This is a genomic window from Mesorhizobium sp. CA7, assembly GCF_020165015.1.
GTDB lineage: Bacteria > Pseudomonadota > Alphaproteobacteria > Rhizobiales > Rhizobiaceae > Mesorhizobium.
Map to the genome: position 1 here is coordinate 512,503 of NZ_JAIUHH010000002.1, position 57,671 is coordinate 570,173.

Sequence of the window (57,671 nt, forward strand, 5' to 3'; positions counted from 1 at the left end):
ATCGCGCTTTTCTTTTATGCCGGCCATGGCCTGCAGGTCTCCGGCAAGAATTATCTGCTTCCGGTCGACGCCGCGCTCGAGGACGAGACCTCGCTCGATTTCGAGGCCGTCTCGGTCGATTTCGTCCTGCGCCAGATGTCGCGCGAGACCAGCATAAGACTGGTTTTCCTGGACGCTTGCCGCGACAATCCGCTCGCCGACGTGCTGGCGAAGACCGCCGGCATCAAGGGCGCAAGCAGCGGCCTTGCTGAAATCCCGATCGAGAATGGCGGCGCCGGCACGCTGGTCGCCTTCGCCGCAAGTCCGAACCAGCTCGCCTATGACGGTTCGGGCGACCACTCGCCGTTCACCACGGCGTTGCTCCAGCATATCGGCGAAGCCAACGTCTCCATCACCGAAGCGATGAACAGGGTGACCAGCGATGTCTTCAAGGCCACCGCCGGCAAGCAGCGCCCCTGGGTCAACGTCTCGCTGACCACCGAGGTCGTCCTGCACAGGATCGATCTCAATGCGCCGCTGATCGTCGGCGAGGCAGGCCCGCCGCAGGCCGAAGCGGGCTCCGGGACGCGCAACACCGGCGCGACGTCCGGCCAGACCGACGAACAGCTTGCGCTCAATGCGCTGCGTGAAAGAATCCCGAAGCTGGCGACGGACGGGCCGATCTTTTTCGATCGCCCGGTCAAGTTCGGCGATCCGGCGATCGACGGCAAGAGCATTGCCCAATTGATCAAGGGGGAACCGCTTTTCAGTCCGGTCGAAGGCCTCGAGAAGTCGGTCTGGCAAGGCAAGCACTGCGACGGCTGTCACGAGTGGAACGAGACGCGGCTCTGCGAGCAGGCGAAGAATTTCGCCGCCAACGACGTCTCCGTCCTGCGCCTGCAGCATCCGCTTGGCACCCGCTTCAAGGTCGCTTTGGCCAGGTGGGCGCAAGGCGGGTGCAAATGACCCTGGATTAGAGACGTTCCGGTCCTATCCGGCGAAAAGCCCTAATACGCGTCGACCGATTGGCGTTGCGCCTCCATCTCCACCATCTGGATGCCCATTTCGACGAAGGCGGAAAGCACGCCAAAGCGGTCCGCGGTCGAGACGCGGGCCAGCCCCGCCAGGATCCCGGCGTTGACGGCATGGGCGGCGGGAAATCCGGTCGACAGCATATCGAAGGTCGGGTCACGCCACGCCGCGGACAGGGCGATCCATGCAGCAGGCGTCGTCGGCGACGGATCGACGGCGCTGCCGAGCGCTGCCCGATGGCGGGGATTGCCGGGCTCGCCCACCCAGTCATTGACGAGCGCCAGCAATTCGAGGTCCCTATCGGCAAGGAGTTCTGAGAGATGGCTCAGGCATTCATGCCCCCACCAGACCGCGGCGCGTTCCGGCAGGAGATAGGCACAGAACGTGACAGCCTCCTCCGGCACGCGCCCGGCGAGCAGGGCGCGGCAGAACTCAAGCGGGGATTGATTGGCGGCCGGCGATTTCATGTCCCGGGCGATCGCGGGACAGGCAAGAAAGAGATCCCTTGCGGTTCTGTATCCGAGTTCGTTGGCCATGGCTGCCAAACCCCGAGAGCCAGCTGACAACCACTCAAGCCTTTAGCCAAGAGCCGGTCAAGCCTAGAGCCGGATGAACCCGTCTCTAAATCAAAGAACTAGAGCATGATGCCGCCCGAAACCGCTTCATATTTTCGGCGTCATGCTCTAGCTTTTAGCAGGTGGCGGCCATCGGCAACGTGCGCTTGTTCACAGACAATCGCTTCAAGATTTGATATGGTGCGCGCCAGCGAAACCCGCTCAAACAGGAGTGACGGTCATGCGGTGGGGCAGCTCAGCCTTGGCATTGGCGACCGTGCTTTTTTCAACGCACGTTTTTGCCGATCCGCTACAGAAATCGGAAGACATCGTGAAGTTCTTCGCCGGCCAGGGTAATCTTGGCGCGTCGCGGGGTATCTGCGTCGGCACCGAGGAAGAGTGCAAGAGCAAAGCCGACAAGAACGAGGCGCCCCAAAAGGGCAGCCTCGACATGATGATCAATTTCGCCCTGGATTCGGCCCAGCTCGACCAGACCGCCCGCACGGAGCTGGACGAGTTCGCCAAGGCGCTGAAGGACAATAGGCTGAGCACGTTCAGCTTCGTCGTCGAAGGCCACACCGACGCGACCGGTACGGATCGCTACAACCAGGACCTGTCGCAGCGAAGGGCGCAATCGGTGGCGGCCTTCCTGACAGCGAACGGCGTTCAATCGACCCGCCTCGAGCCGATAGGCCTGGGCAAGTCGCATCCGCGCGTCGCCAATCCCTACGATCCAGTCAACCGCCGGGTGGAAATGCGGATCAGGACGCAATAGGGCGGTCGGCGCCGATCAGCTCTTAGCGAACTGCCGATGGGCGACTGCCGACAGGCAGGGCTCGCATTCTCGATCAGTTCTAAAGCATGACCCGAAAAGTGGGAGCCGGTTTTCGGGACCATGGTTTAGAGGAAGCAATTTACCACTCGTTTACGATATTAGCGCAGCCTGATATTCGGCCATGCCGGTACAGCGTACATGCCCAAAGAGCCCCAGCGCCGATCCCCCTCAGCGCTGGGGTTTTTTACGCATGATCCATTCGACCACGTTGGGATCGACGTAATCGTCCCCGGTCATGATGCGAACCAGCTTCGTCGCGCGCGGTCGCCATTGATCTTCAGGAATCTCATCCTCATCGACCCAGCGCCTGAACGCTTCGCGTATGACGTCGAATTCGAAGCACGAACCGTTTTCGTTGGATTGCTTTTTGACCATGGCCGGCAACGTCGAATCCTCTCAAATGTTCCAGCTCACCGCGCGTCGAAATCGTGCCTTTAGCCAAAAGACCACGGTCAGCCGGGTCCCGGCGTATTCTGGATCGAACCTATCAGCGCGGCGATCGCCTGCTTGTATTTTTCGAATTCGGGAGACGTCTGCCGGATTTCGGTCGTGGTCGTCGCCGGCTGGCCTTGGTCGGTCACCACGCGCGGCACCTTCTGCCCCATTTTCCGCTCGGCCCAGTCCACGACATAACTGGCGGTCTTGCCGGTAAGGAACGGGTTGGCCTGGATGACGGCTGATCCCAGAACCGCGGTCAATTGCGACGAACCCGGCGCCGCCAGCACCTGATGCGCCCCTTCCATGCCGAGGAAATGGCAAAGATAGAGGCGACCGGCGGTGATCTGGTGGCCGCGGGCGCGCAGATAGGCTTCGCCTTCGCGCGCCAGGTTGCGCACCATCTCGCGCGACAGCGTCGCGTCGTAGCGGAGCGCCAAAAGGTCGGCGGTCGAAAGCGAGCGGGCGAGATCGGGACGATAGGTGTTCATCATGCGGATCCAGGTCTTGGAGATGAACTGGCCGGCGCCGGTCGCCGACGAAAGCGGGTTCTTGGCACGGGCGCTGCCGCCGCTTTCGACGTGCACGATCCGGTCGGTCAGCGTCTCGACGGCGGAATCGCCTGAGCCGCCGGAGCTGACGGAAACCGCGGTGGCGACCGAAGTGACCGTGCCCAGCGGATCGATGGCCTCGCCATTCTGATAGAGCTCGAAATGCAGATGCGGGCCGGTCGAAAGCCCTGTTGTGCCGATATAGCCGATGACGTCGCCGGCCTTCACCTTGGTGCCGACCCCGCTGGCGATGGCGAATTTCTGCATATGCGCATAACGCGTCTCGCGGCCGTTGGTATGCGTGATCTTCACCAGATTGCCATAGCCGCCGCCATCGCCCTGAAAGGAGATCGCGCCGTCGAAGGCGGCCACGATCGGCGTGCCGACCGGAGCCGCCCAGTCGACGCCCTTGTGGATTCGAACCGTGCCGAGGATCGGATGCTTGCGCGGGCCGAAGGTCGAGGTCATCACTCCGGCGACCGGTGTGACCATGCCGTTGGTGACGGTCAGCGATCGCACCTGATCGTCGCCCGTCACGCAGGCATACTGGCCGTCGCTCTGCTGGAAGACGAAACAGTCGAGGCTCTTTTGCGCGCCCTGGACGCCGACATAGAGCACCCGGCCGGAGATTTCGCCCTGGCCGCGCGGCGTCTGCGAGTAGATCAGCACCAGCCGCTGGTCCTCGCTGGCAAAGGCATCGAGATCCTGCCCCCGCGACAGATACATGATCGCCTCGCCGATGACGCTGGTCGGCACCTTGTTGCGCGCTGCCGTCGAATAGATCGCGTCGAGCAGGCGGTACTGCCGCTTGGGCCCGCCCTGGTCCGAGGCGCCGGAATAGTTGAAGAGGTCCTCGCGGACCCAGGGGTCGACGCCCGACACGAAGGCGCCGGCCGCATTGCGCGTCAGTGTGCCGACATAGACATTCTTGGCGTAGATCGAGACCTGCATCAGCGACATCATCGTCGTCTCGCGGTTCGGCCGGAGCCCGCGCATGGCCACCACAAAGCCGGGCTCCAGCCCGTCGCGCTTGAACAGCGTCTTCAGCGCCTCGCCCGCAAGCTTCGCGTCGTCGGCGGAGAAATGCGCGTCGAGCGCCACGCTGTCCAGGCTGCGGTCGTTGAGGATCTTCACGAAGGTATCCTCGGTCGCCTCGAAGCGCTGATACTCGCTGGCGACGGTCGCCACGGTCGTGTTGTTCTCGACCGCGGTCTTCTTGAAAGCCGGGAGCGCGGCTTCCCCCTGGTCGATGGTCTCGCCCCAGCCGGCCTCGGGATCGTCGGCGTCGGCCTTGGGCGCCGGGCCGGCGTCGCTCTCGTCAGGCGCCGCCTGGAGGTCGTTCTCGAGGTCGCCCTGGCCCTGTTGATCGTCGGGCGCCGCGGCCGGAGCGGGCGGTGCCGGTTGCGCGTCGTCGGGCGTCGCCGCCGATGGCTTGGAAGCGGCCTGCCGCTGCGCCTGGAAGAAGGCGAAATCCTCCTGCGTCGACGGGATCGTCGTCATGAACTTCTCGCTGGCGCTCAGCATCACGTCGGACAGGATCTCGATCTGCGGCGAAGCCCCGGAACTGTCGAGCTCAGCAGGGCGCGCGACGGTCTTGCCTTTCGTCGCGCTGTCGGCATCGGGCGCCAGCGTGATCCACATCGGATCGCCGGCGAGATCGATAATCGCCGGCACATAGACCGAGGCATCGGGCGGCACGTCTTCCATGCCCTCGACGGGATGCAGCTCCTCGTCCTCGTCGCCGAACGACCAATAGTCCTTGGTCAGGTAGAAGCCGGTGGCCAAAGCGACGACGGCGAGCGTTGCGGCCCCTGCAAGGATTCCGCGCCAGAGCTTGCGCCGGCGCTCGGCCAAGCGCGCCAGCTTTTTCTGTTTGAAGCTCGTGTCGATCGCGTGCGTCACGGGCTGTTTCCGGTCAGGAAATAGGTCCAGCGCACCTGCTCCAGCGTATCGACCTCGACGAAGCGCGCCGCGATATGGCCGCGCTGCCAGCACTCTTCGATGCCACGGATCGAAAAGCGCCGCCGGTCGATGCACATCTCGGTCGATCCGTTGAGAATCGCGTGGCCGAAGACGTCGGTCGCGTAGAGGTAGATATAGCGATTGGCCAGCTCCTCGCGGATGACGTTGACGCACTGGTTGGCGCCGATGGTCCACCAGCCGTCCGTCTGGTCGGCATTGTCGACTTTCTGTCCGACCGCGAGATTGACGACGTCGAGCGTCTGGTTGCAGACGGTGAATTCGGCATGCGCCTTGGCGGGCGAAAGGATCGAGAACAGCACCGCGCCGAGCAGCGCCGCAAGCGTCATGCGGCCCTGCAATCGGAGCCGGCTACGCTGCTTGCGTGGCGAGGGCTGGTCCAAATAACGCAGGCGGCGAAGGTCCATCGGCGTTCATGCTATCCGCCAAGCCGGAAATAGGTGGCCGTGGCGGAGAATTGCGATCCATCGGCCTCGATCTCCTCGAGGATCCTCGGCAAAAGCTCCGAGGCCGGCGTCGGTCTGGAGAACATGGCTGACTGGATGTCCTTGGGGCCGGTGATCACCAGCATGATCTGCGGCACCGCCTTGCCGGCTGCCTTGTCCGCGGCAGCGAGACCGATCGGGATGTTGAAGGTCACCTTATCGGTCTGCGGCACCATGCGATCGTCGAGATTGAAGGCGATGCCCTTGTGGTCGATCAGCATGATGTTCGAGACAAGCCCGCCGCCCGTATACAGCGCGCCGCTGACCGGCGATCCGTCGGGGACCGATGTCCGGTCGAGGACAAGCTGTGGCTTTTCAGCCGAGCTCCGGTCGAGGAAGCGAAGGAAGGTGGGCACGCCGCACTGCGGCGGGGTGATCAGGCGCACACTGATGTCCGGCTCGACGTGAAACCTGGACTGGAAATCATTGAGCAATTGTTCGAAGGGCTGCACCGCCGTTGCGTATCCCTCGATCGTCGGGGTGGCGCCAGGTCCGGAAGTGACGTTCGCGTAAAAACAGCTGCCGCCGCTGAAATCACGCACCCAGGAGCGCTGGTCGTTCCACTTGATCATGTCGTCTTCCGCTGAAGGAAGCGCCGGCTTGGGCACATTGATGGCAACGTCGGTGTTGTCGGGCTGCTTGGCCGCCGGTGTCTGCGCTTGCTGCGCTGGTTGTGCCGGCGCGATCGGCGTTTCCGGCTGACTAGGTGTTGGGGCCTGCGCCTTCGGCTCGGCCGGCGGAGGCGTCGGCTGCGTCGATGCCTGGCTTTGCGAAGCTGGAGGTGGGGAAGCCGCCGGCTTGGGCAACTTGGAAAGCATCTCCACGAGCTCTTTTACGCTCGGCTTGGCCGCCGCCGGACTTGCCTCCTGCGCCGGCTTGTTCTCAGCCGCCTGGCTCGGTTCCGGCGTCTTGGCTGCCGGCTTGCCTGCAGGCTGCGCCGGCTTGTGGCTTTCGGCGGCCGCTGGCGCGGGAGCTGGCGCAGGCTTCGGCGATTGCGCCGCCGGCGGTTGCGCCGGTTTGGTCTCGACCTGTGGGAGATGCGGTTGGCTGTTGGCCTCGCTCTCCGGCTGAGTGGCAGGCCGGGCCGGCCTCTCGACGGGCGTCTTTGCCTCCGCATCGGGTTGGACAGGCGGCTTCGCCGTCTCGATGGTGGCGGCGCCGTCAGGCTTGGGCGCCTGCGGCTGAGCCGCGGCCGGTGCCTGCGTCTGCGGTTTCGGCGCCTCCGGTGGCTGCGCCTCGGCCACCGGCTTGGCGGCTTCGGCGACCGGCTTCGGCGTCAGTGGCTTGGGTGTTACCGTTGCCGGCGGGGGCGCCAGGACACCGCTGAAATAAACGCCGCCCCCGACCAGCGCAGCGAGAGCCGCGACCCCGCCGACGATGGCGGGCAGGCGCGAAGTCTTTTTGGGCGCGGCCGGTGCGGGCGCTCTGGCCGGGGCGGCTGCCGGCGCGGGCCGTGGCTCCGACAGATATGCGGGACGCACATGCTCAACGAAGCGGGGCTCGCCGGGAGACGCCGGCGGCTGCGGTTTGGAATCCGGCAGCGCCGTCCAACCGGCGCGCGGCAGGCCGGAGCGTTCGTGTGCCCCAAACGACACCGGCGGCGGCAATGTCGCCTCGAGATCCTCGCCGCGCGAGGCCCTGGCAATCTCGGCCATGCTGGCCGGCCGGTCGCGCGGATCCGGCTGCAGCATGGCTTCGATCAGCTCGCGGAAATCGGGATCGATATCCGACAGGTCCGGCACCGCCCGGCGCTTTTCGATGACCTCATATTGCGACCCGCTCATGTCGAGCGGCTTTCCGCGCAGCGCCGCGGCCAGCACCAGGCCGAGGCTGTAGATGTCGGATTGCTCGCTGACCTCGCCGCCATAGAGGCCGAGCTGTTCGGGCGAGACGTAATTGTATTTGCCGGCGAACTTTCCGCCGATCAGCGTTTCTCCGCCGACAGTGGCCGACCGGGCGATGCCGAAATCGATGATCTTGGCGCGTTCCACCCGACCGCCGGGCAGGATGATGTTGTCCGGCGAGAGGTCGCGGTGGACAGCGCCTGCCTGGTGCACCGCGGCGAGCCCCGAGGCCAGGCGATGGCAAAGCCGGCGCACGTCGTCCCCCGGCATCGGCCCGCGCCGCATGATGTCGAACAGCGACTGGCCGTCCACGAACTCCATCGCAAGATAGGGACGGCCGATCCCCGGATCGATGGTGAAGACGTGGTAGCGCACCACCGCGTCGTGCGACAGATGGTTGAGGATCGATGCTTCCTTGCGGAACAGCGACAGGATCGTCTGGTCGCGGGCGAATTCGGGCAGCACGATCTTGATCGCCACATGGTCGCCGGTCTGGATGTTGTGGCCGCGATAGACTTCGCCCATGCCGCCGGAGGCGATCCTCTCGTCGAGTTCGTAGATGCCGCTGAGCTGCGTGCCGACACCCGTATAGGTGACGTTCGTCGACAGCCGTGTCTTGTCGTCGTCGCTCATCCGGCCAGCCCCGCCGCTGCGGACCGATCCGAATGGTGCGCGCCGCTCTGCCCGTCGCCGATCTTCACGAGTACGATAGTCACATTGTCGGTTCCGCCGCGCGCCAGCACGGTTTTCAAGAGGTTCTCGCATGCCGTCCGCGGCGTGGCGGATCTGACCGCGGCCTCGATCTCGGCGTCGCTGACATGCGCGGTCAATCCGTCGGTGCCCAGAACGAAGACATCGCCCGCCATCAGCTCGCCCTGCTGGAAATCGATCTCGAGCTCGTCGCTGACGCCGATCGCATGCGTGATCACGTTGCGGCGCGGCCAGACGCGCGCTTCCTCGGCGCTGATCATGCCGCGGTCGAGCAATTCCTGCACCTCGGTGTGATCCTTGGAAACCTGGAAGATCGAGCCGTTGCGGACGAGATAGATGCGGCTGTCGCCGGCCCACAGGCAGGCGAAGCGCCCATCCATGGCAAGCAGGGCCGCGAAAGTGGAGCCGATGGTGATGCCGCGCGAGCGCGATATGTTGCGGATCTCGGCATTGGCGCGGCTGAGCCTGTCCTCGAAGCGGGCACGAAGATCCGGCGCCGAGCTCGCAATTCCGATCGTCGCCAGATGGTCGACGATGCTGGCCGAGGCGACTTCGCCGGCCTCATGCCCGCCCATCCCGTCGGCCACCACCCACAGCCCGGTCTGCGGCTCGATGAGGTAATTGTCTTCGTTGTGGTCGCGCACGCAGCCCTTGTGGCTCACGCCGAAGCTGTCGATGGGGAGGGCGACAGTGCTCAATTTGCCACCAAGCGCTCAGCAGGCGTCCTCTGTGACCAGCCATGGGCCGCGTGCCCAGGCCACTCTGCCACAAGCGTATGTATTAGAGTACCGAAATGAAGGCTGGGACCGACCATCTCAGAACGCCTTCGGACAGCTGAAGCCGGACAAGGCCGGCAGCAGCAACGGATTGGCGCCCGAGCCGGCCTGGATGGTGTAGGCGACATCGCGTCCGCCGATCACGAAGCGCGCTTCGGTGTTGGCGCCGTCGCCAGTGACGGTTGCTTTGTCGAAAAGCCGCTTCAATGCCCATGGTCCTTCAAATTTGAGCGCGGACTCCCGACCGGGCATTTCCGGCACGAGGCTGAGGCTCGCCGATCCGGAAGCGGCGCCGCTTGGCCATGTCACGATGCTCGGCGCGTTGCCGGCCTGGGCGCTCTGGACCGTCTGCCCGTCGACGTCGAGCAAAGCACTGTCGACTTCGCTGTTCAATGAGGTGGGCGTTATGGTGATCGACACCGAGGGCACCGAGCCACCGGAAGGGAAAAAGGCGCTGCGGATTTCCGCCGCCGACTGGAACGCCTTCAAGGTCGACTTGGCCAGGTCGCGGCTGGAACGGGCGTCCTGCTTCCAAGTCCACTCCTGGCCGGTCATGTCGATCAGCGGCGCGAGGTTCTGCGCGAAGAACCGGTCCATCAGGCCGCCCGGGGCGAACAGCTTGGTGAAATCCGCCATCGAGATCTCGTCGGTGCCGTCGCGTGTGAAGGGATAGCGGCCGTTGACTGCCTCCTCGCAGACGCGCGTCACCGTCTGGTCGAGGCTCTGGTTGAGGTTGGCGACGGAGGCCTCGGCGACATTGCCTTCGAGTTCGTCCGCCGCCGCGTTGACCATGCGCGCCAGCGGCTTGGGCAGGCGGGAGACATTGGCCCTTAGCGTCGAGATCTGCAGCTGCAAATTGGCGTTGACGCGCTCGGTCTGCGTGGGGACATCGGCCGCGAGCTTCAGGCTCTGGAAGATGTCGTGGAAGTTCTGTGTCAGCGCATCGAGCGGCCGGCGCCCGGCGGCTCCGCCGACGAGCGCCTGGAACGAGCGGAACTGCGCCTCGACGCTCGCGCCGGCATTCTGCACGACGGCCGAGCTAGCGCCGGCGCGGCTCTGCGACTTGCCGCCGGCGATCTGCAGGCCGATGCGGGCCAGCCCCTTGGCCATGCTGGCGGGGTCCTGCTGCGCCGTGCCGATATCGCCGTCGGCGCCGCTATCCTTCGTCAATGCGGTTTCATCGGCGATCGCGGTGAAGAGCTGGTCGAGCGGCGAGTCCGGCGCGGCGAGGGCGGAGAGCGCCAGATATTGCGGCTTGTCCTTCAGCATAGCCTTGAGCTTCAGCTGGTCGAGCACGCCGTTCCAGGCGGCGGCGAATTCCTTGCCGTAGCGGTCGATGAGCTCGGGACCGAGCCTGGGCAGGTCCTGGTCGATGCCGCCCTGTTCGCCGCCGCCGCCGAGCACCCATTGGTCGTCGACGAGCATCTGCGCGATGCGCGAGAGCTGCGGCAGGAAGAAGCGATTGAACCCGGCGCGCGTGTAAAGACCGGGGACCTGAAGATCGGCGAGCTCGCTGCCATCCGTGCGCTCGAACACCAGCTGCGCTTCCGGACCGGCTTTCGCGGCGATGGAGAAATCCCGCAGCTTCGCCGCGTAGACCGCCGACCTGATCTGTGCCGAGGCGCGGTCGGCGAGGCTCATGCGTCCGAGCGAGCGCTGCGCGGCCTCGACCAGCGGCTGGTTTAGCTCGAAGGTTGGATCGTAGGCGTCGTCGAGCGTAAGCATGGCGCGCAGATGCTTTTCGAGCTGCGCCCGGCCTTCGCGATTGTTCTCGCCGGGGTAGCGGTTCTCCTCCCAGTCCTGCTTCATCCAGGAGACGATCAACTCGTCGTCGACCTTCGGCGCCTTGCCGCCCAGCATCAGGTAGATCTTGAGCGGCTCGTAAAGCGCGATCGGATCGGCCATCCTGGCCTGGATCGTCCGTTCCGCCTGAACCAGCAGCCGCGAGCGGAAGGTCCGCTCCAGCGCCTGCCGGTAGGCCGCCTTGGAAGCCGACAGCAGCCGCTCGCGCTGGCTGAGCCCGAACGTCTCCTCGATCGGCTTTCCCTGGTCGCTATTTTCGAACCCGGCCGGCAGGTTGCGCAGCTGGTCGAGCGGACCGATGACGTTTTCGAGGTCGACGTCCGTCACCGTGGTGCTCTTGAGCAGGCTATCGGCGCTGTCGCGATAATGCGCCATGGCTTGGCGTGTGGAAGCGATCAGCGCCTTGTTGGCGAAGAAGCTGAGGCCAAGCATGCCGAGCGCCGCGAATGCCGCCAGCGCGATTGCGGCCAGGCCGCCGAACCTGGCGAGCCTGATGCGGCGTTCGGCCGCCCGATCGAACGACACCCAACCCGATTCCGGGAAGATCACATTGGCCAGCAGGTCGTGCAGGAAGAAGCTCTTGCCGGCGCCGGAAAGATGCGCCTGCGAGGCACTGCCGAAACTGCGGCCGATCGCGCCCAGCACCTGGTCGAAGGGTGTGCCTTCCTGGGTGCCCGACGAGAAATAGAGCCCGCGCAGGCTGACATTGACCTGCGACCTCGATGTGTCGAACAGGCTGCCGACAAACTGCGTTATCCGGTTCTTCAGCGTGCCGAACTGGGCGGGGAAGCCGAACAGCGCGATCCGCGCCACCGGGTCGGGCTCTTCTTGCAAGCGATCGGCGACTTCTTCGGCGAGCCGCTTCGCCAGCTCGTCGAAGGCTGCGGGCGCCTCGCCGGCCATGTTTTTGGTGCGGTCGGCGGTCTGGAACGTCGCGCCCCACACCTTGCGCCTGCGCGCCTCATCGAAATCGCCGAAATAATCCATGAAGCCGCAGATGAGATCGGCCTTGGTGAAGAGCAGATAGACCGGGAACTGGACCTTCAGCGTCTCGTGCAGCTCGCGCAGGCGGCTCCTGATCTCGGTGACATGCGCATCGAGCTGCCGGTCGTCGAAGCCGATCAGGTCGGCAAGGCTGATGGCGAGGATCACGCCGTTGATCGGTTGCCTGGTGCGGTGCTTCTTGAGCAGTCCCAGGAAGGCGAGCCAGCTTGCCTTGTCGCGCTCGCGGTCCGATTCCTGCGTCGTATAGCGGCCGGCTGTGTCGATCAGCACCGCCTCGTCGGTGAACCACCAGTCGCAGGATCGCGTGCCGCCGACGCCGGCCAGCGGCTGCGCGCTGCCGGAGCCGGCAAGCGGGAACTTCAGCCCGGAATTGACCAGCGCCGTCGTCTTGCCGGCGCCTGGCGGGCCGATGATGATGTACCAGGGAATATCATAGAGGAAATTGCGCTTGCCGCTCATCCGCTTCAGCGTCGCGATGGCTTCGCTCATGCGCGCTTCAAGTACCTGCGAATCGTCGTTGCGCTCATCGCTGCGCACGATGGCCGTTTCGAGCGCCTTTTGCGCCTTGCGCCGCCGCCAGAAGCGGACCCCGTAGAACAGCGCAAGCACCGCAACGGTGACGCCGATGATGGTGGCCCTGAGCCACACAGGCCCAAGCGGGCGCGTATCGGCGAAGCGGATCAGCGGCCCGGCATACCAGACCGCCGCCGAGAAACCGGCAAGCGCAGCCAGGCTGAAGATCCGCAGCATCCAGCGCATCAGTCGCCGTTCTCCGCCGCCGCGCTCGTCTGCAAGGTCTCCTGTTTCGGGATCATCACATCGACGCGGCGGTTCCTGGCGCGGCCTTCCGCAGTGCCATTGTCGGCGATCGGTTCATCCTCGCCCCTGCCGTCGGCGGTCAGCCGCGACGGGTCCTTCAACTGCTTGGCCATCATCGCCTGGACGGCCTTCGCCCGGGCAACGGAAAGATCGAAATTCGATTTGAACGTGCTCGATTTCTTCGGCTTCACATTGTCGGTGTGGCCGATGATATTAATGGGCCCCGGTTCAGCATCGAGCGCCGTGGCGACGTCGGCGGCGACAGGCTGGAACTGCGGCTTCAGCTCCGCCTGGCCGGGCGCAAACAAAAGCTGGTTATTGATCTCGACGACGATGAACTCGCCCTTCTCGCCGACGCTCAGTCCCCCGCCGGCGATCTCCTTGGCAAGTGCGGCGCGGATGCGGTCGATCTGGGTGGTGTCCGGAACCGCGGGCGGCGGCGGGCTGGGTTGCGCGGGCTCAGTGGGCGCCGCCACGCTGGCGCGCTCGATGGTGACGGGCGTCGACGGGTTGAGCGCCAGCAATTCGCCGGCGGTCGCGTCGCCTTCGTCGGTGATCAGCATCCGCAGCCCGAAGAAGGCCGCTGTCACCAGCGTCGCCGCGGCGGCCGCTGCCGCCCAGAGCGGCAGCCGCGCCCTTGCCTTCGGCAGCGCCGCCGCCATGCCTTGCCAGCGTGGCGAGATGTCATCATTGGCGCGGGGTTTGAAGTAGCGCAGCGTGTCGTAGACGTCGCGCCGGACGCGTTCGAGCATGTTTCGTTCGCCTGTCAGCCCCCGATACTGGCCTTCGAAGCCGAGCGACAGGCAGGCATGCATCAGTTCGAGCAGGTCGTAATGCGCTTCCGGCCTCGCGAGAATCTTGTTCAACGCTCCATAGAAGCCCGTGCCCGTCGGTTGGGTGTGGAAGAACCGCGCCGCCATGCTGTGCTGAAGCCAGCTGTCCTTGTCCGGCCAAGGTAGATTGCCGACGAGGTCGTCGGCGGTTTCGCAAAGGGCGAACTTGGCGATGCGTGCGTCTTCCTCGGCTACGCCGGCTTTGGCGATCGCGCGGTCGAAGGTCTCGATCGCGTCGGCGATACGCTCCGCCAAGGGTGCGGCTTGCCGTTCGACCGGCATCAGCCGCAATTGGCCGAAGAGCATCAGCAGCGGCGCCGCCGCGGCAAGGATCGGATTTGTCGCGGCATATCGCACGCCCTCGGCGGCGGCGAGCACGGCGTCCTGCGGCAGCCCCGGCGTCGCATTGTCCACCGCTCCCGGGGCGGGCCCCTGAAACAGCACGGTTCCGGACGACCAACCGGTTGGCATCTGTCGGCCGCCGCCGGGGTCGAACACTGTCGCCTCGCGGGCAGGCGATGGAGCAGGACGTGCGCCTTCCGGACCGGATCTCTCGGGAGCCGCAAGCGGCTTCTGCTTCGGCCGCGGCGCGCGGATGACGGTTCTATCCGCCGACCTGGAAGGATCGTCCTTGGAACTCATCGGCGACGACCCGCCTTCGAATTGCAATGAGCAGGTTTTGGCCCGGGGAAACGCGTTCCAGCCTGAGCCTCAGCGGCGGGCCGCATGGACAGGCTCATCTTGCCGAAACATGACATTGCTGCACACGCCCCAAGCCACGCCGCTTTGCCCGCCGGGCAAGCGTCCCTGGGCATTCTAGTCGCCCGGATACCCAATTGAAACGGCCCGTCGATTGAAATCGGAGAGCAAGATGCTCGAAGAGGCGGCTTCTTCTATGAGACCCGTCACATACGGTTGGCGAGGTGTGTGCCGTGCGGCTATTTCTGCTTGTCGGCCTTGGCATAGGCTTCGGCGAAATAGGCGAGGAAGACATCCAGCATGCCGTTCTCGTGCTTGTCTTCCATCGTCCGCCAGGTCGCGACAAGCGCATCCCAGGCCTGGCTCTTTCTGGACGAGAAGGACGCCGGCGGGATCTTTTTGGCGATCGCTTCCGGCGACAGGTCGTCAAGCAGCCTGGACAGCGCGGCCTGCATGGCGGCGTAGGTCGCGATCTCATGGGTCTTCAGGTCGCGGAACGCATCCTCGACGCTGCGCCTGGCATCGAGATAGCCGGCTCTGCGCTTGGCGAACATGATCTCCAATATGTCGTCGGTACCCGGCACGAATTTCAGCGGGTTGTTGTCCTCGGCGCCGATCATCGTGCGGTGCGAGCTCTTGGCGAGCACCTTTGCCGTCGCGCGCGCCTTGAGCAGCAGGGATAGCTGCTCGACCGTGGTCCTCAGCACGGAGCCGATCTCGGCCGCGACATCGTGCGGGTCGCGCGACTGCAGCAATTCAGGCGCGATGCCCGCCGCCCTGGCGATCTCCCGCAGCATCGCGTCCGCTTCCGCCGGCCGATTGGCCGGGGCCGCCGGACCGGGCTGCAGGGCCGACGATCTGGAGACTGGCGCCGTCCCGGTCGGGCGCTGTTCCGCCGGACTGAAGAACGGCTCATGGCTGGGAACCGACGGGCCGCCGGGCGAGGGCGGCAGCTCGCGCTGCGTCGATCCCGTCCTGGTCTGCGGATGTCCGGTCGCGGCCCGTTCGTCTTCGATTGAAACGCCGACGACGTAGCAGCCGATCAGCAGCCGGTCGCCTTGGGCTAGCCGATGCGGTCCGCTCATGCGCTGGCTGGACCCGTTGACGAAAGTGCCGTTGCGCGAGACATCGTAGAGCCAGAACGAACCCGCCTGGTAGCGGACCTCGCAGTGCCGGCCCGAAATGAACTTGTCCGGATCGGACAACGTCCAGTCGCAATTCTCGCGGCCGATCTCGAAACTGCGATCGCGGGCGGCATAGCTGGCGGCAGTGCCGGCCGGCAGCCTGTCGACATTGCTGATCTGGAGCGAGATGAACATCCGGAAACGTCGCCCAACTTGGTCAACAAATGCTTATTTTCCGCGCAGTTCCAGGCGGAAACGCCAACGCAGCCTTCCTAGAATTGCCTTGGCATTCTAGCAGCTTGCGAGCGCGGCGGGAGAGCTGCGTTTCACACCGGCGCATGGGGCGGTTTAGCCACGGCTGTTATTTGGCGGCCGCCAAACATGTGCTAGGCTGAAAGTGGTCCGGTGCGGTGGGCGTGAAAAGTTCCCGAACGTGATGCGATTAACATAGCGGGGGCTTCAATCCATCATACTGGCGGCCGCGTCCAGGAGGGGCACGACCATGCCGAACGAACGCGCCACGGTTGTGCAGACGCCGGCGGGCGCCGACCTGACCTTCACCCATCTCATCGGCCGCGATGAGATCAGCCGCTGTTTTGCTTATACGGTCGGCTTCGTCTCGAAGAACCGCGACATCGACCCGTTGAAGATGCTGGGCGGCGTCGTTTCGGTCGAGGGCGAATCCGATCCGAAGCGCTGGTTCAGCGGCCTCGTGTCGGATTTCAAGCTGACCCGCATCGAGGACCGGCTGGCCTTCTACGAGGCAACCGTGAGGCCATGGCTCTGGTTCCTTGGCAACACCACCGATTGCCGCATCTTCCAGAACATGACCGCGGTCGAGATCGTCGAAAAGATATTCTCGAAATACGGCATCGCCAAATTCGAGAAGCGGCTGCAGGGGTCCTATCCCCAGCGCGAATATTGCGTCCAGTACGACGAGAGCGATCTCGATTTCGTGCAGCGACTGCTCGAGCACGAAGGCATCTTCTATTTCTTCGAGCACGACGAGGGCAAGCACACGCTCATCCTCTGTGACGCGATGAGCAAGCTGAAGCCGGCGCCCGGTTACGAGAAGGTGCTTTACAATTTCGAGGGCCAGGCCTCGCGGCGCGATGTCGAATACATCACCGAGTGGATTCCGGGCAGCGCGGTGCGGCCGGGCGCCTATGCCCACACCGACTATGATTTCGAGAAGCCCGGCGCCGACCTGATGTCGAAGTCCGCCCAGCCCTTCGCCCACAAGGAGGCCTCGGGTGAGAACTATCGCCAGCCCGGCGCGCATCTCGATGTCGGGCGCGGCGACAAGATCGCCGGGATCCGCCGCGAGGAGCTTCAGGCCGTGCATCAGCACAGCACGGCGGTGGGTACCGTGCGCGGTCTTTTTTCCGGCTGCAAGTTCACGCTTGAAAGCTTTCCGCGCGACGACCAGAACCAGGACTATCTGGTGGTCAGCGCCGAATACCGGCTGTTCGACCCGGGTTACCGCACCCAGAACGAGGCCCACAGCGAGAATTTCAAGGTGGTGCTCGGCGTTGCCCCCACCAAATTGCCCTATCGCCCGGCGCGCATCACGCCGCGGCCGATCATGCGCGGCCCGCAGACCGCGACCGTCGTCGGCCCTTCGGGCGAGGAGATCTTCACCGACAAATATGCGCGGGTGAAAGTGCAGTTCCACTGGGACCGGCTCGGCAAGAAGGACCAAAACTCCTCCTGTTTCGTGCGCGTCTCGCAGACCTGGGCCGGCAGCAACTGGGGCTTCATCCAGATCCCTCGCATCGGCCAGGAGGTCATCGTCGATTTCATCGAAGGCGATCCGGACCTGCCGATCATCACCGGCCGCGTCTACAACGCCTCGCAGATGCCGCCCTATGGGCTGCCCGGCAACGCCACGCAGTCCGGCTGGAAGTCGAATTCCTCGAAAGGCGGCGGCGGTTACAACGAGCTGATGTTCGAGGACAAGGCCGGCTCCGAGCTGGTCAACTTCCAGGCCCAGAAGGACCACCATCTGCTGATCAAGCACGACCGCAACAAGACGGTCCAGCACGACCAGTCCGACCGCATCGACCACGACGCCAAGCACTCCGTCGGCCACAACCTCGACGAGGACGTCGGCAACAACAAGACGGTCAAGATCGGCGTCGACCAGACAACGAACATCGGCAGCAACGACACCGAGACGGTGGGCAAGAACCGCTCGCTGACAGTGATGGCGAACGAGACCATCCATGTCGTCGCGAATTCGACCGAGAACATCGACGCCAACCATTCCCAGACGGTGGGGCTAGTGCAGACGGTCACGGTGGGCGCGGCGCGTGTGGATACGGTGGGGGCGGCTGAAGCGCGAACTGTCGGCGCTTCGCAGACGAACACGATTGGGGCGACACGGTCGGTCACTGTGGGGTCGGCGCAGAGCCACCAAATTGGTGCCGACGACAGCTGGAACATCGCGTCAAATCAGGACGTGACGATCGGCGGCGGCCAAACCGTCAACATCGCCGGCGATCAGAAGTCGAAGATCGGCAAGGGAAGGCGTGCCGAAATCGCCGCCGACGACGGAACCAAGGTGGGGGGCGCCTACGAGTTGCGGATCGCCAAAGGGAGCATGGTTCAAATCGGCGAGGACGGAAAGATAAATGTCGGCAAGACATTCCTGATCGAGGCCGGCGATTCGATTGCCCTCAAATGCGGCTCCGCAGCGATTACGATGAAGAAAGACGGCACCATAACCATCGAAGGCAACGACATCTCCATCAAGGGCTCCGGCAAGATCAATGTTAAGGCCTCGAGCGACATCACGATGAAGGGGTCAGAGATAAAGCAGAACTGAGGGCTGGCCATGGCGGTGACAAAAGAACGGATTGATGGCGTTGTGATCGGCATTTTCCTGGGCTTCGGTGAGGATTCCCCCCTTGTGGTTTTCCCGGGCAATCCAAAGGAAACTGCCGTGTCGGCGCGAAGCCTCGCGGAATTGACCTCGGACATGATCGGCGCCGAGGTGGCACTGCTCTTCCAGGAGGGCGATCCAGGCCGGCCGCTGATTGTCGGGCGGATTGTTGACCCCGCGCATAAATCTGATGCGCCGCACGTGGTTCGGGACGGAGAACGTGTGAGGATCAACGCAAATGAGCGCATTGAACTTCGCTGCGGAAAGGCCACGATCATCATGGAAAAAGACGGACGCATCACGATCCGCGGCACCTACGTAACGAGCCATGCCAGCGCAACCAACCGTGTTCGTGGGGCATCGGTGAATCTCAACTGATGCCCAAGGTTGTCCTGCGCGAGATCGTGCGTCAGCACGCGGAAATGGCGGCGTTTCTTTGGACCGTCTATGACCATCATTTGCTGCATCCCGACGAGAATCCCGATATGGACGAGGAGCGGCTCGAGCGCCTTGTCGAAAGGCTGGATGCTCATCTCGATGGCCTCCGGACCGCCGGCGATGCCGGACGGGAAATTGCTGAGGCCCTCTATGCCGAGTATCCCGAAGCGGGAGAGATGTTCGTCTTGCGCATGCTGATCGACGGCGCGCCGAAACGCGTTGCCGACCTCGACCTTGCCAAGGTGCGAGCGTACCTGTCGCAGAACGGCCATCAGTCTGGTGAGACGTCCGTAGTGTGAACCTCGTCTGCGGAGGTAAAGAAATACTGCCCCCGCTGGGCAGTTTCAGATAAGTCGAAGGCCGTCATCGTAGACAAGAGTCAGCGTCTTCCATCTGCGGCCATCGAACCGCCACGCCGTGTCGATGCCGGCGACGTACAGGAACTCGCCATCCGTGCGGAGGTCTGAGGCAATGCCGGTGTCCTCGAATGGCAGAAGCGCGTTGGCCTTTTCGATGTTCAGCCCGGCCTCGTCGCCCCAATAGGCATTGCCATTGAAGGTTCGCACGGAGAGATAAGTCATGTCGGCGGTAGCGGTTATCTCGGTTATTTCGTCATTTGCAATTCGAAGGCAGACGCCGTCATCGCCGGCGACCCTGATCTTGCCGTCAGGCGCGACGTCGATACCGCGCAACTGATCGTGCCGGTGTGTTTCCAAGGACTGCCAGCCTGCACCCATCAGGCGGTGGAGAGTGCCCATCTCACCGCATGCATAGATGCCGTGCTTGCGGTGTCCATGAATATCCAAGTACTCGTTGGATCCGAGCGGCGTAATCGCCTGCCATCGCGGCCCAACGAGCCGGAAGGCCACGCCGTCCGTGCCAACCGTGATCGGCCCTCCGGCATCCTCTGCCCAGACCTGCCTGAGGCTTTTGTCGCTGACTTTGTCACGTGTCCAAGTCGTACCAGCGTATCGCCAGATCCAGGTGGTCGCCTCAAGTGCGAACAACTCGCCAGAAGGCGCGGCTGAGAGCGCCATCAGCCATTCAGACGTTACCAGGGCACCACGGGATTTCTTGGGGTCGAAATTCTCGACGACGAAAATCACCGAGACAGTGGTGACGTAGTCGGCATCGCTGAGCAGGAACAGGATGGCCACTTTGTTGCCGCTCAACGGCGCAACCTGCAGGCATTCGATGTCGGTGTCCGGATCGGTTGCGAATCCCTCGAGGTCTTCTTTGTCCATCTTCATTCGCTTCGTCCTTTCCGGCTAGCAGGAAACTTTCGAGGGGGCCACATCCGCGGCTGTCACAACGACGGATTCCCCACCCGCCGCCTTCCTGAGGCGCTTTTTGGCGACTTGAACAAGACGAGCCTGATCCTTCGCCTTAGGGCAAGTCCCGTGGCAGGCTTTCTTGTCCTTCACCTGTTTCTCGGACTTGTTCATGCTCTTCTTCAAGTATTCCATGTTCGCAGTCTTGAGGCATTCTGTGGCAGCGGCGTGCACGGCAGGCGGAATCTTGGGGTCGTCAAGGTTTTTCACCGTGCTGTTCACGCATTCGTCAGTAAAATCGCCCAGCTTGCCGGCAGAATTGTTGCTCAGCCAGTTGCGGGCATCCGCAGACTTTTTATTGTGCGGGGTTTTGCGCTTCTTGCCGACCACCTTTTTGCCGGGCGCGCCCGCAGCCTTGGCTTTTGCCGCTTCGCCCGCCATCCATTTCGCCTTCATGCAAATGCATGGCGCTTCTTTGTCGTCGTAGTCCTTGCAGCAGTCCAGAGTCAGGTCGCGCACACCTTCGGCCGTGAAGAACTGGACCTCAACGGTATGCTCCTTTTCATAGCCTTCCGGGCATTCCAGCTCCTTGTACGGCTTTATCTCGAGATCCGAGCATTTGAAGGTTGCCGGCGTGGCCGTAGCGACCTTCGGCATTGGAGGTCCGCCCGCGGTAGGGGAGGCGTGATCGTTCGATGAAATGTCGGTGAAACGGCTGATCGGCTCGCCATCCATCTTGACGTCGCCGGACCAGGCATGGGCGTATTCCTTGCCCGTATTGACCGAGGTGATGATGTTTTTCTTTGGCGCGCAGCCCGCCTCGTTGCCGCTACATCTGGTGTAGTAAGATTTGTTTTTCTGCGTGACAGTCTTTCCGCCGATCTTGACTGTGCCTGTTCCGTTGTCCGTGTCGCTGTCCATTCCAAACGTTGGATAGGGTACCGGGACGCCGGGCGGTGTTGCCGGAGTTTGTGGCGGGGTGAAGCAGACGTAAGGAAAGGCCGCGATGACCTGGTTAGCCTGCGCTTTGCAGGCAATCTCAAGACTATTGGCGTAGACGGTCATGCCCTTCTCCCGTAAGCGAACACCGCGGCGCCGCACGCACCTGCGTCGGAAGACGCCTCGATGAGGACCGGATTGCCGGCGGCATATCCTTTGCCGGCTGCGGTCCACGCCATGCCTACCATAAGCGGAACGGCTGCGGCACCGATGTTGCCCAGAGACTCCGCGGGCGACCATAGGTCCTGGAACTCATGGCGCCCCCGCAGCAGGCGGATCGAGGCCAGCGCGGTCTGCTTGAACCAGTATTGCTCGCCGATCAGGTCGGCGATGCGATAGCCGAGCCGGTTCATATCAATCCCGGTTTCGTGGAACGCCGCATCGTAGGCAGCCGTCATGCCATCGGCGCGCAACGGCAGATCTTGGTCGTTGTAAATAGAAGCCTCCTCGCGCGAAAGACCGAGGCCGAACAGCCGGAAACCGTTACCCTGCGGTCTCGAGCAGAGAATGGCCGCAGCGGCTTCGCCTGGAATGAAGCCGTTGGAATTATCCGCCGTAAGCAAGCGGCGCTTGCTGAGGTAGTGGGAAATTGTTGATCCGGTCAGATAGCTGTCGATGCCTGCAATCATGACATAGGGAGCTTCGCCAGATGCAAGCAGTCTGCGCGCTTGATCGAACGCTACGTGCCCGGAAGGACGTCCATAAGCCACGATGCGAGAACGCAGATGAGGTTCGATCTCGACGATTTCGCTGATCCGGCGGAGCAAGGCGAGATTGTCCCGGACCGGGCGGCCGGGGCGATCCTCCTCCGGTAGGCAGAGGATGAGCGCCGTCTGCCCTCGAGCTTGCGGATGATTTCCGAACGCTTCCGATATCGCCCCTGCTGCTAGGTGGGCCATTCGTTTTTCGCCGATCCAGTTGCGTGGCAGCGGCACCGGCGCACCCGTAAGCCAGCCCGCGGGTGAGCCCACGAAACGGGTTTCCTGGAACCCATCGAGCCGAGCGCGCATCGCTGCGCAGGCTGAGGGCGCGTCAAGGCCAACGGCCGTCACCATACCAACCGAAACGATCTCGACCGGGGAGGTCATGCTTCCTCCTCCTCCGGCGCCGTGCCGTTGGCGCGGATATAGGTGCGGCCTGTCGCGCGCGCCTTCAGCATTGCCGGCGTGGGCGGACCGACCCAGCACTCGGAGAAATCGAGGATGGTCCGCTGGATTCGCTGTGAGACGCGCCAGACCAGCGAGAAGCGACGCCTTTCGGGGTCAAGGAGGACGGTGTCGGGAAAAATATCACCTTCGTAGGCCTTTTGGTTCCCCTTGAACAAGGTGATGGGCAATGCAGTCGACGGCAGCCGAAAGCTAACACGCCCATCGGGCGTGAGGTTCACAAGCGCAATCTCCTCGCCGCCATGCGGGTGATCGATCTGCTGGTCCTCAGGCGCCATCTGGAAATAGCGTTCGTCGAAGTCCGGCGGCAGGAACGGAAAAATGTTCTTCGTCCAGTTGTCGTCATAGGTGCCGCCATATTCGATGCGGCCAGGCCAGCCGCGGCCCATCGGCCCAAAGCTCATCGGCTTGTAGTCGCCGAAGGGCGAGCGGATTTCCTCGTTGACAGCTTGCGTGTTCGGTAGCCGCAGGCCTGGGATGAGACGCTGGTTCTTCGTTCGCGACCAGCCGGTGCCGACCGGGTTGTATTTGTAGCTGGCGGGCAGTTCGTCCTCCGGATCCAGGCGATCGATGCCGCCCCAGGCGACATCGTAAGAGATCGGCAGTTTCAAAAAGGGCTGCGGCGCCGTCGCGTTGAACACCGGTCCGATGGCGCGCCACTCGCGGTGGCCGACGACCTCGAGGAGCTTCGACCAGTTGCCGACTTTGATGCCGACCGGCACGCGCTCGGCTGGGCGCCCTCCCGGCGCATAGGCGCAGCCATTGGCGATGACATCGCAGCGCGGCTTACGGAAGGCGAAATCCGTCTCCCACAGCGTCGCCGAATAGCCCGGCACGCCGGTGTGCGTGTCGGCCATCACCAGCGGCACCTGCTCGGCCGATTTCTGCACCAGTCCGCCAGGCTTCTCAGGAAAGTCGAACGTACCCTTCACCACGACGACGAGCCATTCATGGCCTGCCTTGTCCATGCCCATAGTGAACTGGTGCGGATAGCCCATCTGGTTCCAGATCTGCATCAGCTGGTCTCCCAACTAGCCGCGAAAATCTGCTCCAGCACCGGCTGCGGCGCCTGCGGATCGACGTCGAAAATATCCGTATGCGCCGTCCATGCCACGAGGCCGTCGATGACATCGCCCTCACCCTCGACGGGCGGAATGGGCAGGTCCGCAAGCGCCGCGTCGAGTTCGTCGGGCGTCAGCTCGCCCCGTTGCGCGGCGAGGGCGGCATTCTCGATGCCGTCAAACCACCTATCCGCATAAGCCAGCTTCAGCGGCGCCTCCGAAATCCGGGCGACGACGCTGAGCGGGAACCGCCGGCCGACCCGGTCGGCGCTCTGCAGCACGATGCCCGCCGAGGCACCGAAGGAACCCGGGCCGGCCAGAAAACGCAGCGCCGTGTTCTGCGGCCAGGCTTCGAGCCCGAACAGCGGCACGATGTGCTGTGCCAGCCAGCGGTCCCACACGCGCACGAAATCGCCCGGCAGCCGGCGCGTCACGAAATCGCCGGCGGCGGGCATCTTGCCGTAGAAGCCGGGCAGGATCAGATCTGCGGCGGACATGTGAATTTCTTGAACATTTCGAGCGTGTAGGGGTTCTCGACGCTGGCCGCCTTGAGCTCGAAATCGGCCCACATCCCTTTGGTGCCGAGCCGCAGGCTGTAGACGTCGGTGAGCTTGGTCGCGTTGAAGCGGCCGCCCCGCAGCATCCTCAGCCATGCCCAGCTGCCGGTTTCGTTGAGCATCACCTCGGGCGAGCCGTCGACCGGCTGGAAGGCGAGCGAGATCACGCCGGTGCCGTCCTTGCCCGGCCACGTCATCGGCTGCGGCCTGGTCGCGTTGTTGTAATAGACGAGGTTCTGGCCATCGAGGTTGAGCGTCACCCGCGCCACGTTGGGCGACAGGTCTTTCGGCTCCAGCGTGAAATTCATCACCGGTCCGGTGCCGCCGGGAAAGAGATCGTCACGGATATGCCTTGCCTGCTCGAACGCAGCGAGCGCTGCCGGATCGAGACCGAAATCGGCGCGCCATTTCCACGGCTCGCTGGCGGTGTCGACATAGTTGATCAGATGGTCGTTGGTGAAGGCGTCGATCAGCCCGGTCGGCCCGAACAGGCGCTGAAAATCGCGCACATTGACGTCGACCGCGCTGTCCGGGCTGAACGGATAGCGGTTGTTGAGCGCCGCCTGGCAGAAGGGCAGGATGTCGGCGCGCCAAATGGCGTTGAGCTCATTGGTGACGGCCTTCTGCGACAGGCCGCTGGTGTCGCCGGCAATTCCGCCCAGCCAGTCGTTGATCGGCGAAGGAAGGATCTGCGCCTGCCTTGCGACCGCGCCGGTCAGTTCGGCCAGCCCGCCCTGTTTCTTGATGGCATCTTGCGGATCGGGGTTGGCGGTCACCGTCTGCAGCACGTTGGACAGCGCCGTCAGCGCCACGACGGCGGCGTCGAGCGCAGGCGGCTGGCCGTCGACCTGGGCGATCGTGCCCTTGAGCGGCTTGAAATGCTCGGCCACCAGGCTGCCGGTCATATCGACCTGATCGGCCGAGCCCGCGCGGGGCAGCAATTTCGCTCCCGTTTTCACCACCTTGCCCAATTTGCCGAGCTTGCTGAGCAGCTTCGAACCGGTCTTGGCGGCGCCGCTCTTGTCGTCGGCCGGCGCCTCGTCGGAACGGGTCAGGTCGGTCTCCTGCACCACCCCGGTCAGCAACCGCTTCAGCGCCGAGTCGGCGCTGGAAAGATCCTTGAGGTTCTCGCTGGCGACGTTGAGATCGGTCAGCGGCGCCAGCCGCATGTCACGCAGAAAACTGTCCCACTGCGCGATATAGTCGTCGTAATAGAGCTTCAGAATGTCTTCGGACAGCGCCGAGACCGACGTCTCCGAATTCTCCGAGCAGCCGCCGGCAAACACCGCGCGGTCGAGCGCCGCCTGTCCGGCGACATCCTCGACCCGGTCGAGGATCGCGTCGTGGAAGCCGGCATAGGTGTAGGGGCCCGGCACACCCACCCGCAGCGTCTTGTCGGAACGGCGCGCGAACACCTTGGCGCCGTTCGGTCCGGCGAAATTGGCCGGCACCCATTCCTTGACCGCCGCCACTTCCGGGTCGGCCAGGAGCTGCTTATAGGCGCGCTCCGGCAGCGAGATCGTGCACACCGTCTTCAGCGCCTCGGCGACCAGTTCCTTGTCCGGCGCGATGTAGCTGTCGCCGACGGCCATGCGGCGGATCGCGGCAAGCTGGTGCTCTTCGGCGTCCGCGGTCGGGAAGGGCGCGGCCGGCGCGAATTGCGGCAGGCTGTTCGCCCACCAGTTCTGCACGAAATCGGTGTCCATCTGCGACAGGCCGGTCATCATCCGGTAGGTCTTCAGCGCGCCGAGCATGAAATCCGGATCGCGGATCTGCCGCCACATCGTCGCCTCCAGCAGCGCGACCATGTGCGGCTCCAGCACGTTGCGCAGCGCATGGGCGTAGGTATCGGTCTGCGCGCGCACCAGCTCGGCCGAGGCGGTCGGGCCGAGCAGATTGTGGACGGCATCCGGCGGTGCCGTGCGGGCCGTGGCCACCGCGTCCATCGCCGCCAGCGCGCCGTCCATGGTCGGCTGCTCGACCGCGGCCGGCATTGCCGCGACGTCCGTGAGCGGCGCCTGCAGCGCCTCGAATTGGCCGGCCTGTTCGGCGATCGCATTGCGGTTGTCGAGATAGGACCAGGTGAACAGTCCGCCGGCGAGCAGGGCGGCGAGCGTACAGGCGGCGGCGGCTCCGCGCCAGATCCAGGCGCGGCGGCGCTGCGCCAGCGGATCGAATGTGCCGAGGCCGGCTTCCTTGAAGATCACTTCGGTGAGCAGATTCCTGAGGAAGAAGCTGCGTTTCTCGACGCGCGCCGCCGGCATGGCGCGACGCGGCGGCAGCCCGAAGGATGAGGAAAGGGCGGCGGTCAGCCGGTCGATCGGCGCGCCTTCCTGCGTCGCCGAGGTCAGATAGAGGCCGCGCAGCCAGGCGGCTTCCTCGTAGCGGCTCTCGCCGAACATCGCCTCGACCAGCACCTGGATCGGCTCGGACAGGCTGGCAAGCTGTGCCGGGAAGCGGAAGATCTCGGCGCGCTGGCCAAGCTTGTCCTCGTCCTCCAGCCGCGGCACCAGCCGCCGCTCCAGTTCGGCGGCAAGCCTGGCGAGTTCCGTCTGGATCGTGCCGGCACTGACACGGGCATCGAGCGGGAAAGTGGTTCCCCACACTTGCTCGCGCGCCGTGGTCGACAAGCCGCCGAAGAACGCTTCGAACCCTTTGATCAGATCGGCCTTGGTCAGCATCAGGTAGACGGGAAGGCGGATCTCCAGCCGGTCGTTCAGCTCCGCCAGCCGGCGGCGGATCTTTCTGCCATGCGCCTTGATCGCGTCGTCGCCCTCCGACAGCGTGTCGATCGATAGCGCGACGATCACCCCGTTGAGCGCGCGGCGGCCCCGATGCTTCTTCAGGAGGTCGAGGAAGCCCAGCCACTCCGCCGCGTCGACATCCGGCTGGCTTTCCTGCTGGACGTAGCGGCCCGCTGTGTCGATCAGCACCGCGTTCTCGGAGAAGAACCAGTCGCAATTGCGCGTGCCGCCGACGCCCTGCAGGTCGTCCGTGAGGTCGATCGGGAAATTGAGGCCGGACTGGCGCAGCGCCGTGGTCTTGCCGGTGGCCGGCGGACCGACGATCACATACCAGGGCATCTCGCGCAGGAATTTCCTGCCGCCGAGCTTGCGGCGCTTCAGCTCCGCCATCACCTCACCGAACTTGGCACCGACGGCGGCCACGCTCTCCTCGCCGGGCGTAAGCTGCTTTTCGGCGACCGGCGCCGCGATCTCGGCGACGAACATGCGGTTGGCGCGGATCGCGCGGCGCTGCGCGATGATCAGCCAGATCAGCCACAGGATGATCAGCCCGGCGATGATGGCGATGCGCACATTGTCGGATTCGAACGGCGCGTAAGGGCCGACCTGCACGATCGGGCCGAACACCCAGATCAGCAGCGAAAGCAGCGCGATGCCGATCAGCGTCCAGAGAAAACGCGAGGTGATGACGGCCCAGAGGAAGCGCAGGATGAACATCTCAGAGCCTCTTCTCGACCAGAACCTCGACGCGCCGGTTGAGCGCGCGGCCCTCGCGCGTCGAGTTGTCGGCCACCGGATCGGTTTCGGCGCGCCCCTCGGAAGAGATGCTCTCCTGCGGCACGCCGGCTTGCACCAGAAGCTTGGCTATGGTTTCGGCGCGCGCTTCCGACAGACGCTGGTTGCTGGCCAGCGGGTTGGACTTTTGCAGGCGCACATTGTCGGTGTGGCCGACGACAGTGATTTTTCCGATCAGCTCCTTATTGTCCAGGATCACCTTGGCGATCGCTGCGATCAGCGGTTCGTATCCTTCCGTCAGCGTCGGCCGGGAGGACTGGAACAGCTCGGGATTGGAGGACTGGATGACCAGCTTGGCCAGCGAGACGCTCTCGGTGCCGCTCAGCGCCCCCTTGAGGTTGTCCGGCGCTTCGGCCTTGAATTCCGGCAACAGCGCGAAATCGACCGGCTGCGGCTCGGGCGCGGGTGCATCCTGCTTGGGCGCCGCGCGGGTGATGTCGCCGCGCGAGGCCGGCGGCAGCGTGCGCACCAGCGCGGAAAGCTCGACCGCCTGGCTGCTCAGGCCCATCGACAGGCCGATATAGGCTGCCGCGGCGACGACAATCGCGGCAAGCGCCATCACCCAGATCGGAACGATGAAGCGCTGCGGCTCGTCGGAGGCGATCACGCCTTTCCAGTTCGGCGACAGCGGCGCGTCTTCGGCGTCCGCATTGCGCAGGAAGCGCGCCGCCGCTACGCGCACGGCGTTGAGCGAACGGTCGCCGGCGCGGCCGGGCACGCGGTATTTGCCGCGGAAGCCGAGCGCCAGGCAGTAATATTGCAGCTCCAGCATTTCGCGGTCGCGGTTGGGATGCCGCTCCAGCTCGTCGAGGCGTGTGAAGAACTGGGTGCCGGCATCGACGTCGCCGCGCAGCATGACGACCAGCGGCTGTCGCGGCCAGGCGCTGGCGCCGCCCCACGGCGTGTTGAGCGCCAGATCGTCGAGCAGCGCCGCCACCGCCCATGCGGCCTGGTCGGCGCGCTCCAGCGACGAGCCCGCTGCCACCGCCGCGTCGCGCGCCCGCACCAGCTCGTCGAGCAGGCGCGTTCGCATGACTTCCGGGTTCTCCGGCGCCAGCGCGCTTTCGAGCTCCGGCGCGAATTCGAGCAGCGGCGCGAAGATATTGATCAGTGTGTTGGGATGGGCACGCGCCCGTTTGACCGGCGCGCCGGGCGCCAGTGGCGCCATCGGTCGGGGCGCGGCACCGGTCAGGCGGATGCGTGTGCGCTCGCGATCCTCCGACAGTCCGAAAGGATCATCCCGGCTCATGGCCTCACCTGTTCACCGAATAGCAGTCGACCTGCGGCTCGCTCGGCAGCACACCGGAAACGCCGATGACGAAGCCGGGGGCATCGAGCAGCGAAGCCCAATGCTCGCTCTTCTGGTCGAGCTCCAGGCACAACCGGTCGCCGTCATACGGGATCTCGCGCGGCTGCGAATGCAGCGGTTTCAGCGGAATGCCCGGCAGGCGCGACTTCCACAGCCCTTCGAACTGGTCGGCGGAGCCGACCGTCGCCTGGTTGACGAAGATCTTGCGCAGCGCATCCTCCGAAAGCTCGGAGCCGACGCGGATGACGATGCGGCTGGCGACCAAAAGCTTCGGGTTGTCGATGCGCACCTTCCAGACATTGGTCGCGTGCCGCATGACCGGCAGCGCGCGCGACTTCGGCTCGATATAGCGCAGGCTGAGGATGAGCGAACGCAAGGCGTCGGCCAGCGCCATATAGGCGGGACCCGGCGCCATGTGGTCGTAGGCCGGCAGCTCTCCGAGCCGCCGCGAGCTCGAGCCGTAGGTGGCCATCTCGCCGGCGAGGCCGGCAAGCTCGAGATAGAGCTCGGCCGGATGGAAGACATCCTGCGCCAGCATATGCGCAAGGCGCGGCCGCGCGGCATTGGCGAGGTGCAGCATCAAAAGGTCCTCGACGCTGCGGCCGGCCCCGCCCATCACCATCTTGCCATGCGCCTCGGCGATCTGGTCGAGGCCGGTGACGACCTCCTGCAGCAATTGCCGATACCAGTGGACGGCGCCGGTGATCAGCGTCGGCGGCAGGAAGGCCTGGTCGAGCGAGACGCCGCCATCGGCGCGCACGCCTTTGATGTCGGCGACCGGCAGCGCCGTGTAGCCGCCGACCGATTTGCCGGGCGCCAGCAGCACCGCTTGCGGCCGCGCGATCTCGATCTCCTCCGGATCGGCGCCGCCCTGCACGGCATCGCGCACCGCAACGATCTTGCCGTGGTAGCGCGCGCCCGTCGATGCGGCATGCGCCGGATCGAAACCGACGCCGCCGGGCGGCTCCAGCGGCAAGGCAACCAGCACCGACCCGGCGCCGGTGTCGGCGGTGACCGGCAGCGGCTTCGGCGCGTCCATCAGTTCCGGGATGGAGAAGGGCGTGCCGTCCGGGAAGATGCCTCGGGCGGACACGATCGACACCTGGCCGGCGTCGAGCAGCGACTGGTCGAGCGTCAGCTGCTGGAAGCCGAACGTATGGAGCTGGCCGGCCTGCAAGGCGCCGCGCACCATCCCCTCGAAGAACCGGTCCTGCTGCTGGAAGTGCTGGGTCCTCAAGAAGAGTCCCTCGGACCACAGCACCCTGTTTGCGTCGCTCATGCCACTGCTCTCTGCACTGCCGTGCTTGTCTCGCCGTCAGGCGGAAATCCCGCCTTTGCCGAGGCTGACGTTTATGGTGAATTTCGACCCCGGCGATACCGACTTGGTCGTGCGCCAATTGCGTCCGCCGGGTTCGCGGATCAACGCGACGAAGCCGAGCGCCGTCGCGTTCGGTTCTACCGTGATGGTCTTTGCCGCCGTCTTGCCCGGAGCGACCGAGATCGCGTCCGATCCGATGAGGTCGGCGCCCAGCGCCGAGCCGGCATCGCCCTGCAGCGCGAAATAATCGGCCGAGTTGAACTTGCCGGCGCTGGCAAGCCGCATCACCAGCACGGTCACCGGCCTGTCGCCGCCGCCCGGTCCCGGATTCATGCCGGCGCCACCGGTCACGTTGACCGAGATGACCGATGGTTTCGGCGGACCGCTCTGGCAAGCCGCAAGCAGCCCCGTCGCGCCGATGGCGACGATGAATTCACGTCTGTCGATCATGTCCCTACTCCTCTTCATATGCTTCCCTGAAGTCTGCGCCGATCTCGCCCAGGAAGCTCGATTCCGCGCTCTGGGCGATGTCGCGATGGCGTTTCTGGTAGATCTCCCACAGCTTGGCGTTGCGCCCGCCGGCGAGCAGGTTGCCGATCGCCGAATTGGATTTGAGCTCTTCCTCGATCGCGGCCGGGTCGAAGCGGTCGATCATGCGCCGCAGCGCCGCCTGTACGCCGCGCCAGGCGCGCACGTGATGCTGCGCGAGGTCCTTCACCGCGTCGCCGATCGCCGCCTCGCCGGACAAAAAGCCGGGGCTGCGTTCCGCGATGATGGTGACGATGACATCCTCGACCGTCGGCAGGAATTTGAGCGGGTTGACCTCGGAGGCGCCGACCATGGTCTGGGCGACGCGCGCGCTGCCCTTCTCCTCGGCGCGCTTGCGCAGGAGCTGCATCAGCCCATCGAGCATCAGCCGGTACTCGCGCCCGAATTTCTCCATTTCGGCGATCGGATCGCGCCCGGGGAAATCGGCCTCCTCGACGCCCATGCCGCGCAGGAACGCCGCGCGCAACGCCATGTCGCTGGGCGCCGGTTGCATCGGACGTGACGGTTTGGGAGCGGGACGCGGCGGCGCAGCGGGTTCGGCCCGCACCGGCATCTCCCATGGGCGAGCGGCCTGTGGCTTCTCGGCGGGCCGCTCGACGCGGCCAGCTGAATCGGCACTGTTGTTGCCGGAAGCGGGCGTCGCGGCTGGCTCGAAGCCGAAATCGTCGAAGCCGGACGGTTTCGCCGCGGGTTCGGGCATATCGCTGCGCAACGGCATGTCGCCGAAGCCGAACGGATCCGACCTGCCGACGGCGGGCTCGTCGTTCGAGGCCGGCGTCGCCACCGGATCGAGGCTGAACGGATCGTCGAACGCCGGTGAGCTGCGCTGATTGGAAGCGCGATCGTAAGCCCCCGGCACAGGCTGCTCGAACGGATCCGGCAGGCCGGCCGGGCGCGGCCGCAGCGGCTCCTCCTCGACCTTGGCCGAGAAGAAGTCGTCGCCGCCGATGCTGGCCGGCGTCCGTGATTGTGGCGACCATGCCGGCGCGGCATTGGCGATCGGCGCCTGGCTGATCGAGGTGTGGCCGGCGCTGGGCTGCACCTCGACATGAAGCACATAGTCGCCCATGCGCAGCCGCATGCCGCTTTGCAGGCGCGTCGACCTGCCGGTGCCGAGCGGGCTGTCGGAATCGTCGATGAACAGTCCGCTGCTCGACGTGTCGGTGACGTAATAGCCGTCGCGGCCGCCGCTGATCTTGCAGTGCGCGCGTGAGACGAACATGTCCGGATCGTCGATCTGCCAGCCGGCATCGGCGCTGCGGCCGATCACCAGCTCGCCCTCGTCCAGCCGGGCCTGTCTGACCACCTGCGAGCGCGGGCCTTGTTCCAGGGTCAGCAGGAGGCTCATCAGGCTGCCTCCGCCATGTCCGGTCGCCAACCGACGATGGTGCGCAGCCTGAGATCGTCGGCGTCGCCCTTTTCGACAGGGCGCGAAAGCCAGGAGGTACGGCCGAGCTGGATGGTTCCCATCTTCGGCGAAGGCACGGCGTCGCGCGCGAGCACGATCCTGAGATCGACGTCGAGCGCTTCGCCGATCATGTCGCGCACCGCCTTCTTGAACAGGGCAAGGCGCCGTTCTCCGGGCAGGAACGATTTGAAGTCGTCGAGGCTCAGCGGGCCGACGCGCAATTCGATCCGGCTCTGCCGGCTGAAGACGCGCGGGCCGATCGTTGCCCCGCCGCCGAGCGCCGCATAGGCCTTGCCGACGCGGCTCTGCAGCGCCACCGGAATGGTGATCCAGGCGGCAACGAATTCCTTGATCTCAACCGGCACCTTGAAGGCCGTGGCGAGAAACAGCGTCAGCCGCTCCGCGCCATTGACCTGGTTGGCCAGCGATCCGGCCTGGCGCAGCCGCACCGTGTCGAGCTCGGGGTCCTGCGTGCCGGGAAGGCCGATGCCGGCCATCGCTTCCAGCATGGCGCGGACGCGCCCGCCGACCGAACGTTCGACCTGCACCGCCGGATGCGCATCTGCCCATGCGCGGTAGTAGAGCGCGATCATGCGATGCTGCAGGATGTTAACAAAGTCGACGAAGGTCGTGTCGCTGGTCTGCTCGGCGTCGGCGCCGGTGAACCAGCGCTGCGATAGCCGGTCGAGCACCCAGCGCGTCAGATGCAGCGGCATCGGCCCTTCCGGCCCGAGCAGGCCGAGATTGGCGACGGTAACCCGCGCCGGAGCCCTTTCGCCAGCATCCTGGAATTTGATCACGTCCCTGGCCGAGAAGCTCAAGCGCACATGCTGCCCGAGCCTTGCCGGCTCGCGGTCGGCGGTTCCGGAATGACCGAACAGTCCGCGCCGCTGCTCCAGGCGGCGCAGCAGCTCGAAGAAGTCGAAGCTCTCCGACAGCGCCTCGGCCTCGGCTGGGGCGGGCTGCGCTAGATCAGGTAGCGATTGCCGGGCGTCATCGGCCATGGCACATCCTCCTGCTTCTGCAGCAGCCGCGTACGCGTCCGCACGAAACCGTTTATCCCGGCATGGCGGGCAAACAGCCGCGCCAGCAGGGCCGAAAGCAGCAGCGTGCTCTGGCCCGCCAGAACCGACTGATCGACATGCAGGGTCACCTCGGTGCCGCGTCCGAAACACATCGGCCCGTCGATCTTGAGCCGCTCGATCACCGGCCGCGAATCGATCCGGGTGATCGAATGCACGTTGCGGGCAAGGCTCGGATCACCGCGATCTGCGTAGAGGTCGAGCAAGGCGTGCAGCGGATCGACGCCGCGGCCTTCCTTGGCGAGGCTCAGGAAATTGAGCGAGAGCTGCGCCACCAGCCGCCAGGCGAGATTGTCGGCGCGGGATTCGCCTTCGGCGCCGGCCGGCAGCGCCGCCGGGATCGCCGGCTGCGGCGGCCGCAGCGCGCCGAGCAACCGCACCGCTTCCACAGGGTCGGCGGTCTCCAGCGTCAGCGACGGCGTATCGTCCAGGATCGGCAGGTCGCGGTTGGTGCAGAGCGCCATCACGTCGAGCCGCTTGAGCGGCCGGTTCGGCTGGCTGCCGGCCGGACGCGAGACTGCGATAAAGACATCGTCGCCGGTGTAGGAGGTGCGGGTCAGGCCGTCGCGCCGTTCATCCTCCGTGGCCCGCCGCGGGCGCCGCTCGGCCGAATAGACCCAGCCGCTGCCGCGGTTCTGCCCCAGGCTGAACAGTTCGGGGATGGTCGCCTCGCTGCCTTCGGCATCGGCGTCTTCCACCCGAGTGACCCGGAAGATCTCGAAATCGCGCGCCCGGGTGCGGTCGGCGTGCAGCACCTGGCGCGTCCGGCGCGAGTCGATCTCGATGACGTTGCACTCGCGTTCGAAGAGATTGATGATCGGCGTCGCGAACAGCTCGAAATCGGCCACCGTCACATCGGCGAGTTCCGGCACCGGACGCCGGAATAGGAAGATGATCTCTATTCCCCCATCGCACTTGCGCACCACCGGCTGCAGGCCGGCAACGCGCACATAGTGGAAGCGTTCGGGGATCATGAAATATTCGCGCAGCAGCCGGTATCCCTCAAAGGTCGGCCGCGTGCGCGGCATCAGCGCTTCATCGTCGTGGATCCCGACCATTTCTGGCTCGGGCAGCGCGGTGAGCGGATTGGTCTTGCCTTCCGCCCGCGCGCCGGCGGCCGAACAGGCGCCGAAGATCGCATCGAAGATGAGCGGCGCCTTGGCGCGCCCGGCGAAATAGAGATCGAGGCGGTCGAGCGACAATTCGCTGAGCTTGCCCTTTCCGGTCCGGGTAAGCGCGATGCGGAACGCCGCTTCGCCGCGAACGCCGCCGACAGGCGCGATGCCGGCGGCGGCGAGTGCGCTGCGGTCCTGGAAATAGCTGACCGAATTGATCGCGATCGGCCAAAGCGTCACCTCTTGCGCGGTGGTGAAGGTCGAGCGCGTCGAGAGCCCAGGATGAAGGCCGGAAACCAGCCGCGTGCCGCGCGCCACGGCATGGCCGGCGATCATCGATTGCACCTGCTGTCCAGGTTTCAGCACGGCCATCGCCGTCGCCGGCGCCGGCGTCACAAGGTCGGGATAGAGCACGTCGAGCACGGCGCGCGAGAAGCGCGAGCGCTCGGCGTCGACCTTCAGCCGCGTGCGCGCGGCAAGAAAGGCCACGCCGTCGAGCAGCCGTTCGACATAGGGATCGGGGCAGGGGACGGTATCGAGGGAAAGGTTGCGGGCCACCGCCGGATGCATGTCGGCGAATTCCGCGGCCAGCGCGCGGATATGGGTCAGTTCCTCTTCGTAATACTCCACGAAGACCCGATCCATCTCAGGTCTCCCGGAATTCGGTTCGCGCCAGACCGTTGTCGAGATTGATCGTGGTGCGCAGCCGCATGCGTTCCGGCGTCGGCGTCATGATCAGCACGGCGTCGATCTCGATCTTGAGACCGACGGTCTTGTCGCCAAGCGTGACGTTGACGGTCGTAGCGCTTTCCTTAAGGCGCGGCTCAAAAGTGGCGAGCACCGCACGGATTTCGCGCGCTAAAGTATCGCGGTCGAAATCCCGCGACGAACGGCCCGAAAAGGACGGCACGCCGTAATTGACGACGCTGCGCCGCACCTCCGGAAAGTCGGCAAGCGGCGGCAATTCGTCCAAGGGCTGTTCATGCTCGGCGTCGGAAAGCATCGGGACGGACTCGAAACGCTCTGTGTTGAACAGGGCCTCGATATCGCGCCGGACCGCTTCCCTGAGCACGCGCGCCGACACCACCACGCCGCGGCTTTCGATCTCGGTGCGGTGCTCGGTCTGGAAGACCAGCCTGTGCAGTCGCCGTTTCTGCTCGGGCGTCAATTCCGCATCGGCATCGATGACGCGGGCGCTGCCGGCAAGAAGGGCCTCGACGCGCTCGGCGCCGAGTTCTTCATCCAGCAGGCGGCGCAGCCCATCGATCTCCGACGTCAGCCCGGGCAAATCGTTGACAAGGCGGTCCCAGAGGGAGGGCTGGACCGCCTCGCGTTTTGCCCGAGAGCTGCCGGCGAGCTGCGCCTTCGCGGCCGGCCGCTTGGCCTCACTTGCCGACATAGACGTCCATTTCGATCTCGTCGTCCTTGTCGTAGACGAACTTGATTTTCTTGTAGGCGAAGCTGACCTCTTCCTCGATCAGGTCTGGCTCGTCGTGCGCCTGCCGCATGTCGTATTCCATGATCGAGGCGTCGGTGAGCGTCACCACCAGATAGTCGCTGGTCTCGCCGTCGATGGTGCGGCGTGCCGAGAACACCACCTCGTCGAGCGCCTTGTTCTCGAACAGTGCCTTCTTCAGATAGGGCGACGACTTGTCGTAGTGCTTGATGAATTTGATCATACCCATCGACACGCGGCCGCGCCGCGAGAGCGAATTCGGGTCGTAGGGCGCAATCATCTTATAGTCGACGCCATGGATCTCGATTTCGTCTTCATGGCCGTCGCGCTTGCTCGGGCCTTTGATGTCCGGGACTTTCAGGAAGCCGTCGATCTTCGTCGAAGGCGCATCGGTTCTCTCTGGCATTGTCTTTCTCCACCGCTACAAACAAGATGACTTTGCTTAACGATTTCAGCCCTTCACCGACGGCAGTTCCGATACCAGCCGGAGCGAGGCGTTGATGCCTTCCAGCTGGTAGTGCGGACGCAGGTAGAAACGGGCATTGTAGTAACCGGGCCGGCCCTCGACGCTGTCGACCTGGACCTCGGCCGCGGCGAGCGGGCGCTTGGCGCGCGCCTTGTCATCGGCAAAGGCTGGATTGGCCAGCACATACCGGTTGATCCATTCGGTCAACCAGATCTCCATGTCGGTGCGTTCCTTGAACGAGCCGATCTTGTCGCGCGCAATCGCCTTGAGGTAGTGCGCGAAGCGCGAGACCGGGAAGAGGTAGGGCAGGTTGGCGGAGAGCCTCTCGTTCGCCTGGGCGTCGGGATCGACCAGACGTCCGGCGCGCGTCTCGTCGTCCTGCAGCGAATGCGCGCCGATGAAGGCCGCCAGGTCGGTATTCTTGCGGTGCAGGATCGGCATCAGGCCGAGTTTCGCCAGTTCCGCCTCGCGCCGGTCGTCGATGGCGACCTCGGTCGGGCATTTCATCGCGATCGATCCGTCGTCGGTCGGGAAGGCGTGCACCGGCAGGTTGAGCACCGTGCCGCCATTCTCGACGCCGCGGATCTGGGTGCCCCAGCCATAGAGCTTGTGGCTGCGGTTGATATTGACGCCCATGGGGAAGGCGGCGTTCATCCAAACATATTTGTTGTGGTCGCCGCCCACTTCCTCCTCGAAGGTGAAGCCCTTCACCGGAACGGTTTCCGAGCCGTAGGGCAGGCGTGCCAGCACGCGCGGCATGGTGAGCCCGATATAGCGGGCGTCCTCGCTTTCGCGCAGCGACTGCCACGAGGCATAGGCCGGGTTGTTCACGATCATCTGCAGGTCCTGCGGGTTCGGCAGTTCCTGCCAGCTGTCCATGCGGAACAGCCGCGGCGAGGCGGCCGCGATGAACGGCGTGTGCGCCGAGGCGCAGACGCCGGAAATGTTGCGCAGCAGGCCGACGTCGCGCGGATGGTTGGAGAACTCGTAGGCGCCGATGATGCAGCCGATCGGCTCGCCGCCCAGCATCGAATATTCGTCCGTGTAGACCTTCTTGAAGATCGGGCTCTGGTCCCACATCTGGCCTTCATAATCCTCGAGCGTGTCGGCCAGCTGCTCCTTGGAGATGTTCATCACCCGGATCTTCAGCTTGGTATCGGTCTCGGTGTTGTTGATCAGGTACCAGAGGCCGCGCCACGTGCCTTCCATTTCGCGCACTTCCGGCGCATGCAGGATCTCGTTGACCTGCGTCGTCAGCATCTTGTCGATGCCGGCGATCAGCGACTTGATCGACTTGATCGCATTGGAAGAGATGGTTGTGGTCTCAGAGCGCGACTGTGCGGCCAAAGCCAGGTTGCGCACCAGTTGCTGCAGCTTCTCGCTGTCGTCCTTCTTGACCTTGAAATCCTTTTCAAGGAGTCCGCTGAATTCGCCGAGATCTATGGCTTCCGCCTCGGCGGTGGCGGCTGCGGTCTTTTGCTGTTCGGCCATGACTTACTCCTCGCCCTTGCCGTCATCCATCGCCTGGCTAGCGATCTTGCTCAGCAGAGGCTCGTTGTTCAAAAGCTGTGCGATGCGCTTTTCCGCGTCGACGCGGCCGTCCATGAAGCCGAGCAGCTCCTCGAGCTGACGGCGCATCTTCAGGATCTCGGCCAGTTGCGGAACCTGCTCGGCGATCTTGTCCGGCGCGAAGTCGCCCATCTTGGAGAAGGTGAGATCGACCATGAGCTCTTCCTCACGCTCCTGGCCCTCGGCCTGCGGCAGGGTGTTCTTCACCCGTGCCTTCACGCGCGGCCCCATCGCCTCCATGAATTTCGGGAAGCGGTTGGCGTCGGTTTCGACGAAGTTGCGGTCAAGCACCGACTTCGACGCTTCCTTGGTCTGCGAAGCGCCCGCAAGGTCGGCCATCACGGCCATGACGAACGGCAGTTCGATCGTCGTCGGGCTGCCGTAGGTTTCGACGTCGTAGGCGATCTGCACGCGCGGCGCGCGGTTTCTTTCGATGACCTTCGCTTTGCTCTCTGCTGGCATGCTTTTCTACCTTTCATCCTTCTGGGCCGGCTTCTTGGGATCGGGAACGCCGGCAAGCAGCCGGAACTCCTTCAGCCCCGACGGGGCGAGATCTTCCATCAGTTCCACGAAATCCATGTGCACCATCCGGCGCACGCGCCGGGCGAGATGCGGGATGGGGCTGGACGGCTCGGTGCGGTCGTAGAAGGCGACCACGAGGTCGAGGCATTTGACGACCTCGTCGCGCGAGTTGATGCGGTCCGGCAGACCGGTGCTCGCTTCCACGGCGCTTGTCACACTTGCCATCGTCTCGGCTCCATGACCGTTGCGGGCGGGCATTGCTGGTTCCGCCGCCGCCTGCGGAGCGGCCTTCGCGGCACCATTCGCCGTGGCGCCGGCACCGGAATTCCGCTCCAGCGTCGTCAGCAAACGCTGCAGGAACTTCTTCAATTCCGGGATAGTGGCGCCATGGCCGTCGATGCGGGCGTTGAGCGCGGCGTCCACCGCGTCGAGGGCAGCGATCGCGGCCCGCGCGTCGGCGAGCAGCGAGGTCATCACATCCGCTGCTTGATCGATTTGCGCCGCGCATCCGGTGCGAACGCGGTTCAACAGCTGATTGTGGGCGCTCGTCAGCGCCGCCTTTTCGGCGGCCCCAAGGCCAGAGGCCGCTTCCTGGAGCATGACGCGTTCGTCGAGCGCAGCCTGTTCGAGGTCCCGGCCGCTGATCGGTCCGATCGCGCGCGGGGAGAAGAAGGCCATCTGCCTGAGGTTCGCCAGCAAGCCTTCCTGGCCGTTCTGCAGATCGAGCAGCGCGTTGATGCGCCGCAAGGCAGCATCGCGCGGCGCGCCTGTCCGCAGCGACGGGTGCATGGTGTCCCAATACTGCTCAAAGGTTCGCGCGATCAGCGTCAGGCCCTGGGCGAGGCCGGCCAGCCCTTCCTCGTTGGCCAAGGCCCGCGCGACGATGACCAGCAGGCGCAAGTCCCGGCCGCGGGCGCGCAACTCTTCGGCCTTTTCGAGCACCGCCGCCCAGTCGACAGGACTGGGTTGCGAGGTGGGCTTGCTGTTACCGTCATGGACAACTTTGAGCTGAGGCTCGGCCAGACGCTCCAGCTCATGAAAGGCCGGGTCGTTGCGCAAGTCCTCTCCCGACGGATTCTCACCGTTCAGAGGATTCAGCCAGAGTGCGAGATCAATCACACCAACCCCCAGCCAGCGGCCCTGAGACCCCTATGTAACGTAACGTTATCACCGGCTTCGCGCGACGACAATTGAGCACCTGCGCAAAAACTAACGGAAGCTAAACGCGACCGTTCTCTTCGGCGAAACCCATTGCGCGATTGCCGGACCCGGTATGTGAAATGGCTCGCATAGCCCGGGCAGCAATCGTGTTTGTTGGCCACGAGTTTGCAAGGCTTGTGTATCCGGGCGGTGCCGCCCGGATAGATTCAAAAACCTTATCCGCCATGCGGCTTTGTCAAGCAGCCGCTTATATGGCAGGGTACGGTCGGCAGGTTGCGGGAGCAGGTTCGATGGAACAGCGCCGGTCATCGCAGAGCTTCAAGCGTAAGGAACTGGTCGCCAAGCTGAACGCCACCGGGGTTCGCGCCTTCAAGGCCGCGGCCGACACGGCCAAGCTGCGCGGCAATCCTTATGTCGAGCTTGTCCATTTCATCCAGCAGTTGGTGCTGTCAGAGCGCTCGGATGTGCAGATGATCATCGCCGACGCCGGACTGGATGCCAGCCGGCTGACGGCCGACATGACCCGAGCCATTGACAAGCTGCCCTACGGCGCCACCTCGGTGGAGGAATTCTCCGACCACATCTTCCACGCCATCCAGGAAGGATGGAACCTTGCGACGCTGGAGTTCGGCGTCGAGGAGGTGCGCAGCGCCCATATCCTGCTTGCCTGCCTGAAGACGGCGGTGCTGGAGGGCCTGGTCTCCAAGATCAGCGCCGAATTCGACAAGATCGACGCCGATGGGGTTATCTCCCGCTTCGCCGATGTCACCGAAGGCTCGCTCGAGGCCGGCTCACCGCCCGCCGAGCACGCTGCCGAGACGCCGATGAAGCGCGGTCCGGGCGGGGATTCGGCGCTGGCGAAATACGCCACCGACCTCACACAGCGCGCCCGCGACGGCAAGATCGACCCTGTCGTCGGCCGTGACCCGGAAATAAGGCAGATCGTCGATATCCTCATGCGCCGTCGGCAAAACAACCCGATCCTGACTGGGGAGGCCGGCGTCGGCAAGACCGCGGTCGTCGAGGGTTTTGCGCTCCGCATCGCCCAGGGCGACGTGCCGCCGACGCTGCAGAATGTCAGCGTGCGCATGCTCGATGTCGGGCTGATGCAGGCCGGCGCCAGCGTCAAGGGCGAGTTCGAGAAGCGGCTGAAGGCGGTCATCGACGAGGTCCAGGCCTCAGAGGTGCCGATCATCCTGTTCATCGACGAGGCGCATACGCTGATCGGCGCTGGCGGCGCGGCCGGGACCGGCGATGCCGCCAATCTCCTGAAACCGGCATTGGCGCGCGGCGAGCTTCGCACCATCGCGGCCACGACCTGGGCTGAGTACAAGCAGCATATCGAGAAGGACCCGGCGCTCACCCGCCGTTTCCAGGTGGTCAAGATCGATGAGCCCTCGGAAGCGGTGGCCGTGCTGATGTTGCGCGGCGTTGCCGGCGTGCTGGAGCAGCACCACAAGGTGCAGGTCCTGGACGAGGCGATCGAGGCCGCGGTCTCGCTCTCGCACCGCTACATCCCGGCCAGGCAATTGCCGGACAAGGCGGTCAGCCTGCTCGACACCGCCTGCGCCCGCGTCGCGGTCTCGCAGCATGCGACGCCGGCCGAGGTCGAGGACATCCTGCGCCGCCGCCAGGCACTCGAGGTCGAGAGCGGCATCATTGGCCGCGAAGCCGCGATCGGCATCGACGTCGCCGACCGGCAGGCCCGTGTCGACGCCGGACTGGCGGAAACCGAGACTGCTTTGGCCGCGGCCCAGGCGCGCTGGGACCGGGAAAAGGCCTTGGTGGCCGAAATACTCGACCTGCGCGCAAAATTGCGCGGCGAGGGCGTGCCGCTCGATGCGGCGGACGATGAGGTCACTGCGGAGGCCGAGAGCGCGGAGGGCGCGGCAAAGGCGCCTGAGCAAACGGCGCCCGAGAGCAAGATCGGCGAGAGCAAGACTGGCGACGGCAAGCCTGCCGAGACCAGGAATGCCGAGGCCACGAACGCCAAGGCTGCGAAGGCCGAAGCGGTGTCCGCCGAGCCGGCAGACGAAGCCGCTGCCAATCTCGCGCGATTGCGCGAGCTGATGGCCGATCTTGCCGCGGCGCAAGGCGAGACACCGCTCATCCTGCCCTCGGTCGACCGCAATGCGGTCGCCGCCGTGGTGCAGGATTGGACCGGCATCCCGACCGGACGCATGCTGTCCAGCCAGACCGAAAAGGCGCTCAGGCTCGCCGCGACCCTGTCCGAGCGCGTCGTCGGCCAGGATCACGCGATGGAGATGATCGCCAGGCGCGTGCAGACCAGCCGCGCCGGCCTCGGCGCGCCGGAAAAACCGGTCGGCGTCTTCCTGCTTTGCGGCCCCTCCGGCGTCGGCAAGACCGAGACCGCGCTGGCGCTTGCCGAGACGCTCTATGGCGGCGAGCAGAACCTGATCTCGATCAACATGTCGGAGTTCCAGGAAGCGCATACGGTCTCTACGCTCAAGGGCGCGCCGCCCGGCTATGTCGGCTACGGCAAGGGCGGCATCCTGACCGAGGCGGTGCGCAGGAAACCCTATTCGGTGATCCTGCTCGACGAGGTCGAGAAGGCGCATCCCGACGTGCACGAGATCTTCTTCCAGGTCTTCGACAAGGGCATGATGGACGACAGCGAAGGCCGCCGCATTGACTTCAAGAACACGCTGATCCTGCTCACCTCGAATGTCGGATCCGACGTTATCATGGATCGCACGAAGAACGGCACGGTGCGGACCGGCATCGACGATCTCGATAACGCGCTGCGCGCCCCGCTGCTGAAGGTCTTCCCGGCCGCCTTCCTAGGCCGCGTCGTCACGATACCCTATTACCCGTTGTCGGATTCCATGATCGAGGCGATCGCCCGTCACCAGTTCGGCAAGATCGCCAAGCGCCTCAAGGATACCAACGATGCCGAGCTGGTGATCGGCGACGGCGTCATGGACCTAGTAAAGGCGCGCTGCACGGAGATCGAATCCGGCGGCCGCATGATCGACGCCATCCTCACCAACACGCTGCTGCCGGAGCTCAGCCGCGGCGTCCTCAACCGCTCGCTCGAGGGCAAGAAGATGGCGAAAGTCATCGTCGGCACGTCGCCGGAAGGATTTACCTACGCGTTCGAATAGGCCTTCATAGCAAGGGGAAGCCGCCTTTGCGCGACCGGATGGTCGATGCCTCGCGCCGCCGGGCTGGGAGCCTGCTTGCCAACTCAAAGGCGTCTTGTCCTGCGCCACTCCTCATACTCTGCGCGGGCATCGTCGTGCAGCGGATAGTAGCGTTGCAACGGAGCGCCCTGCATCAGCTTCTCGCGTGAAAACTCTTCCCAATCGTGGTGTTTCTGAGCCTCCTCGATGACCTTGGCGGCCATTGCGACGGGAACCACCACCGCGCCGTCATCGTCGGCGACGATGATGTCGCCGGGTATCACCGTCACGCCGCCGCAAGCAATCGGGACGTTGACCGCATTGGGATAGATCCTGGTCTGCACATGATAGTTTGGCGTCCAGCCGCGCAGCCATAGCGGCAGATCGAGCTTTTCGACATTGGGCCGGTCGCGCATGCATCCGTCGATGACGATGCCGGCGCCGCCTCGGCCCTTGAAATAGGTGGACATCATATCGCCGAAGACGCCCGAGCTCATGTCGCCGCGGGCGTCGACCACGACCACGTCGCCCTCCTGCGCATGATAGAGCACATGCCGGTGCAGTTGCGTTTCCGGATCGGTATATTCTCCTTCGTCGAATAGGTCCGGCCGTTGCGGCAGGAATTGCAGCGTCAGCGCCGGCCCGACGATCGACTTCCCATGGTTCTGCGCCACCGGGCCGACCATGTGCGGACTGCGGAAGCCCATGTGGCCGAGCGTGCCGGCAACGGTCGCGGCGCCGATCTCTTTCAGCGCATCGATCAGGTCCTTGGGCGGACGCGTAATGTCGGAAATATGCGTCATTGTCGAACTCCGGATGAGTTGGAACTACCAGTTGGTGACAGAACCGTCGCGGCGTTTGAGATGCGGCGCTTCCCAGAAGCGGAAACTCTGCGCCTTGATCGCCTCCTCGTTGACCTCGACGCCGAGCCCCGGCAGATCGCTCACCGGGTAATCTGGGCCGTCCAACCGCGGCTGCACGGGGAAGAAGTCGGAATTGTCGAAGCCCAGCTTCCTTTCGGGCGCCCTGGTTTCGAGCCAGGCGAAGTTGGGCACGGCGGCGGCCAAATGCACGGTCGTGGCGGTGCACACCGGACCGAGCGGATTGTGCGGCATCAAGTCCACATAATGCGCCTCGCTCCAGCCGGCGACCTTCATCGCCTCGGTGAGCCCGCCGACATTGCAGACATCGAGCCGGTTGAACTGATGAATGCCGCGCTCGATATAGGGCAGGAACTGCCACTTGCTGGCAAATTCCTCGCCGATGGCAAAGGGGATGTCGGTCATCCTGCGCAGGGACTCGTAGGCCTCTGGCGTCTCGTCGCGTATCGGCTCCTCGAGGAAATCGAGCACGCCGCGGCCGAGCTTGTTGCAGAAGCTCGCCGCCTCCGCCACCGACAGCCGATGATGGTAGTCGATGCCGAGCACCACATCCTCGCCCAGCGCCTCACGCGCCTTGTTCAGCATGCTCGCCGTAGCGCCGATTGACTCGCGCGGCTCGAAGATGTCCTTGCTGTTCTGGCCGGAGGGAAAGAAGCGGATTGCCTGCCATCCCTGCGCGCGCAATTCATGGGCGCGTTCGATGGCAGCATCGCCCTCGGCCTCGTCTCCGGTCGAGGCGAAGGTGGGGATGCGGTCGCGCTGCTTGCCGCCAAGCAGGTCGTAGACCGGCACTCCCAGCGCCTTGCCCTTGATGTCGTGAAGGGCGATGTCGATGGCGGAAATCGCCGCCTGCAGAACCCGCCCGCCCTCGAAATACTGGCTGCGATAAAGCTCCTGCCAGATCCGGCCGATCTGCATGGCGTCGCGGCCGACGAGGAACTCGCGATAATGCACGACGGCGCCGGCCACGGCCTTCTCGCGGCCGCTCAAGCCGCTCTCGCCCCAGCCGAAGATGTCCTGGTCGGTCTCGACCTTGACAAGCATCTGGTTGCGCGTTCCCACCCACACTGGGTAGGGCTTGATCGCGGTGATCTTAAGTTTCGTCGTCATTCGCGCCACGTCCACACGCGTTCGCCGCGTCAATCGGCCCTGAGGGCCATTTCGGTTTCGCTGTCGAACAGATGCATGCGCTCCTGGTCGAACTCGAGCCAGATCCGCTCGTCGGGCGCGACGGCAATGCTCGGCGGCACGCTGACATTGACGATGGCGCCGGACAGGAACGCCTGAACGAAAGTCACGTCTCCGGTCGGCTCCACCGTGTAGGCCTTGGCCGGAACGCCGCCCGGCACCGCACTCTTGTGCAGCTTGATCGTCGAATGTCGCGCGCCGAGCACGACTTTCCGGGTCGTTGCTGTCGCGACTTTCCGGGCATTGGGCGGCGACAGCTCAAGGCTCCAGCCCTCCGCGCTGGTCAACACCGTGCCGCCGTTCGCCGTCGATGCCTCGAGCGGAATAAGGCTCATCGCCGGACTGCCCACGAAGCTCGCGACGAACATGTTCACGGGATGCGCGAAAACCTGCGCCGGCGAATCATATTGCTGCAGGTAGCCGCCGTTCATCACCGCCATCCTGTCCGCCATGGTGACGGCCTCCAGCTGGTCGTGCGTCACATAGATGATCGTCGCCTTCAGGTCCTGGTGGAACCGCTTGATCTCGGACCGCATCTGCACGCGCAGCTTCGCATCGAGATTGGAGAGCGGCTCGTCCATCAGGAACACCGCCGGATCTCTAACGAGGGCGCGGCCCAGGGCCACGCGCTGCTGCTGACCACCTGAAAGTTCGCGCGGCTTGCGCTCGAGCAACTGCGTCATATCGAGCACGCGCGCCGCTTCCCTGACCTTCTTGTCGATCTCGTCCTTGGGCAGCCTGCGCATCTGCAGCGGGAAGGCCAGGTTCTTGTAGACCGATTTCTGCGGGTAGAGCGCATAGTTCTGGAACACCATCGCGATGTCCCGGTCCTTGGGATCTAGGTGGTTGACCACGCGGTCGCCGATGATGATATCGCCCGATGTTACCGAGGTCAGACCCGCCACGAGATTGAGCGTGGTTGTCTTGCCGCAGCCTGAAGGGCCGACGAGAGCGACGAACTCGCCGTCATTGACCGTCAGCGAGACGTCGTTGACAGCTTTGAAGCCGCCATAGGTCTTGACGAGATCTTTGAGGACCACGTGGGCCATCGGCAGCGACTCCTAGTGCTTGACCGCGCCTTCCGTCAGGGCGCGTACGAAGTATCGTTGCAGGACGAGAAACAGCACGACGACGGGCACGCTCATCATGAAGCTTGCCGCCATCAGGCCCGGAAAGTCCGTCGTATTTTCCGAGAAGAAGCGCTGGATGCCGACCGGCAGGGTCAACTGCTCGTTCTTGGAGAGGAAGGTGTAGGCGTAGATGTACTCGTTCCAGGCGCCGATGAAGGAATAGATCGCGGTGGCGATGATCCCCGGTGTCGAGAGCGGCATCACGATCAGGATGAAGGCCTGGAACCGTGTAGCGCCGTCGATGCGCGCCGCTTGCTCGAGCTGCACCGGGATGTTGTCGTAAAAGCCCTTGAGCAGCCAGATCGCCAGCGGCAGGCCGAAGGTCAGGTAGGTGAGGATGAGCGAACCATGCGTGTTCACCAGCCCGAGCGCACGCATTAGGATGAACAGCGGCACGAGAAAGATCACCGCCGGGAACATGTTTCGGAGCAGCACAGCGAAGAACAGGAAGTTCCGGCCCGGGAAGGTAAAGCGCGAAAACGCGTAAGCCGCGGGAACCGCCACGATCACCGAAAGGATGGTCGTGGCAGTGGAAACGTAAAGGCTGTTCCAGAAGAAGCGCAGAAAATCCTGGCCGACGCTGTTCTGCGGATCGAGCAGCTTTTGGTAGCTGGCAAGGGTAGGCTGATCCGGCCACCATTGCGGCGGAAATTGCATCGCCGCGAAGCCGGACTTGATCGAGGTCAGCAGCATCCAGATCATCGGCAAGGCGGTGTAAAGCAGCATGAACACCAGGAATATGCGGCCGCCCCACCGCCATCCGTCGATTCGCATGCGGCGACGGGCCTGGTTTCGAGGGACTGTCTCGGCAATCGTGCTCATGCGCTCCCGTCCTTCCGCTCGTTGCCGCTCAGCGCACGGACATAGAAATAGCCGAGTGTCATCAGGATGAAGAACAGCAGCACCGAATAGGCCGACGCCACGCCCCAGCGCTGCCGGCCGAAGGCAAGCTCATAAATGTGGGTGATCCAGATATGCGACGCGTTGGACGGCCCGCCGCCGGTCATGATCCATGGGATGATGAAGGAGTTGAAGTTGGCTACCGCGAGCAGCAGGATCGTCACCGTCGAGACGTTTCTCAAATGCGGGAAGGTGACGTGCCAGAAGCGCTGCCATGCATTGGCCCCGTCGACCGTCGCCGCGCGCAGCAACTGGTCGGGAACCGTCTGCAGGCCGGCCATCATCATGATCATGGCAAACGGAAACTCGCGCCAGATATTGACGACGATCAGGGAGGGCAGCACCGTGCTGACATTGTCGATGAAATTCGGCGGCCCTCCGGCCAATCCGAGGCCAACCAGAACCGCGCCGATGACCCCGAAATCCGAATGGTAGATCCACTTCCAGATATACGAAGCGGCGACCGCACTGATGACCCAGGGAATGATCAGGATGGCGCGCAGGATACCGCGGCCGACAAAGTCGCGGTGGAGCGCGAGCGCGGCGCAAAAGCCCAGGACGAAGGAAATGAAAGTGGAGGCCGCTGTCCAGATGAGCGTGTTCCAGGTGACTTTCCAGAACACCTCGCTTGTGAGGATGGCCGTGTAGTTGTTGATGCCGACGAAGATCTTGTCGCGGAGCTGCAGGCCGGGCGGGGTGTTGAAGAAGGACAGCTCCATTGTGTAGTAGATCGGATAGGCGATGACGATGAGCATCACGGCGATCGCGGGAAGCACATACGCGTAGTCGGCGCGATGCTCCCAGATACTGCGGAGCAAGCCGGACCCGGCGGGTTGCAATCTGCGGCGAGCCTCGGCCTTGCCGGTCGCGATCGTCACTGTAGCGCGCCCTTGTTCTTGGGGAAGGATCGGCTGCGCTCACGGCGCAGCCGATCGGATCGTCGGTCAGGCCCGGATTAGAGCCCGCCTCCCATCAGGTCTTTCACCTTCTTGGCCGCGTCCTCCGCCGCCTGATCGACGGTCATCGCTCCGGTCAGGGCATTCTGCAGCATGTCCGGGATGATGATGTTCATGATTTCGGGCGACTGCGGCAGCGCCGGGAACGGGATGCCGTATGGCAGCATCGAGGTCGTGACGTCGAGGAACTTGATGTTGTCCAGACGTTCCTTCATCCATTTGGTCTTGAAGCCGTTGAGGTTGCCCGGGTTCGAGCCGGCATAGGCCATCTTCAGCGACCATTCCGGGCTCGTCCACATACAGATGATGGCCTTTGCGGCCGGCTCGTCCACCTTGCCCCCCTCGACATATTCGGGCTTCAGGATGTGGATGTTCGAGCCGCCGAACACGACGGCGCGCTTGCCGTCGGGGCCGGTCGGAATGAGGCCATAGCGCATGTTGTCGATGACGGTCTGTGCCTTGTCCTTGTCGGTGCCCGTCGCCTTCTTCTGCAGATCGAGCATGACGTTGTAGTCGGACGGATGCGAGATCATCATGCCGAGCTGGCCGGCGAGAAACAGGGGCTGGTTGTCGGCTTGCTGGTTGGTGAGCGCCGAGACCGGAACCGATTTGTCGCGAACATACATGTCGTAGGAGGCCTGCAGCGCCGCCTTGCTCTGCGGGCTGTCGAGCTCGATCTGCTTGTAGGTTGGGTTGGGGGTAGCCTCGTCGAAGACGCCGCCGCCATAGGCCCACAACTGCGGCATGAAGCGATAAGGCGTGTTGCCGGCATTCTTGCGCGCCACCAGGCCGTAGCCGGCAATGCCGAGCTTGTCGTGGATCTGCTTGGAATATTTGACGACGTCGTCCCAGGTGGCCGGGGGCTTGTTCGGATCGAGGCCCGCGCGCTTGAAGATGTCGGCGTTCCAGATGAACGCCATCGTCTCGTTGTTGGTCGGAATTCCGTAGGTCACGCCGTCCCAGGTGACGGCCTTCATGGCGCCGGGCCAGAAGTCCTCGGTCGAATACCCCACATCCTCGGGCTTGAGCGGCTGCAGATAGCCCTTCGAGGCGAACTCGGTGCCGCCCAGGATTTGCAGGCGGACCGCCATTGGCGCCGCGTTGCCGAGCAGCGCCGTGCGGAACTTGTCGAGAAGGTCGTTGTAGGTGAGGGCTTGTTCCTCGAGCTGGATGTTCGGATAGGTCTTGCGGAAGGTTGCGAAGAAATCCTTGTAGTACTGGCGCAAAAGGTCCGGGTCGCCCTCGAACACGCCCTGGTACCAGAAGGTCAGTCGGCCCTTGTAGTCGAGCGGGGTGACCTTGGCGCAATCGCCCGCAGTGTCAAAATCCTGCGTGCCCGCAATGGAGCGCACATATTCCGGCGACCACTTGCTCAGGTCGACCGGCGGCGCGCCCAGCGCCGGCGCGGCCATCAACGATGCCATTAACGCAGTGGAGACAGTGCCGCGCAGGACGGCACCGCCGAGCGTAATCCTCGTCATAGGTATCCTCCAGGTTTCTCTCCCGTGCCGCTCTGCGTCGAGGCAAGCGGTCGTTGCTCGTTCGATCGCGGGATATTTGCCAGTTCTAATGTATCCCTTCGACGACTTTGTACGTTTTCAGATCACAGATTATCTGTCAACGCGAAGAATCGTACATTGTTTTATCGAAACCGAGCGTGATATAGGGCGGAGGGTGTATTCACTTGGGGGAGATAGGCCTTGGCCGAGACAAGCGATTTCAAAGCGGAGCCACCTGCGGGAATTGACCCCATCGGGGCTTCCAGCGAGGGCGCCTCGCTTTATGAACTGATCAGGGATGACATCATCGAAGGACGGCTGGCCGCCAACGAACGGCTTGTGGTCGCCGATCTCGCCCGGCGTCACGGCACCTCGACCAACCCGGTGCGCGAGGCCCTGCAATTGTTGCGCGGAGAGGGCTTTGTCATCTTCAGTCCCAATCGCGGGGCACGCGTGCGACCCATAGATCAGGACTTTGTCCGGGATATCTACGAGATCGGCGTCCTGATCGAACCCGCCCTGACGCGATGGTTCGTGAACATGGCCACCGACGAGGACATCGCCGAGCTCGAACGTCTCCAGAACCTGATCGAGGAGAACAATTTTGCCGACACGTTCAGGCACAGCGAGCTCGATACCGCCTTCCACACCGTGATGTACCAGCGGCATTATAACCGCCATGCGGCCGAGCTCTGGTGGAAGCATCGCGAGGTGCTGAGGGCGGTCAGCCGGCGGTTCAATTTCACGCTTGCCAGGCGCGCCGCGATCATCCGCGAGCACCGCGAGCTCATCGCGCTGGTAAAATCGGGAGAGGCCGAGAAGGCGGCCGAACTCATTGCCCGCCATGTCGAGGGCTCCGGCCGGCATGTCCTCGAACACATGCGCGCGCGAAGCGCCGCCCGGGCAGGGTAGCCGATCCGCAACACCGTCAGCCTGGCCGTTTCAGAGAGGATAGTCCAGATGAAAATCACCAGCATTCGGCCATGGCTGATCAAGTCCGATGCTTCTTACTGGGGAGAGTTCCTGTTCGTCGAAGTGACGACCGACGAGGGGGTGAGTGGCTGGGGCGAGATCACCACCACGACAAAGCTCGCCAACCGCGCGCTCTGCACGATCCTGCGGCAGATCGGCGCCGCCGTGACAGGCGAGGATCCGGCGCGTATCGAGTATCTCTGGCACAAGATTTTCCGCAGCTTCACCTATATGGGCAGCCGCGGCGCCGCCGTCGAATGCGTCAGCGCCATCGACATCGCCCTCTGGGATATCCGTGGCAAAGTCCTCGGCAAGCCGATCTACGAACTGCTGGGCGGACCGGTGCGCGACGAAATCGCGCTTTATACCCATCCCAACCAGGCCAAATTCACCAGCAAGGAAGCCGTGATCCGCGAAATTCGCGACATCGTCGAGTCCGGTCACACCGGCCTCAAATTCGATCCTTTTCCCCATCAGGGCCCCAGCGTCGATGGCGTAGCCCGCGAAAGGCGGGACGGTTATCTCGACGGCAGCATGACCCGCAAGGACGAGCGCGAGGCCGCCGAACTGACGGCCCTGATCCGCGAAACGGCAGGCCCCGATGTGGACATCCTCATCGATGCGCATGGCCGCTTCGATGTTCCGACCGCCATTCGCCTCTGCCGCAGCCTCGAAGAGGCGGGCCAGATCGACTGGTTCGAGGAGCCCTGTCCGCCCGAGAGCCTCAATGCCCTCAAACAGGTGCGCGACAAGGTCAGCGCCGCCATCTCGTGGGGCGAGCGCGGCCACACGAAGTGGGATTTCGTGCCGGTGCTCGAGGGCAAGCTCGCCGACTACATCATGCCGGACGTCACCTGGACCGGCGGCGTCACCGAGCTCAAGAAGATTTCCGCCCTGTGCGAAGCCTATTACGTGCCCGTCTCGCCGCATGACGCTGCCGGACCGATCAACGTGGTCGCGGGAGCGCAGGTGATGATGACCGTTCCCAACTTCTATAAGCTCGAAACCTCGGAGTGGGACCTCTCCAAATACGACCACCTCATCGACAAGCCGCTCGATGTTTCGAACGGCAGCCTCAAGCTGACGTCGAAGCCCGGTCTCGGTGTTGAGATGAATCGCGACTACCTGCAGGCCCACGAGATCGAGTTGGGCTAGCAACGACCTGTGCGAGCCAGGCGAGGGGCATAACCATCGACGAGAACGAGGATAAGTCATGCCGAAGACGGATGCAGCCGACGAGGCTCTCAATCGGGTCAACACCAATTCCAGACCGTCCGAGCTTCGCATCACCGACATGCGGGTGGCCGAGATCGTCGGCGCGCCGTTCACCTCGGCGCTGCTCAAGATCTACACCAACCAGGGCATCGTCGGGCTTGGCGAGGTGCGCGACGGCGCCAGCGCCACTTATGCGCTGATGCTGAAGAGCCGGCTGCTCGGCGAGAATCCCTGCGATGTCGACCGGCTATTCCGCCGCATCAAGCAGTTCGGCGGGCACGGGCGGCAGGGTGGCGGCGTGTCGGCGGTCGAGATCGCGCTCTGGGATCTCGCCGGCAAGGCCTATGGCGTGCCGATCTACCAGATGCTGGGCGGCAAGTTCCGCGATCACGTGCGCGTCTATTGCGATACCGACGCGGAGAAGCCGAGCGGCACCGAAACCGGCAAGCGCCTCAAGGCACGCATGGATCGCGGGTTCACCTTCCTCAAGATGGATCTCGGCTTGATGCAGATCGCCCACATTCCGGGTGCTGTGACATCGCCCGCCGGCGCGCTCGAAGGGTTTCACGCCAATCCGCGCGGCCGCGGCGGCACGATCGAGGAGCGCAAGGCCCGCAATCTCGCCTATGACGTGCAGAACGTGCGGCACCCGTTCACCGGTCTGCATTTCACCGAGAAGGGCATCGACCTTCTCGAGCGGTACATCCACGAGGTTCGCGAGGTCATCGGCTACGAGATCCCTTTGGCCATCGACCATGTCGGCCACATCTCTCTGCAGGACGGCATCCGCCTGTCGCGCCGCATCGAGAAGTACGTCCCGGCCTGGCTCGAGGACGTCATTCCCTGGCAGTACACCGAGCAATACCGGCAGCTGCAGCAAGCGACCTCGGTGCCGATCTGCACCGGCGAGGACATCTACCTCAAGGAGGCCTTCGACCCTCTGCTGAGAAGCGGCGGCCTTTCCGTCGTCCATCCGGACCTGCTCACCAGTGGCGGTATCCTCGAGACCAAGAAGATCGGCGACATGGCGCAGGACCACGGCGTCGCCATGGCGATCCACATGGCCGAAAGCCCGATCGCCGCGATGGCCGCGGCGCATGTCGCGACTGCGACCGAAAACTTCATGGCGCTCGAATATCATTCCGCCGATGTCGACTGGTGGGACGATATCGTCACCGGCCTGCCCAAACCGCTGGTGAAGGACGGCTTCATCACTGTTCCGGACAGACCGGGCCTGGGGATCGACGACGTCGTCGACGAAGTGATCGCGCAGCATCTGCAGCCCGGTGTCACGGGGATATGGCAATCCACCGAGCATTGGGACAATGAATATAGCTGGGACCGGACCTGGAGCTAGCCAGACCGCCCGCCCTCATTCCCCCAGGTTCACAGGACCAACGACCGACCATTCGCGTCGACTTCTCCCAAGGGAGAGGTGAAGAAGGAAACTGACGAAACCATGATCTACGAACTGCGTATCTATGACTGCCTGCCGGGCAGGCTGCCGGCTTTGCTCAAGCGCTTTTCCGACCAAACGCTGGCCATCTGGGAGAGGCATGGCATCCGCCAGGCCGGGTTTTTCACCACGGCGATCGGCGAAAACAGCAATCGCCTCACCTATTTCCTCGCCTGGGAATCGCTGGCCGAGCGTGAGGCGAAATGGGCGGCTTTCGTCACCGATCCGGCATGGCACAGGGCCCGGGACGAGTCTGAGCGCGACGGGCAGATCATTGCCAATATCAGCAGCCAGCTGCTCACGCCGACAGCTTTCTCGTCTGTGAACTAGGACTTCGCCATGAAGATCACCGACCTGCGTTGCGCCGTCATCGGTCAGCACCCCATCGTGCGCATCGTGACGGACGAAGGCCTCTACGGCCTTGGCGAAGTCGAGTTCACCAAGACCTACCTCAAGCCCTTTGTGCTGCATTTCCGCGAAGCGCTGATCGGCGAGGACCCGACCGATGTCGAGCGGGTGATGCTGAAGATCCGCCAGCGCGGCTCCTTCAAGCCCTATGGCGCGGCGGTGAGCGCCATTGAGCATGCGTTGTGGGACATTGCCGGCAAGGCCGCCGGCGTTCCGGTCTATAAGCTGCTTGGCGGCAAGGTGCGCGACAAGGTGCGCGTCTACAACGGCTCGATCCGCCGCAAGCGCACCGGCGACCGGCCGGAGGACTACGCCGCCGACGTCAAATGGATGATGGAGCAGCCGCAGAACTTCTTCATGATCAAGCAGGGCATCTCGTTCCACTCCAACATGAAGGACACCATCGAGGGCTTCCATTACGGCGTGACGCAGAAGAAGGCCGGCTATCACGGCGCCATGGATCAGGGCGTGATCAGCGAGCGCGGCTTCAACCATATGCTCGACTGCGTGATCGCGATGAAGGAAGTGCTGGGCGACAAGGTGAGCCTGGCGCTCGACTGCGGCCCGGGCTGGATGTTGCCGGACGCGATCAGATTCGCCCGCGCGGTCGAGAAGAACAATTTGATGTGGCTGGAGGACATGCTGACCGGCGATTATGTGCCGTGGGTCAATCCGCAGGCCTATCGCGAGCTGACCACGTCCACCTCGACGCCGATCCATACCGGCGAGCAGATCTACCTGCGGCATAATTTCAAGGAGCTGATCGAGACGCAAGCGGTGCGCGTCATCGGCCCCGACCCGGCCGATATAGGCGGCATCGCCGAGCTCAAATGGGTGGCCGAGCACGCCTACATGCATTCCATCCTGATGGCGCCGCACGGCACCGCCAACGGCCTGCTCGGTCTTGGCGCGCTGATCAATGTCTGCGCCACCTTGCCCGCCAACTACATCGCCTTCGAATATCCGAGCGCCTCCGATCCCTGGTGGGAAGACATCGTCATCGGCCTGCCGTCGCAGATCGTGAAGGACAGCATGGTGGACCTGCTCGAAGCGCCGGGGCTGGGGCTCGATATCGATGCCGAGGCGGCCAGGAAATATCTCAGGGAAGAGGATGCGGGTTTCTTCGACTGAGCGTAGAAGCTTCGGCGAGAGGGACTATCGGGAGAAGAGGGGATGGTGCCAGAGGCGGAATCCAAGTCAGAGAAATCTGGCTGTCGTTTCAAATGGTTAAGACTCGCGCAAAAGCAGTGCTAACCAACAAAAAATACCAACAAAATATTTCTGTGGATTGGTTTGGTTCCCGAATATTACTCGCAGGTCCCAACTCGACGCAGCTGGACTGCTGCCGGTCGCCATTAAGGCAGTCCGACTTTGTCAAGCGCATGGCGCAAGTTGACCGAAGTGACCTCCTGCTGACAAAGTCTTGAACGTCTGCTTCGCGCCTAATGTCGGCCGTAGTCTTGAGCTCTTTCGTTGACCCAAAGCTGTCGTTCGCCAGATGCTGGCCAAGCCCGATTGCCCAATTCCTCAGGCAACTAACTGCTCAGAGTTTCAGGCTCACCGCTCCAGGCAGATCGCCACGCCCTGGCCGCCGCCGATGCAGAGCGAGGCGAGGCCCTTCCGCGCGTCGCGGCGGATCATTTCGTGGAGCAGCGTCACCACGATGCGGCAGCCGGAGCCGGCCAGCGGATGGCCAAGCGCGATGGCGCCGCCGCTCATGTTGATGATGTCCTCGTTCCAGCCCATCTCGCGGTTGACCGCGATGGCTTGCGCGGCGAACGCTTCGTTGACCTCCATCACGTCGAGATCGGACGCGTGCCATCCGGCCTTGTCGAGCGCGCGGCGCGAGGCCGCCACCGGTCCGAGGCCCATGTCCATAGGCTCGACCCCGGCTGAAGCGTAGGAGGCGATGCGGGCTAGGGGCGTCAGGCCGAGTTTCTTCATCCGCGCCTCCGACATCACCAGCACCGCCGCCGCCCCGTCGTTGAGACCTGACGAGTTGCCGGCCGTGATCGTGCCAGCCGCATCGAAGACCGGCCTCAGCCGGCCGAGGACTTCCATGGTGGTGGAGGGATTGGGATGTTCGTCACGGTCGATGACGAGATCGCCCTGCCTTGTCCTTATCGAGATCGGGACGATCTCTTCGTCGAACCGGCCAGTCTGGATGGCGGCGTCCGCCTTCTCCTGTGAGCGCAGCGCGAACCTGTCCTGTTCCTCGCGGGTGATCTGGTAACGCTGCGCCAGCGCCTCGGCCGTTACGCCCATATGCACCTGATGGAAGGCATCCCACAGCCCGTCGGTGATCATCGAATCCTTGAGGGTACGGTCGCCCATGCGGATGCCGCCGCGCATATCGGAAATGAAGTGCGGTGCCGAGGTCATCGAGTCCTGTCCGCCGGCGATCACGCAATCGGCGTCGCCGCAGCGAATGGCCTGGGCGGCGAGATGGATCGACTTCTGGCCGGCGCCGCACACTTTGTTGACGGTCATGGCGGGGATACTGACCGGAAGGCCAGCCTTGAGCGCGGCCTGCCGCGCCGGGTTCTGCCCGGCGCCGCCGGTCAGCACCTGGCCCATGATCACCTCGCTGACGGCATCGGGCGCGAGCTGAGTATCGGCAAGCATTGCCTGGATAAGCTGCCCGCCCAGCTCCGCCGCGGACAGGCTGGCGAACGCGCCGTTCAGCTTGCCGATGGGCGTGCGCTTGGCGGCAACGACATAAACCGCATCCATTTCCGATCCTCCGCACGCGCGACCCACACAGGCGGGATCGCCGCTTGACATTCTGGTTATAACCAATAATCATGAAATGCATCGGCAGGCAAGGTCGCGGCATCGAGCCCGGCCTGCGTTGCGGGAGGAAATCCATGTCATCCGTGCTTTGGACGCCGGCGCCGGCCGCGTTCCAATCATCCAACCTTGCGCGCTTTTCGACCGCCAACGGCTTCGACCCGCGCGACTACGATACGCTGCATCGCTGGTCGATCGGCGATCCCGGGGCCTTCTGGCGGGCGGTGTGGGATTTCGCCGAGGTCGTCGGCGATCCAGGCGCGATCTCCTTCCTGCGCGACGACAATGCGCCGATGACCGGGAGCCGCTTCCTGCCGGAAGCAAAGCTTAATCTTGCGGAAAACCTGTTGCGTGGCGACGGCGAGAGGGTCGCGGTGATCGAGGCCGACGAGGGCGGCCATTTCCAGGCGATCACGCTCGCTGAATTGCGCCGGCTTGTAGCTCGAACGGCCGACGGCCTGCGCGCGGCCGGTATCGGCAAGGGCGATTGTGTCGGCGGTATCTTGCCCAATAGGGTCGAAGGGCTCGTGGCGCTTTTGGCGACGCTCTCCATCGGCGCCGTCTGGTCGTCCTGTTCGCCGGATTTCGGCGCCACCGCGATCGTCGACCGCCTCGGCCAGATCGGCGTCAAGGCGCTGTTCGCCGCGCTCCGCTACCGCTATGCGGGCAAGGAGCACGACATTTCCGGCAGGCTGGGCGAGATCGTCGCCGCGATGCCGACAGTGACGATGCTGGTGCTGACCGGCGAAGCGGCCGCCAAGCCGGATTGCGCGGCGGCTAGCGTTGCGTTTGACAAATTCGGCGGCGAAAGGCCACTCACCTTCGAACGCGTGCCGTTCGACCATCCTGCCTATGTGCTTTACACCTCCGGCACGACAGGCGCACCGAAGGCGATCGTCCATCGGGCCGGCGGCGTGCTGCTCCAGCATCTGAAGGAGCACCTGCTGCACGGCGATGTTCGCCCCGGCGACGTCATGAGTTGGTACACCAACACCGCCTGGATGATGTATCACTGGCTGATCTCCGGCCTTCCCTGCGGTGCGACAGTGGTTCTCTATGACGGCGCGCCGATCCTGAAATCGGCCGATGGCCTCGACCCCAGTCCGCTATGGACGATGGCCGAGCGTGCCCGCGTCACGCATTTCGGCACCAGCCCGAAATATCTGGCGACGCTTGCCGCCGAAAATTACGCGCCCGGGCGCCTGCACGACCTTTCGCCGCTGCGCTCGCTGCTGTCGGCCGGCGCGCCCGTCTCGCCCGGGCAATTCGACTGGGTCTACGAGCATGTGAAGCGCGACATGATCTTTGCCTCCATTTCCGGCGGCACCGAGATCATCGGCTGCTTCCTGCTGGGATCGCCGATCCATCCTGTGCGGCGCGGCGAGCTGACGGTGAAAGGCCTTGGCCTCGCCGTGGCCGTCATGGACGAGCGCAACGCGCCGGTGATCGGCCGCCAGGGCGATCTCGTCTGCACCGAGCCCTTCCCGTCGATGCCGCTGACCTTCTGGGGCAAGGACGGCGACGAGCGTTATCACGCCACCTATTTCGCCACGCGCCACGAGATCTGGACGCATGGCGACGTGGCTGAGATGACCGCTTACGGCTCCGGCGTCATCCACGGCCGCTCGGACACGACGCTGAAGCCCGGCGGCGTGCGCATCGGCACGGCGGAAATCTATGCCGCCTGCGAAAACTTTGCCGAGATCGAGGATTGCCTGGTCTTTGGCGCGCCGGCCGAAGGCGACGAGGAGATCGTGCTCTGCGTCAAGCTCAATGATGGCTATGCGTTGACCCCAGA

The 57,671-nt window shown here is 64.3% G+C and carries 45 protein-coding genes (2 of these 45 only partly in view); 12 read left to right on the top strand and 33 right to left on the bottom strand.

Annotated features, from left to right (window positions below):
* Window positions 1-945 carry the 3' portion of a caspase domain-containing protein gene (locus tag LB552_RS07125; RefSeq protein WP_224603233.1) on the top strand. 240 nt of this gene lie to the left of the window's left edge, so 945 of the gene's 1,185 nt are visible here — the last part of the coding sequence; its start codon lies beyond the left edge, outside the window; its stop codon occupies window positions 943-945.
* A gap of 41 nt (window positions 946-986) precedes the next feature.
* Here the strand turns inward: LB552_RS07125 and LB552_RS07130 are convergent, their stop codons facing one another.
* On the bottom strand, window positions 987-1,547 hold the full coding sequence (locus LB552_RS07130; protein WP_224603235.1) for a DUF6931 family protein: 561 nt from the start codon (window positions 1,545-1,547) through the stop codon (window positions 987-989).
* 259 nt (window positions 1,548-1,806) lie between these two features.
* Here LB552_RS07130 and LB552_RS07135 point away from each other — a divergent pair, with 259 nt between their 5' ends.
* The gene (locus LB552_RS07135) at window positions 1,807-2,340 is read left to right on the top strand and encodes an OmpA family protein (protein ID WP_181174843.1); all 534 of its coding nucleotides are present in this window, start codon (window positions 1,807-1,809) and stop codon (window positions 2,338-2,340) included.
* 228 nt (window positions 2,341-2,568) lie between these two features.
* Here LB552_RS07135 and LB552_RS07140 read toward each other — a convergent pair whose 3' ends face one another.
* From LB552_RS07140 to tagH (LB552_RS07175), 8 genes are all read right to left on the bottom strand, one after another.
* A complete protein-coding gene (locus tag LB552_RS07140) occupies window positions 2,569-2,784 on the bottom strand; it encodes a hypothetical protein (RefSeq protein WP_224603237.1) in 216 nt (71 codons plus the stop codon).
* 68 nt (window positions 2,785-2,852) lie between these two features.
* Window positions 2,853-5,288, bottom strand: coding sequence for a M23 family metallopeptidase (locus LB552_RS07145; protein WP_224603239.1), 2,436 nt, complete (start codon window positions 5,286-5,288; stop codon window positions 2,853-2,855).
* Window positions 5,285-5,773: a DUF1036 domain-containing protein gene (locus LB552_RS07150; protein ID WP_224603241.1), complete on the bottom strand. Its 489-nt coding sequence runs from the start codon at window positions 5,771-5,773 to the stop codon at window positions 5,285-5,287. The genes LB552_RS07145 and LB552_RS07150 overlap by 4 nt, the downstream gene beginning before the upstream one ends.
* 11 nt (window positions 5,774-5,784) lie before the next feature.
* Window positions 5,785-8,328: a serine/threonine-protein kinase gene (locus LB552_RS07155; protein WP_224603243.1), complete on the bottom strand. Its 2,544-nt coding sequence runs from the start codon at window positions 8,326-8,328 to the stop codon at window positions 5,785-5,787.
* Entirely contained in the window at window positions 8,325-9,104 is a 780-nt protein-coding gene (locus LB552_RS07160; RefSeq protein ID WP_224603245.1) for a PP2C family protein-serine/threonine phosphatase, read from the bottom strand. The genes LB552_RS07155 and LB552_RS07160 overlap by 4 nt, the downstream gene beginning before the upstream one ends.
* 117 nt (window positions 9,105-9,221) lie before the next feature.
* Window positions 9,222-12,749, bottom strand: a complete 3,528-nt coding sequence (gene tssM, locus LB552_RS07165; protein ID WP_224603254.1) for a type VI secretion system membrane subunit TssM — start codon at window positions 12,747-12,749, stop codon at window positions 9,222-9,224.
* Entirely contained in the window at window positions 12,749-14,284 is a 1,536-nt protein-coding gene (gene tssL, locus LB552_RS07170; protein WP_224603264.1) for a type VI secretion system protein TssL, long form, read from the bottom strand. Before tssL (LB552_RS07170) ends, tssM (LB552_RS07165) begins: the two co-directional genes overlap by 1 nt.
* Before the next feature lie 296 nt (window positions 14,285-14,580).
* Entirely contained in the window at window positions 14,581-15,660 is a 1,080-nt protein-coding gene (gene tagH / locus LB552_RS07175; RefSeq protein ID WP_224603266.1) for a type VI secretion system-associated FHA domain protein TagH, read from the bottom strand.
* Between the two features lie 307 nt (window positions 15,661-15,967).
* Here tagH (LB552_RS07175) and tssI point away from each other — a divergent pair, with 307 nt between their 5' ends.
* From tssI to LB552_RS07190, 3 genes are read left to right on the top strand one after another with little or no spacing between them, the layout of a single operon-like run.
* Window positions 15,968-18,292, top strand: coding sequence for a type VI secretion system tip protein TssI/VgrG (tssI, locus tag LB552_RS07180; RefSeq protein ID WP_224603268.1), 2,325 nt, complete (start codon window positions 15,968-15,970; stop codon window positions 18,290-18,292).
* Window positions 18,293-18,301: 9 nt separating this feature from the next.
* Window positions 18,302-18,727 (top strand): DUF6484 domain-containing protein, encoded by a 426-nt coding sequence (locus LB552_RS07185; protein ID WP_140844102.1) that lies wholly within the window; start codon window positions 18,302-18,304, stop codon window positions 18,725-18,727.
* Window positions 18,727-19,086 (top strand): hypothetical protein, encoded by a 360-nt coding sequence (locus tag LB552_RS07190; RefSeq protein WP_140844104.1) that lies wholly within the window; start codon window positions 18,727-18,729, stop codon window positions 19,084-19,086. Before LB552_RS07185 ends, LB552_RS07190 begins: the two co-directional genes overlap by 1 nt.
* 45 nt (window positions 19,087-19,131) lie before the next feature.
* Here LB552_RS07190 and LB552_RS07195 read toward each other — a convergent pair whose 3' ends face one another.
* The 17 genes from LB552_RS07195 to tssA are packed head-to-tail and all read right to left on the bottom strand — an operon-like array spanning window position 19,132 to window position 39,293.
* The gene (locus LB552_RS07195) at window positions 19,132-20,037 is read right to left on the bottom strand and encodes a hypothetical protein (protein WP_140844106.1); all 906 of its coding nucleotides are present in this window, start codon (window positions 20,035-20,037) and stop codon (window positions 19,132-19,134) included.
* A gap of 18 nt (window positions 20,038-20,055) precedes the next feature.
* Entirely contained in the window at window positions 20,056-21,123 is a 1,068-nt protein-coding gene (locus LB552_RS07200; RefSeq protein WP_140844108.1) for a PAAR-like domain-containing protein, read from the bottom strand.
* On the bottom strand, window positions 21,120-22,145 hold the full coding sequence (locus tag LB552_RS07205; RefSeq protein WP_224603270.1) for a 3-oxoacyl-ACP synthase: 1,026 nt from the start codon (window positions 22,143-22,145) through the stop codon (window positions 21,120-21,122). The genes LB552_RS07200 and LB552_RS07205 overlap by 4 nt, the downstream gene beginning before the upstream one ends.
* Window positions 22,142-23,239 (bottom strand): DUF2169 domain-containing protein, encoded by a 1,098-nt coding sequence (locus tag LB552_RS07210; protein ID WP_224603272.1) that lies wholly within the window; start codon window positions 23,237-23,239, stop codon window positions 22,142-22,144. The genes LB552_RS07205 and LB552_RS07210 overlap by 4 nt, the downstream gene beginning before the upstream one ends.
* On the bottom strand, window positions 23,239-23,781 hold the full coding sequence (gene tagF / locus LB552_RS07215; RefSeq protein WP_181174845.1) for a type VI secretion system-associated protein TagF: 543 nt from the start codon (window positions 23,779-23,781) through the stop codon (window positions 23,239-23,241). The genes LB552_RS07210 and tagF overlap by 1 nt, the downstream gene beginning before the upstream one ends.
* On the bottom strand, window positions 23,763-27,302 hold the full coding sequence (gene tssM, locus LB552_RS07220; RefSeq protein ID WP_224603274.1) for a type VI secretion system membrane subunit TssM: 3,540 nt from the start codon (window positions 27,300-27,302) through the stop codon (window positions 23,763-23,765). The genes tagF and tssM (LB552_RS07220) overlap by 19 nt, the downstream gene beginning before the upstream one ends.
* Window position 27,303: 1 nt before the next feature.
* On the bottom strand, window positions 27,304-28,629 hold the full coding sequence (gene tssL, locus LB552_RS07225; protein ID WP_224603276.1) for a type VI secretion system protein TssL, long form: 1,326 nt from the start codon (window positions 28,627-28,629) through the stop codon (window positions 27,304-27,306).
* Between the two features lie 4 nt (window positions 28,630-28,633).
* Complete coding sequence (tssK, locus tag LB552_RS07230) at window positions 28,634-29,968, bottom strand: type VI secretion system baseplate subunit TssK (RefSeq protein ID WP_224603278.1); 1,335 nt, start codon at window positions 29,966-29,968, stop codon at window positions 28,634-28,636.
* 36 nt (window positions 29,969-30,004) lie between these two features.
* Complete coding sequence (gene tssJ, locus LB552_RS07235) at window positions 30,005-30,457, bottom strand: type VI secretion system lipoprotein TssJ (RefSeq protein WP_224603279.1); 453 nt, start codon at window positions 30,455-30,457, stop codon at window positions 30,005-30,007.
* Window positions 30,458-30,461: 4 nt separating this feature from the next.
* Window positions 30,462-31,904 (bottom strand): type VI secretion system-associated FHA domain protein TagH, encoded by a 1,443-nt coding sequence (gene tagH, locus LB552_RS07240; RefSeq protein WP_224603284.1) that lies wholly within the window; start codon window positions 31,902-31,904, stop codon window positions 30,462-30,464.
* Window positions 31,904-32,968: a type VI secretion system baseplate subunit TssG gene (tssG, locus tag LB552_RS07245; RefSeq protein ID WP_224603286.1), complete on the bottom strand. Its 1,065-nt coding sequence runs from the start codon at window positions 32,966-32,968 to the stop codon at window positions 31,904-31,906. Before tssG ends, tagH (LB552_RS07240) begins: the two co-directional genes overlap by 1 nt.
* Complete coding sequence (gene tssF / locus LB552_RS07250) at window positions 32,932-34,806, bottom strand: type VI secretion system baseplate subunit TssF (RefSeq protein ID WP_224603287.1); 1,875 nt, start codon at window positions 34,804-34,806, stop codon at window positions 32,932-32,934. The genes tssG and tssF overlap by 37 nt, the downstream gene beginning before the upstream one ends.
* A 1-nt stretch (window position 34,807) precedes the next feature.
* Window positions 34,808-35,560, bottom strand: a complete 753-nt coding sequence (gene tssE, locus LB552_RS07255) for a type VI secretion system baseplate subunit TssE (RefSeq protein ID WP_095765811.1) — start codon at window positions 35,558-35,560, stop codon at window positions 34,808-34,810.
* Window positions 35,547-36,023 carry an Hcp family type VI secretion system effector gene (locus tag LB552_RS07260; RefSeq protein WP_095765810.1) on the bottom strand — a complete coding sequence of 159 codons (477 nt, stop codon included), beginning with the start codon at window positions 36,021-36,023 and terminating at the stop codon, window positions 35,547-35,549. The genes tssE and LB552_RS07260 overlap by 14 nt, the downstream gene beginning before the upstream one ends.
* A 45-nt stretch (window positions 36,024-36,068) precedes the next feature.
* Window positions 36,069-37,574, bottom strand: a complete 1,506-nt coding sequence (gene tssC, locus LB552_RS07265; protein ID WP_042638543.1) for a type VI secretion system contractile sheath large subunit — start codon at window positions 37,572-37,574, stop codon at window positions 36,069-36,071.
* A 3-nt stretch (window positions 37,575-37,577) separates the two neighbouring features.
* Window positions 37,578-38,114, bottom strand: coding sequence for a type VI secretion system contractile sheath small subunit (gene tssB / locus LB552_RS07270; RefSeq protein ID WP_095765809.1), 537 nt, complete (start codon window positions 38,112-38,114; stop codon window positions 37,578-37,580).
* 6 nt (window positions 38,115-38,120) lie between these two features.
* Entirely contained in the window at window positions 38,121-39,293 is a 1,173-nt protein-coding gene (gene tssA / locus LB552_RS07275) for a type VI secretion system protein TssA (RefSeq protein WP_224603289.1), read from the bottom strand.
* 332 nt (window positions 39,294-39,625) lie between these two features.
* Here tssA and tssH point away from each other — a divergent pair, with 332 nt between their 5' ends.
* On the top strand, window positions 39,626-42,460 hold the full coding sequence (gene tssH, locus LB552_RS07280) for a type VI secretion system ATPase TssH (protein WP_224603291.1): 2,835 nt from the start codon (window positions 39,626-39,628) through the stop codon (window positions 42,458-42,460).
* Window positions 42,461-42,543: 83 nt separating this feature from the next.
* Here tssH and LB552_RS07285 read toward each other — a convergent pair whose 3' ends face one another.
* The 6 genes from LB552_RS07285 to LB552_RS07310 form a co-directional block, all read right to left on the bottom strand.
* A complete protein-coding gene (locus tag LB552_RS07285; protein ID WP_224603292.1) occupies window positions 42,544-43,281 on the bottom strand; it encodes a ribonuclease activity regulator RraA in 738 nt (245 codons plus the stop codon).
* Between the two features lie 24 nt (window positions 43,282-43,305).
* Window positions 43,306-44,469, bottom strand: a complete 1,164-nt coding sequence (locus LB552_RS07290; RefSeq protein ID WP_224603293.1) for a mandelate racemase/muconate lactonizing enzyme family protein — start codon at window positions 44,467-44,469, stop codon at window positions 43,306-43,308.
* Window positions 44,470-44,498: 29 nt separating this feature from the next.
* Complete coding sequence (locus LB552_RS07295; RefSeq protein WP_224603295.1) at window positions 44,499-45,596, bottom strand: ABC transporter ATP-binding protein; 1,098 nt, start codon at window positions 45,594-45,596, stop codon at window positions 44,499-44,501.
* 12 nt (window positions 45,597-45,608) lie between these two features.
* Complete coding sequence (locus LB552_RS07300) at window positions 45,609-46,499, bottom strand: carbohydrate ABC transporter permease (RefSeq protein ID WP_224523600.1); 891 nt, start codon at window positions 46,497-46,499, stop codon at window positions 45,609-45,611.
* Entirely contained in the window at window positions 46,496-47,455 is a 960-nt protein-coding gene (locus tag LB552_RS07305; protein ID WP_224603296.1) for a carbohydrate ABC transporter permease, read from the bottom strand. The genes LB552_RS07300 and LB552_RS07305 overlap by 4 nt, the downstream gene beginning before the upstream one ends.
* A gap of 77 nt (window positions 47,456-47,532) precedes the next feature.
* Window positions 47,533-49,014 (bottom strand): ABC transporter substrate-binding protein, encoded by a 1,482-nt coding sequence (locus LB552_RS07310; RefSeq protein ID WP_140844144.1) that lies wholly within the window; start codon window positions 49,012-49,014, stop codon window positions 47,533-47,535.
* A gap of 219 nt (window positions 49,015-49,233) precedes the next feature.
* On the opposite strand from LB552_RS07310, the gene LB552_RS07315 reads away from it, so the two are divergent.
* The 5 genes from LB552_RS07315 (at window position 49,234) to LB552_RS07335 (ending at window position 54,214) form a co-directional block, all read left to right on the top strand.
* Window positions 49,234-49,944 (top strand): GntR family transcriptional regulator, encoded by a 711-nt coding sequence (locus LB552_RS07315; protein WP_140844146.1) that lies wholly within the window; start codon window positions 49,234-49,236, stop codon window positions 49,942-49,944.
* A 48-nt stretch (window positions 49,945-49,992) separates the two neighbouring features.
* Window positions 49,993-51,159: a mandelate racemase/muconate lactonizing enzyme family protein gene (locus tag LB552_RS07320; protein ID WP_224603298.1), complete on the top strand. Its 1,167-nt coding sequence runs from the start codon at window positions 49,993-49,995 to the stop codon at window positions 51,157-51,159.
* A 58-nt stretch (window positions 51,160-51,217) separates the two neighbouring features.
* Window positions 51,218-52,576, top strand: a complete 1,359-nt coding sequence (locus LB552_RS07325) for a mandelate racemase/muconate lactonizing enzyme family protein (protein WP_224603300.1) — start codon at window positions 51,218-51,220, stop codon at window positions 52,574-52,576.
* A gap of 102 nt (window positions 52,577-52,678) precedes the next feature.
* Window positions 52,679-53,005, top strand: a complete 327-nt coding sequence (locus LB552_RS07330; RefSeq protein WP_095766173.1) for an NIPSNAP family protein — start codon at window positions 52,679-52,681, stop codon at window positions 53,003-53,005.
* Between the two features lie 9 nt (window positions 53,006-53,014).
* On the top strand, window positions 53,015-54,214 hold the full coding sequence (locus LB552_RS07335; protein WP_224603302.1) for a mandelate racemase/muconate lactonizing enzyme family protein: 1,200 nt from the start codon (window positions 53,015-53,017) through the stop codon (window positions 54,212-54,214).
* A 426-nt stretch (window positions 54,215-54,640) separates the two neighbouring features.
* On the opposite strand, the gene LB552_RS07340 is transcribed toward LB552_RS07335, so the two are convergent.
* Entirely contained in the window at window positions 54,641-55,816 is a 1,176-nt protein-coding gene (locus LB552_RS07340; RefSeq protein WP_224603310.1) for an acetyl-CoA C-acetyltransferase, read from the bottom strand.
* A gap of 134 nt (window positions 55,817-55,950) precedes the next feature.
* On the opposite strand from LB552_RS07340, the gene LB552_RS07345 reads away from it, so the two are divergent.
* Window positions 55,951-57,671, top strand: the 5' portion of a protein-coding gene (locus LB552_RS07345) for an acetoacetate--CoA ligase (protein WP_224603311.1). 226 nt of this gene lie beyond the right edge of the window; only the first 1,721 of its 1,947 coding nucleotides appear in the window; the start codon lies at window positions 55,951-55,953; its stop codon lies beyond the right edge, outside the window.

Excerpts from the sequence above, each read along its gene's own strand:
- tagH (WP_224603284.1), bottom strand. The coding sequence starts at position 31,904 with ATGAGCCTCCTGCTGACCCTGGAACAAGGCCCGCGCTCGCAGGTGGTC.
- LB552_RS07330 (WP_095766173.1), top strand. The coding sequence starts at position 52,679 with ATGATCTACGAACTGCGTATCTATGACTGCCTGCCGGGCAGGCTGCCG.
- tssH (WP_224603291.1), top strand. The coding sequence starts at position 39,626 with ATGGAACAGCGCCGGTCATCGCAGAGCTTCAAGCGTAAGGAACTGGTC.
- LB552_RS07190 (WP_140844104.1), top strand. The coding sequence starts at position 18,727 with ATGCCCAAGGTTGTCCTGCGCGAGATCGTGCGTCAGCACGCGGAAATG.
- LB552_RS07320 (WP_224603298.1), top strand. The coding sequence starts at position 49,993 with ATGAAAATCACCAGCATTCGGCCATGGCTGATCAAGTCCGATGCTTCT.
- tssM (WP_224603274.1), bottom strand. The coding sequence starts at position 27,302 with ATGTTCATCCTGCGCTTCCTCTGGGCCGTCATCACCTCGCGTTTTCTC.
- LB552_RS07310 (WP_140844144.1), bottom strand. The coding sequence starts at position 49,014 with ATGACGAGGATTACGCTCGGCGGTGCCGTCCTGCGCGGCACTGTCTCC.
- LB552_RS07205 (WP_224603270.1), bottom strand. The coding sequence starts at position 22,145 with ATGACCTCCCCGGTCGAGATCGTTTCGGTTGGTATGGTGACGGCCGTT.
- LB552_RS07150 (WP_224603241.1), bottom strand. The coding sequence starts at position 5,773 with ATGGACCTTCGCCGCCTGCGTTATTTGGACCAGCCCTCGCCACGCAAG.
- LB552_RS07285 (WP_224603292.1), bottom strand. The coding sequence starts at position 43,281 with ATGACGCATATTTCCGACATTACGCGTCCGCCCAAGGACCTGATCGAT.
- tssE (WP_095765811.1), bottom strand. The coding sequence starts at position 35,560 with ATGTCGGCAAGTGAGGCCAAGCGGCCGGCCGCGAAGGCGCAGCTCGCC.
- LB552_RS07290 (WP_224603293.1), bottom strand. The coding sequence starts at position 44,469 with ATGACGACGAAACTTAAGATCACCGCGATCAAGCCCTACCCAGTGTGG.
- tssC (WP_042638543.1), bottom strand. The coding sequence starts at position 37,574 with ATGGCCGAACAGCAAAAGACCGCAGCCGCCACCGCCGAGGCGGAAGCC.
- LB552_RS07185 (WP_140844102.1), top strand. The coding sequence starts at position 18,302 with ATGGCGGTGACAAAAGAACGGATTGATGGCGTTGTGATCGGCATTTTC.
- LB552_RS07300 (WP_224523600.1), bottom strand. The coding sequence starts at position 46,499 with ATGAGCACGATTGCCGAGACAGTCCCTCGAAACCAGGCCCGTCGCCGC.
- tssJ (WP_224603279.1), bottom strand. The coding sequence starts at position 30,457 with ATGATCGACAGACGTGAATTCATCGTCGCCATCGGCGCGACGGGGCTG.
- LB552_RS07335 (WP_224603302.1), top strand. The coding sequence starts at position 53,015 with ATGAAGATCACCGACCTGCGTTGCGCCGTCATCGGTCAGCACCCCATC.
- LB552_RS07210 (WP_224603272.1), bottom strand. The coding sequence starts at position 23,239 with ATGCAGATCTGGAACCAGATGGGCTATCCGCACCAGTTCACTATGGGC.
- tssK (WP_224603278.1), bottom strand. The coding sequence starts at position 29,968 with ATGAGCGACGCAAACAGGGTGCTGTGGTCCGAGGGACTCTTCTTGAGG.
- LB552_RS07295 (WP_224603295.1), bottom strand. The coding sequence starts at position 45,596 with ATGGCCCACGTGGTCCTCAAAGATCTCGTCAAGACCTATGGCGGCTTC.
- tssI (WP_224603268.1), top strand. The coding sequence starts at position 15,968 with ATGCCGAACGAACGCGCCACGGTTGTGCAGACGCCGGCGGGCGCCGAC.
- LB552_RS07260 (WP_095765810.1), bottom strand. The coding sequence starts at position 36,023 with ATGCCAGAGAGAACCGATGCGCCTTCGACGAAGATCGACGGCTTCCTG.
- LB552_RS07135 (WP_181174843.1), top strand. The coding sequence starts at position 1,807 with ATGCGGTGGGGCAGCTCAGCCTTGGCATTGGCGACCGTGCTTTTTTCA.
- LB552_RS07200 (WP_140844108.1), bottom strand. The coding sequence starts at position 21,123 with ATGACCGTCTACGCCAATAGTCTTGAGATTGCCTGCAAAGCGCAGGCT.
- tssM (WP_224603254.1), bottom strand. The coding sequence starts at position 12,749 with ATGCGCTGGATGCTGCGGATCTTCAGCCTGGCTGCGCTTGCCGGTTTC.
- LB552_RS07340 (WP_224603310.1), bottom strand. The coding sequence starts at position 55,816 with ATGGATGCGGTTTATGTCGTTGCCGCCAAGCGCACGCCCATCGGCAAG.
- tssF (WP_224603287.1), bottom strand. The coding sequence starts at position 34,806 with ATGGATCGGGTCTTCGTGGAGTATTACGAAGAGGAACTGACCCATATC.
- tssL (WP_224603264.1), bottom strand. The coding sequence starts at position 14,284 with ATGAGTTCCAAGGACGATCCTTCCAGGTCGGCGGATAGAACCGTCATC.
- LB552_RS07130 (WP_224603235.1), bottom strand. The coding sequence starts at position 1,547 with ATGGCCAACGAACTCGGATACAGAACCGCAAGGGATCTCTTTCTTGCC.
- LB552_RS07155 (WP_224603243.1), bottom strand. The coding sequence starts at position 8,328 with ATGAGCGACGACGACAAGACACGGCTGTCGACGAACGTCACCTATACG.
- tssB (WP_095765809.1), bottom strand. The coding sequence starts at position 38,114 with ATGCCAGCAGAGAGCAAAGCGAAGGTCATCGAAAGAAACCGCGCGCCG.
- tssG (WP_224603286.1), bottom strand. The coding sequence starts at position 32,968 with ATGGCCGATGACGCCCGGCAATCGCTACCTGATCTAGCGCAGCCCGCC.
- LB552_RS07325 (WP_224603300.1), top strand. The coding sequence starts at position 51,218 with ATGCCGAAGACGGATGCAGCCGACGAGGCTCTCAATCGGGTCAACACC.
- LB552_RS07195 (WP_140844106.1), bottom strand. The coding sequence starts at position 20,037 with ATGAAGATGGACAAAGAAGACCTCGAGGGATTCGCAACCGATCCGGAC.
- tssL (WP_224603276.1), bottom strand. The coding sequence starts at position 28,629 with ATGAGCCGGGATGATCCTTTCGGACTGTCGGAGGATCGCGAGCGCACA.
- tagF (WP_181174845.1), bottom strand. The coding sequence starts at position 23,781 with ATGTCCGCCGCAGATCTGATCCTGCCCGGCTTCTACGGCAAGATGCCC.
- tagH (WP_224603266.1), bottom strand. The coding sequence starts at position 15,660 with ATGTTCATCTCGCTCCAGATCAGCAATGTCGACAGGCTGCCGGCCGGC.